Here is a 57,535-nt window from a genome sequence, read left to right as displayed (position 1 = left end):
GCGGACGTGCATTTCATCTGCACGCTCGACGACATCGCCTGGCTGTTCAACCTGCGCGGCGCGGACGTGGACTACAACCCCGTCTTCGTCGGCCATGCGCTGATCGGCCTGGATCACGCCACGCTGTTCGTGGCCGATGGCAAGATCGACGACGACCTGCGCGCCACTCTGGCCGCGGACGGTGTCGAAGTGGCGGACTATGCCCAGGCGGCGGATGCGCTGGCTTCGCTGGAACAGGATCAGAAGCTGCTGATCGATCCGGTCCGCGTCACCTGCGGCGTTTTCCATGCCATGGACCCGGCCGTGCCGCGCGTGGAAGCCATCAACCCGTCCACGCTGCTCAAGTCGCGCAAGACCGACGCAGAGCTGGCCAACGTGCGCCAGGCGATGGCGCAGGACGGCGCCGCGCTGTGCGAATTCTTCGCCTGGTTCGAAGGCGCGCTGGGCAAGGAAACCATTACCGAACTGACCATCGACGAGCAGATCACGGCCGCCCGCGCGCGCCGTCCCGCCTACGTCTGCCCCAGCTTCGCCACCATCGCGGGCTTCAATGCCAACGGCGCGATGCCGCATTACCGCGCCACGCCCGAATCGCACGCCACGATCGAGGGCGACGGCCTGTTGCTCATCGACTCGGGCGGCCAGTACCGTGGCGGCACCACCGACATCACGCGCGTGGTGGCGGTTGGCACGCCCAGCGCGGACCAGAAGGTCGACTTCACGCTGGTGCTCAAGGGCATGATCGCGCTGTCGCGCACATCGTTCCCGCGCGGCACGCCGTCGCCCATGCTGGACGCCATCGCGCGTGCGCCCATCTGGGAAGGCGGCGCGGAGTACGGACACGGCACGGGTCACGGCGTGGGCTATTTCCTGAACGTGCACGAAGGCCCGCAGGTCATCTCGTATCGCGCGATGCCGGGCCCGCACACGGCCATGGAACCCGGCATGATCACGTCCAACGAGCCGGGCATCTACCGTCCGGGCCGCTGGGGCGTGCGCATCGAGAACCTGGTTGCCAACCGCAGCTGGCTGACCTCGGAGCTGGGCGAATTCCTGTGCTTCGAAACGCTGACGATGTGCCCGATCGACACGCGCTGCATCGAGCCTTCGCTGATGCGCGAGGACGAGATCGACTGGCTGAACGACTATCACAAGACGGTGTTCGAACGCCTGTCGCCGCTGGTCGAGGGTGAGGCGCTGGCGTGGTTGACGCTGCGTTGCGCAGCGATCTGACGTTGCATTGATGCCGGCGGCGCCCGGCGCAAAGCAGAAAGGCCACGACGCATGACGCCGTGGCCTTTTTTTCATGGCGCGCGGTTGAGGCTATCGCACGGACCCGCCTTGATTGCGGTAGAGCAGGCGCGTGGCCACCAGGCAACCCAGCGACAGCAATGCGCCGTAGGCCAGCAGCACCAGCGCGGCGGACGCCGGTGATTGGGCGGCCCATGCCAACTGCTCCCAGGTCATGGACTTGAGGATGATGAGACCGGCGCCCAGGCCCAGCACCTGCGCGAACCAGAACGCAAGGCTGCCCAGCGCCACGGCCCGGCCGGTGCCGGCGTATTCAAAGGCGCGGGGTAGCAGCTTCAGGCACACGATCGTGACCAGCGCCAGCAGCGCGACTGGCAATACCCAATAGCCCAGCGCGTACTCGGCCCATCCCGCTTCCAGCGTCTGCATCTGCAGAAAGCCGCCGAGCATGATGGAGAAGCTGGTCTGCCAGATCAGGACGGTCAGGCCGCAAATCCATGCCACATGCCGCCGCGTCAGCGTAAGGCCGGCGCCGGGGCCGGTGGGCCCTGCCGTCCACGCGGCAATGCGCAACGCCACCCAGATGCCGACGACCTCCAGCACGATCGTGACGGCGCGGATCATCAGGTTGATCGCGATGGACCGGCCCACGATGCCCAGACCAAACACTTCCTCGAGCCAGGAGCCGCTCTTGAACGTGCCGATCATGAGCACGTTCTGTGCAATGCCGACGCCGCTGGACAGGCACAGCGTGTAGAGCGCCTGCAGGGCCAGGAACGTAGCCAGCATCCTGCCGGGCTGATTCACGGTCGCGGCATCGTGCCGGGCGAGCCACTGGCGCGTCGTGCACCAGGCGGTCAGGCCCACGACCAGCAGGGTCGACACCAGGGTGGCCAGCAGCGGGGCCAGCACCGGCGGCTGCATGTAGCTCGCGCGGATCTGGTCGCCGTAGGGCAACGGCGTCATCAACGTGTAGGCCTGCACCAGCACGGAATAAGCCAGCCGCAGCAGAACGGCGGCGACAGCGATGCGCCAGGCAAGGGAATAGGCAGGACGGGTGGAGTCGGTCATCAGCGCGAGGGTGAAGAACGGAGGGCGCTGCCGGGAAGGCGGCGGTCGAAAAATAGGGAGCGACCATAGCACGTGCGCGCGGCGCGGCTCGCAGCGTTGCCTTGCCGAGTGCAGCCAATTGTTACCCGCACGGCGCTAGGGGAAAACCCAAACAAGTCGCGTCGCCCGGCTATAATCCAAATTTCCCGCACGCGCCCGCTCGTCCCGGGTGCTCATTACGATGACCAAATACGTATTTGTCACCGGCGGTGTGGTGTCTTCCCTGGGCAAGGGCATCGCCGCTGCGTCGCTTGCTGCCATTCTCGAGTCGCGTGGTTTGCAGGTCACCATGCTGAAGCTCGACCCCTACATCAACGTCGATCCGGGCACGATGAGCCCCTTCCAGCACGGTGAAGTGTTCGTCACTGAAGACGGCGCCGAAACCGACCTGGACCTGGGCCACTACGAGCGCTTCATTTCCGCTCGCATGCACAAGGTGAACAACTTCACCACCGGCCAGATCTACGAATCCGTGCTGCGCAAGGAGCGCCGTGGCGACTACCTGGGCAAGACCGTCCAGGTGATTCCCCACATCACGAACGAAATCCAGGACTTCATCGCCCGTGGCGCCGAAGCCGGCTGGAATGGCAACACCGATGTTGCCATCGTCGAAATCGGCGGCACGGTCGGCGACATCGAGTCGCTGCCGTTCCTCGAGGCCGCCCGCCAGATGAGCCTGCGCATGGGCCGCAACAACGCGGCCTTCGTGCACCTGACGCTGGTGCCCTTCATCGCCTCCGCCGGCGAACTGAAGACCAAGCCCACGCAGCACTCGGTGCAGAAACTGCGCGAAATCGGCATCTACCCGAACGCGCTGCTGTGCCGCGCCGACCGCCGTATTCCGGACGACGAGCGCGCCAAGATCTCGATGTTCTCGAACGTGCCCCTGGACGCGGTCATTTCCGTCTGGGACGCCGACTCCATCTACAAGATCCCCGCCATGCTGCACAAGCAAGGCGTGGACAACATCGTCTGCGAAGCCCTGGGCCTGACCCCGCCGCCGGCCGACCTGTCCATGTGGGACAACCTGGTCGAAGCGCTGGAACACCCCGAGCACCAGCTCACCATCGGCATGGTCGGCAAGTACGTCGACCTGACCGAGTCGTACAAGTCGCTGACGGAAGCCCTGGTTCACGCCGGGATCCACACGCGCTCGAAGATCAACATCGAGTACATCGACTCGGAAGACATCGAAACCCGCGGCACCGACCAGTTGAAGCACCTGGACGCCATTCTGGTTCCGGGCGGCTTCGGCAAGCGCGGCACCGAAGGCAAGATCGCCGCCATCCGCTACGCCCGTGAAAACGGCGTGCCGTACCTGGGCATCTGCCTGGGCATGCAGCTGGCGGTCATCGAATTCGCCCGTCACGTCGCCGGCCTGGGCGGCGCCAACAGCACCGAATTCGATCCCTCCGCACCGCACCCGGTGGTTGCACTCATCACCGAGTGGATGGACCGCGAAGGCAAGGTCGAAAAGCGCGACAACTCGTCCGACCTGGGCGGCACCATGCGCAAGGGCGCGCAACGCGTGCCGATCAAGGCCGGCACCCGCGCGCAGACCATCTATGGCGACGAAGTGAACGAACGTCACCGTCACCGCTACGAGGTCAACAACGTCTACGTGCCGCGCCTGGAAGAAGCCGGCATGGTGATCAGCGCCCGCACGCCGACCGAGAACCTGCCCGAAATGATGGAACTGCCCAACCACCCGTGGTTCGTCGGCGTCCAGTTCCACCCGGAGTTCACGTCCACCCCGCGCGACGGCCATCCGCTGTTCTCCAGCTACATCCGCGCCGCCATCGAGCAGAAGGCTCGCCGCGGCCAGGAGGCCTGATGCGCGTCCGCGGTCCTGAGTTCCGTAAGCGGATCCTCGGGGCCGCGGGCCGTTTCCCCAGCGCCGCCCTATACGGCGGCGCTTCTTTCGGATACAACCGATTAGCATCGGATATGCGTCGCCCGTGCGCCTTGCGCGACACTGGCGGCGGCGTTGTATCCGGCGTCAGCCCCCAACCAACGCAACTGCTCTGAAGGAACCCCATGAGTGCTTATCTCATCGCCGACGTCAAAGTGACCAAGCCTGCGCAGTACGAGGACTACAAGCGTCTGTCCACGCTCGCGATGCGCGCGTACGATGCCAAGATCCTGGTGCGCGGCGGCGAATCCAAGCACCTTGAGGGGCGTGAACCCGGCCGTACCGTCGTCATGGAATTTCCGTCCATGGCCGCGGCGCAGGCGTTCTACGATTCCTGGCAGTACCGCCGTGCCCGCAATGCCCGCGAAGGCGCGGCCGTCATGAATATGTTTATCGTTCAGGGAATGTAAAGTCATGAGTGCAATCGTCGACATCATCGGCCGCGAGATTCTGGATTCGCGCGGCAACCCCACCGTGGAATGCGATGTGCTGCTGGAATCCGGCGCCATGGGCCGTGCGGCCGTGCCGTCGGGCGCGTCCACCGGCGCCCGCGAAGCCATCGAACTTCGTGACGGCGACAAGGGCCGTTATCTGGGCAAGGGCGTGCTGCGCGCCGTTGAAAACCTCAATACCGAAATCTCCGAAGCCCTGATGGGCCTGGACGCGCAGGAACAGACGTTCGTCGATCGCACCCTGATCGAACTGGATGGCACCGAGTCCAAGGAGCGCCTGGGCGCCAACGCCATCCTGGCAGCCAGCATGGCCGTGGCCCGCGCCGCCGCCGACGAATCGGGCCTGTCCCTGTACCGCTATTTCGGCGGCAGCGGCCCCATGAGCATGCCCGTCCCGATGATGAACGTCATCAACGGCGGCGCGCACGCCAACAACACGCTGGACCTGCAGGAACTGATGATCCTGCCGGTGGGCGCCGGCAGCTTCCGCGAAGCCCTGCGCTGGGGCGCTGAAGTCTTCCACATGCTCAAGAAGCTGATCCACGGCCAGGGCATGTCCACCGCCGTGGGCGACGAGGGCGGTTTCGCGCCCAACGTTCCCAGCCACGAAGCCGCCATCCAGCTCATCCTGAAGGCCATCACCGAAGCCGGCTACGAGCCGGGCACGCAGATCGCCCTGGGTCTGGACTGCGCCAGCTCCGAGTTCTACCGCGACGGCAAGTACACGCTGGCCGGCGAAGGCGGCATCTCGCTGTCCTCGCAAGAGTTCACGAACCTGCTGGCCACGTGGTGCGACAAGTACCCGATCATCTCAATCGAAGACGGCATGGCCGAAAACGACTGGGAAGGCTGGAAGCTCCTGACCGACCAGCTCGGCAAGAAGGTTCAGCTGGTGGGCGACGACCTGTTCGTCACCAACACCAAGATCCTGCGTGAAGGCATCCAGAAGGGCGTCGCCAACTCGATCCTCATCAAGATCAACCAGATCGGCACGCTGACCGAAACGTTTGCCGCCATCGAAATGGCCAAGCGCGCCGGTTACACCGCCGTCGTCTCGCACCGTTCGGGCGAAACCGAAGACTCGACCATCGCCGACATCGCCGTGGCGACCAACGCGATGCAGATCAAGACCGGCTCGCTGTCGCGCTCGGATCGCATGGCCAAGTACAACCAGCTCCTGCGCATCGAAGAAGAGCTGGCTGAAGTGGCGTCGTACCCCGGCCTGGAAGCTTTCTACAACCTGCGTTGATAAGAAGCGCGGCCCCGGCGTCTTGCCAGGGCCGCATCCACGCCACGACAGTTGAGGTTCCCGCGTATGCGCCTGTTGTTCCTGGTGCTGTTCGTGCTGCTAGGCTTGATCCAATACCCGCTGTGGCTGGGTAAGGGCGGCTGGTTCAAGGTCTGGGATCTGCAACGCCAGGTGGCGGAGCAGCGCGAGACCAACGAAGGCCTGCGCGCGCGCAATGCCGCGCTTGAGGCCGAAGTGCGCGATCTGGAAGGCGGATCGGGAGCCATCGAGGAGCGGGCGCGCGGAGAGCTGGGCATGATGCGGGACGGCGAAGTGTTCGTGCACATCCTGCCCCAGAATACCCAGCCGCCCGCCGGCGCCTCGCTTTCCGCCGAAGCGCCGCCCAAGCCAGCCGTAACCGGCACCCCGGCGCGCGCAAATGCGCCGGCTGCCCGGCCTGCGTCGGCCGCGCCCACGACCCGGCCTGCTTCGACGACGGCCACGCCCCGGCCCGCGTCGGCAACGCCTGCCAGACCCGCCGCCACGACCGGCGCCAACAATTCAAATTCCACCGCCAGGCAGTGATGCCCGGCGGTTTTTTTGACCGGGCGGCGTGCCCGCCTAACCTGAGCCGCAGCGCAACTGCCGGCACTCCCCGTACACCACGCCTTCCGGATGGGGCCGCTTGCGCGCCCAGTCGACCGGATGCGTGTGCATTTCGTGTTCCAGTTCGACCACGATGGGCAGCAGGCCCTGGGTCAGCGCGTGGCCGATATACGTGCCATCCTGCCGGCCCAGCAAGGCAAGCAGTGCCCGCAACGGCGGCAGCAGCGGCTTGTGCAGATACGTCAGGCGCAGCTTGAGCGTGTTGGCCAGGAAGATGTCCTGGCCGCCCGGGCGTGGTGGTCGGCGGGCATGCTGCAGGTCCTGGTAGCCGTTGTCGATGGTCCGTAGGCCCGGCGCGCCAGCCACCTGCAAGTCCGGCCGCCCGTGCTCGCGGAACGACTGGTCGTCGGGCCGCAGCACTTCAATGCGCCAGGACGGGGCCCCCATCAATGCCTTCAGTGCTGCCATCGCGCCATCCCGCCGTTCAATGGCGCCGGCCGGGCCGCTGGCGCTCGCATGCAGCGGCAGCAACGCCTGCAGAAAGGCCGCTCGCAGCCGGGCCGGGTCGCCATGGCCCGTGGCGCCGGCGCGCGCCGCTTCCATCAGCGCCAGGTGCGCCATCTGGCGCGCGCCGTGCCACCGCGCGGCCTCGACGCACAGCAGGCCCAGCAGCAGCACGATGGCGCCTGCCACGGCGAACTCGAGGGCGGCGGCCCCGTGTTGCCGGCGTACGGTGCGTAAGTCGCAAGAAAAAATTAAGGCGGTCATGGCTGCGCAGTGTGGCGCGCCCATGACCGCCTGTCGATAAGGACAATCCGGCGTGACAAAAACGTTCCGGCGGGCTTGCCGCCGGGACGCATCAATCATCAATGCACGGTGGGAGGCTCATCTCCGGAGGACGTCTGGCTCGCCGAGAACAGCGCCGCGCAGTCGACCGAATCGAACTTGTAGGGCTTGCCGCAGAAATCGCAGGCCACGTCGACCTGGCCGCGCTCTTCCAGGATGCTGTTGACCTCTGCTTCGCCCAGCGAACGCAGCATGTTCGCCACGCGCTCGCGAGTGCAGGGACAGTGCCAGCTCACCGGCTGGGGGTCGAAGGCGATGAGCGTTTCTTCCCAGAACAGGCGGTGGATGAGCGTGTCGATGTCGGTGGCCAGGATTTCGTCGCGCTTAAGCGTGCCGGCCAGGGCGTTGATGCGTTCCCAGGTCTCGGCGGCCACCTGTTCGGTCAGGGCGCGGTCGGTCTCGCCGCCGCCGTGGTGCGGCAGGCGCTGCAGCAGCATGCCGGCCGCGTGGTCGGCGTCGGCCGACAGCCACAGGCGCGTATCCAGTTGCTCCGAGGCCTTCATGTAGTGTTGCAGGGCTTCGGCGACGGTCTCGCCCTCGAGCGGCACGATGCCTTGGTAGGCCTGCTGGCCGGGCAGCTTGCGCTGCGGGTCCAGCACCACGATGAAGCGTCCATTGCCGCCGGGGTTCAACAGGCTTTGCATGTCGCCGGTGCTGGGTACCTCGTGGCCTTCGCGCATCTTGACGGTGGCGCGCAGGCTTAGGTCCGAGCGGCATTCCACCACCAGCAGGGCGATGGGGCCGTCGCCCTGGATCTGCAGCACCAGCGAGCCATCGAACTTGATGTTGGCGGCGAGCAGGGTGGATGCCGCCACCAATTCACCCAGCAGGTCGGTGATGGCGGGCGGGTAATCGTGGTTGGCCTGGACGGCCTTCCACGTGTCAGACAGGCGCACCGCTTGGACGCGGACGCTGCGGTCTTCGGTAAGGTATTTTTTGAGCTGATCGGTCATAGCGGAATGTTAGCCGATCGTGGGGGGGTATTCCCCCTGCTGGCAGCAGGGGTTGGGGCACTTGCGGGGGCCCTCGGGGGAGCCGTCAGCCGATGCGTTTCAGGGCCGTCTTGTACTGTTGGCCGCGCGCCACGTAATGGGCGGTGTTCTTGTGCATGTTGGCGATTTCCTCGGCGGAAAGCTCCCGCACGATCTTGCCAATGCCGATGACCAGCGAATTGTCCGGAATGACCCGGCCTTCGGGGATGATCGCCCCGGCGCCGATCAGGCAGTTGCGGCCGATGACGGCATTGTTCAGGACGATCGCCTGCATGCCGACCAGCGCCCCTTCGTGGATGGTGCAGCCGTGCAGCATGGCCTGGTGGCCGACGGTGACGTTCGGGCCGATGGTCATGGGACAGCCCGCGTCGACGTGCAGGACGCTGGATTCCTGGATGTTGGTGCCTTCGCGGATCAGGATGGCGTCGTTGTCGGCGCGGATCGATACATGCGACCAGATGCTGACGCCGGCTTCCAGCGTGACGTTGCCGATGAGGTCGGCGCTGTCGGCCACGTAGGCCTGCGGGTCGATGCGAGGGATCAGGTCGTTGAGCTGGTAAATGGCCATGCCTAGGTCTCCGTTTGCCGCGCCGGGGCGGCAACGGGCGCGCCAACGTCGGTCTGGGGCGCGCTGGCCTGCGCGCGTTCTGCTTCACGCTCGCGCAGGATGCGCCGCTGGATCTTGCCCGTGGTGGTCATGGGCAGTTCGTCCACGTATTCGATTTCCTTCGGGTATTCGTACGGCGCCAGGCGCTCGCGCACGTGCTCCTGAAGGTTTTCGGTGATTTCGCCTCGGTCCCGGAGGGCAAATTCCGGCGTCAGCACCACAAAGGCCTTGACCACCGCACCGCGCTCGGCGTCCGGCTTGGGCACCACGGCGGCATTGGCCACGGCCGGGTGGCCAACCAGGCAGCTTTCGATTTCACCCGGGCCGATCCGGTAGCCGGCCGACTTGAAAACGTCGTCGGCGCGGCCCGCATACCAGAGGTAGCCGTCCTCATCGACGGTGGCGAGGTCGCCCGTCAGGCACCAGTCGCCTTTGAACTTGGCCAGCGTGGCGGCCTCGTTGCGCCAGTAACCCAGGAACATGACCGGGTCCGGAAAGCCGTGGATGTCCAGCCGGTTGACCGCGATCTCGCCCGTGGCGCCCGGCGCGACCGGCGTGCCGTCGTCGTCCAGCACCGCCACGTGGTGGCCGGGATACGGGCGGCCCATCGAGCCGGGTTTGGCGGGCCAGCGTTTGTTGCTGTTGCCCACCACGTAGTTCATTTCGGTCTGGCCGAACATTTCGTTGGGCGTCACGCCCAGCGCCGTCCGGCACCAATCGAACACCGTCTCGCCCACGCTTTCGCCGGCGCTCATGATGGCGCGCAAGGCAAGCTGGTAGCGCTGGCGGGGCTCTGGCACCGCCTTCATCATCATCTTCAGCGCGGTGGGGAAGAGGAACGTATTGGTGACCTGATAACGTTCCAGCAGTTCGAAGGCGCGTTCCACGGAAAAGCGTCCGCGCGTGCCCACGATGGGGTGGCCGAAATACAGCGTGGGCAGCAGGGCGTCCATCATGCCGCCGGTCCAGGCCCAATCGGCCGGCGACCAGAACACGTCGGCAGGCTTGGGAAACCAGTCCTGCGAGGCGACGAAGCCCGGCAGGTTGCCGATCAACACGCTGTGGGGCAGCAGCGCGCCCTTGGGGGCGCCGGTGGTGCCGGAGGTGTAAAGCAGGATGGCCGGATCCGACGAACGGGTCTGCACGGCCTTGAATTCGTTGGGCTGGCGGGCCAGCAGGCTGCGCCATGGCAGCACACGTTCGTCGGCGAAGCCGATGCCAATGACCTGCTGCAGGGCGGGACAGTGTTCGGTGACGGCCAGCAAATTGGCGCTGGAGGCGTGGTCGACGATGGCGACGCGGGCTTCGGCATCGCACAGACGGCTTTGCAGCGCTTCGGGGCCGAAGAGCGCCGACAGGGGCAGGACCACCGCGCCGACGCTGTAGATGGCCATATGAGCGACCACGGTTTCCGGGCGTTGCCCCAAAACCACACCGACCCGGTCGCCCTTGCCCACGCCCATTTTCACCAGGCCGTTGGCGAGCTGATTGGCGGCTTCCGCCAGGCGGGCGAAGGTCCAGACCTCGCGGTTGCCGGACTCATCTTCGTAGTAGATGGCAATGCGCCGCGCATCCGGACTGCTGGATGCCCAGCGGTGGCAGCACGCTTCCGCGATGTTGAACTGGGTGGGCACCAGCCAGCGGAATGATTGGTAGAGCGCCTGATATTGGTCGTTCATGGCCCTATGTTGTAAGCATGTTGCGGCGTGAACGGGTCATATCGCCCGTTACTCAGGTGCAAGCATGACCTAGAGGGGCGTGAACTGCAATATCCCCGTTGCGTAACGGGGACGCATACGGGTTATCACGGATGCTTGCCTTGCCGGCGCAGCGCGGAGGGCAGGGCGGGCAGCGTCAGGGACCGCGGCGGGCGGTTGGCCGGGTCGCGCTGGCGTTCGGCCTGCAGCACCGCCCAGTCCAGAAGCTGGAGCTGGCCGTCGTGCGTCTCTGCCAGCGCCGACAGGCTTTCGACCCAGTCGCCGTCGTTGCAGTACAGGATGCCGCTCACGTCGCGCAGTTCGGGCTTGTGGATGTGGCCGCAGACCACGCCGTCCAGTCCACGCCGCCGGGCTTCGCCGGCCAGCGCCTCCTCGAAGTCGGTGATGAACGACACCGCGTTCTTGACCTTGTGCTTCAGGTACTGGGACAGGGACCAGTAATGCATGCCCAGCCGGTGGCGAAGGCGGTTGAAATGGTGGTTGACCCACAACGCAAACTGGTAGAGCCCATCGCCCAGGTGCGCCAGCCAGCGGCTGTGCTGGATGACGCCGTCGAACTGGTCCCCGTGCAGCACCAGCAGCCGCAGCCCCTTGGCCGTGACGTGCACGTCCTCGTCCAGGACCTCGATGTCGCCAAAGGCGAATCCGGCGAACTCGCGGGCGAATTCGTCATGGTTGCCCGGGATGAACACCACGCGAGTGCCATTGCGGGCTTTGCGCAGGATGCGCTGGATCACGTCGTTGTGCGCGCGGGGCCAGTGCCAGTGCTTGCGCAACTGCCAGCCATCGACGATGTCCCCGACCAGGTACAGCGTGTCCGAGTCGTTGTGATCCAGAAAATCGAGCAGGAATTCCGCCTTGCACCCGGCAGTGCCCAGGTGAATATCGGAAATCCACAGGGCGCGCCAGTGCGTCGGTTGGATCTCGTTCACGGTCGCTTCCCTGTGGGCTGTGGTCATGCTTGAGAATGAGACCACCTACCGATGACGCGCGCGTGACGAATCCATGACGCGGTTGTGACGGCGCGCGCGGCCAGGCAGGCGCACGCGCACCACCCGTCCAGCGGATCAGGACTGCCCGGTGGCCTTCTTGCCCTTCAGGCGCTTCCACAGCCCGCCGCCCAGCGCTGCCGCGGCCAGGATGCCGACCTTGGCGAACTTGGCCAGGAAAGCCGCGATCACCGCAAACAGACCGAGCTTCTTGGCGGCGACGCCCGCCACCAGAGCCGCCAGGCCATACTCGGCGACCTTGTCGCTCGAGGCATCGAAATCGGCGTAGCGCTTGCCTTCCACGTAGTGCAGGTTGTCCAGCAGCGCCAGCACGGCGGCCTTGTCCGTGGGCACCTTGTTCTTTTCGGTGATCAGGTCCAGGGTGATGTAGCCGTCGCGGCCCAGCGCGTAGGTGTTGTAGTTGACCGTGGCGTCTTCCTCCGCGGCGGCGTCCTTGTGCTTGGCGGCCACCGACCAGACCAGGCGCTGCGTGTTGCTGTCGTACTTGGGCGCCTCCACCCAGCCGCCCACCGTCAGCTCCGGAAAGCCGCGCTTCTTGCGTTCCTCGTTGGACGCCTCGGTGCCTTCACGCAGGCTGTCCAGCAGTTCGTTGACGTTCCAGTTGCGGGCGTCGTCGTCCTTGATGTAGCCGGCCTTGTCGAAATTGACAGTGACGACCCAATCCTCGTCGTCGCTCTTGGGCATCACGACGCCCAGCAGAGAAGGATCCTTGCCGTTGCCATAGGCCTGCATCAACCGGTCGGCCTGCGGGCGCGGCACGAAGAACATGGTCTGGGGCAGCTTCAGCGTGGCCTGGTCGCCCAGTGTCACGTCGGTCGGCCCTTGCCGGGCGGCGGCGAAGGCGGCCTTTGAAGCCGCTTCGATTTCCTGCTGGGCCGATGCGTTTTGGGCGGACGCGCCTGCGTGCAGGAACAACAGCGCGCTGGCGAAGGCCAGCGACAGGCGGGAAAGGAATGCGCGCATGGTGAGAATGAAGCCGTAAATTAAATGGGGCCTCATTGTCCGGGCGTGCGGCTGTCATCTTTCTGAACAGGCGCGCGAAATAGCGGGCGGCTTGGCAAGCATCAAACGGCGATGCCGGCCGCGCGCCGCCGAGCGTGCCGGTCAGCGCGCTTTCTTGGCCTGCGGCGCGTTACGCAGGCGCGTGCCCAGAATCCGGTCGTGCAGAAACTGACCGTCCGGGTCAAACCATGACCAGATGAAGATGGCAAAGGGGGCCGCCACGATGAACATGTCCACGGACGGCCAGCCGGTGGCCAGCGCCGCGCCCCAGACCACGGCGGCGCCTGCCAGCACCAGCGGCCAAGCCAGGATGTAGCGCAGGATCAGCAGGCCGGTCGACGGCGTGTTGCCATGTCGGTCCACCAGCCGGATGTTCCAGGTCTTCATGGGCAGCGTCTGGCCGCGGCGGCGCCAGCACAGCACGAAGTAGGCGCCGATCGCCACGAACAGCCACGCCTGCCGGGCGGCCCGCAATTCCAGCGCATTGCGGCTTTGGGTGAGGGTATCCAGCAGGTAACCCGCGAGGAACACGACGCCGAACAGCAGGACGGCTTCGTACATCATGCAGGCAAACCGGCGCAGCCGATTGGGCGTCTCGTCGAGGTGGGCGTCATTCATGGACGCGTATTATCCATAAATTGTTGCCCCCACGTTTCGCGCGAAAAAAAACCCGCCGGTGAGGGCGGGTCTATAAAAGGGGCTATGCAGCCCCCAAGGGGAAAATCGTTAGGCCCGAAAGCCTGGGCCCAGCTTAGGCAGCGGAATGCGCGTTCTTGGCGCTCGTCTTGCCGGCCAGAGCCTTGATGCCGTGGGCCAGCTTGCGCAGGCCTGCAGCCAACGCCCGCATCGGATGCGGGCGGAATTGTTCTTCGATAGCCTGGAGCATCAGTTGACGCTCGAGTTCGTCGGTCAGGCGAATGGTGTTGTTCGGGTTGATCACAATAGCCTCCACGGGCTTGCACAGTTGTTTGCTACTAGGGATAACCCGGATTATAGGGGTTTACCCTGAAACTATGCAAGAGGCCGATTCAAGCTGGTGCAACCTGGCAACACCTTGGTGCTGATGATGCCCCAAAACCGCGCGGCCGGGCACCATAAGCAAAGATAGGCGCCGCATGTTGCGGCGCTTTTACAACGTGGGATGCTGGCGGAATCAAGGAAGGGGCGCCCCCGCGGCGTGTGCCGCAGGGGGCAGAACGCGCTCAGGCGTCGCGGTAGCCGGCGGCCACCAGCTCGAAGCCGAACAGGCGGCAATCGAGCGCGCCGTTGTGCAAGGGGACGCGCCGCTTGGGCTTCAAGCGCATCTGGTTGGGCAGCGTCAGGTCGCTGGTAATGACGTGCAGCTCCCATCCCGCGAAATTGCGCTTCAGGCAGGTGGCCCAGTCGCGCCACAGGTCGGCGTCCTGCTCCGCGCCCATGCGCTCGCCGTAAGGCGGGTTGGTGACGATCCAGCCGTGGTCGGCGGGCGCCACCACGTCGCGGGCATCGCCCACTTCAAAACGGATCGAGTCGGCCGTCAGCCAGGCGCGCTCGGCGTTGTTGCGGGCGTATTCGATGGCCAGGGGATTGAGGTCGTAACCTACCAGAGGCGCGTCCAGCTGCGGCAGGATGCGGGCGCGGGCGTCTTCCTTAAGGTCGCGCCAGCGGTACGCATCGTGGTCACGCAGGCGTTCGAAACCGAACGGGCGCGAGATGCCCGGGGGCACGCCCAGCGCGATCCAGGCCGCTTCGATCAGGATGGTGCCGGAGCCGCAGAAGGGATCCAGCAGCGGCGCCGCCGGATCCCAGCCCGCCAGCGCCAGCATGCCGGCGGCCAGGTTTTCGCGCAGTGGCGCCTCGCCCTTGTCTAGGCGCCAGCCGCGCTTGAACAGGGATTCGCCCGAGGTGTCCAGGTACAACGTGGCTGTGTGACCCGTCAGGAAAAGGTGTACGCGTGCATCGGGGCGTACCGTGTCGATGCTGGGGCGCTCGCCTTCGAGTTCGCGCAGGCGGTCGCAGATACCGTCCTTGGCGCGCAGGTTGCAGTACTGCAGGCTCTGCACCGGGCTCTTGATGGCCGAGGTGTCCACACGCAGCGTCTGTTCGGCGCCGAACCAGCGTTCCCAGGGCGTATCGCGGGCCAGATCCAGGATGTCGTCTTCGTGCGAGATCTCGGCGTGCGCCACCTGCACCAGGATGCGGGTGGCCAGACGCGAGTACAGGTTGGCGCGCTGGATGCCGGACCAGTCCGACGTGAATGAGCAGCCCGCCCGGCCTGCCTTGGCGTCTTCGTAGCCGAGGGCCTGCATTTCGGCGGTCAGCGCTTCTTCCAGGCCTTGGGGGCAGGGGGCGAAGACGGTGAAGGTTTCAGCTTGACGCGGCTCGCGGGGACGGCGGCTGCGGACATCGACGCGGGGGGCGGCGCGCTCGCGCGGGGCATCCCAGTCGTGATCTGCATCGGCTTCGTGCGCGAAATCGGATTGCTGCGCGTCGTCGGATGCTGCGGTGTGGTCGGGCTCTTGGGCGAATTCGGGGGCGGGGCCGTCGTCTTCGAACGGATCGTAGAAACGGCCGGCCGGCGTCGCCGGGGCAATGTACTGGTCATCACGCAAGCGCGGCGCGCGCTGCGGCGTGCGGCCGGCGCGCGAGCCGGGTGCGTCATCGCGGCGGCCGTCATCGCGGCGGCCGTCGCCACGGCGGCTGTCGTCCGCGCGGGTGCGGTCCGAAGCGCCACGGCGCGCCGAGGGACGGTCGGATTGGCCGCGATCGGAAGGACCTCGGTCGTACGGGCTACGGTCGGACGGACCGCGGTCGTACTGGCCGCGCTCGGCCTGCCCGGGGCGTGACTGACCAGACCGCGACTGCCCCGAACGCGGCGACGTGCCACGGGCGGGCGCATCGCGGCCCGCGCCGGACGGCCTGCGGGCGCTGCGGGCCTCTTCTTCCTGGCGCCGCTGGTAGCCTTCAGGGTCTTTCTGGCGTTCGGTATTGTCGCGGGCGCGCTCGATCTGCGCGACCAGGCGCGCGCGGGCGCCGGTGCGGGTGCGTTTGGCAGCGCCTTCGGCTTGGGCGTCGCGGGCCGTTTTCTTGATCGTCAGCGTCTTGCGCGGGCGGTCCTGTTCATCAGAGGACATACGAATCCTGGCGAATGTGCAAAGGTAGGGGTATCAGAAGGGTTTGACGACGACCAGCGCCACCACCACCAAGAGCAGCAAGACGGGAACTTCGTTGAACCAGCGATAGAACTTGTGCGAACGGGTGTTCTTGCCCTGTTCGAACTTGCGCAGCATGAGGCCACAGGCGTGATGGTAGCCGATGACGAGCAGCACGAAAAAGAGCTTGGCGTGCATCCAGCCATTGCCGGGGCCCACGCCGATGCGATAACCCACGTATAGCCACATCCCGAAAATGATGGCCACGACCGCCAGGATGGTGGTGAAGCGGTATAGGCGGCGCGCCATGCCGAGCAGCGTTTCCTGGACAGCAGTGTCCGAGGTCTGCGCCAGATTCACGAAGATGCGCGGCAGATAAAACAATCCGGCAAACCAGGAAGCGATGAAGACGATGTGAAAGGTCTTGACCCAGAGCATGGCCATGGCGCGATCCGATGGAGGAAAGCCGCATTGTATGCGCGCCGGTGTGAGCAGAGCAGACGCCTGCCGCTTACACCTCCCGTCAGCCGGACGCCCTCAGATCACGTACAAATCCATATATTCATGGACCGGCATCGCTTCCAGCGTCTCCTGATCCAGCGACGCCGCCAAAATTCGCTGCTGCTGACGGGGCGGAAACACACGGGCCAGGTTGGTGCGGAATTTGGCCTCCAGCAGCGGAATGCCGTCGGCGCGGCGGCGCTTGTGGCCGATGGGATATTCGCAGACGATTTCATCCAGCGCCGAGCCGTCGTTGAACTGCACGGTCAGTGCGTTGGCGATCGAGCGCTTAGCGGGGTTGTGATAATCGCTCGTGAACGCGGGGTCTTCCACGCAGACGATCTTGGCGCGCAGCGCGTCGATGCGCGGATCCTGCGCGATCTCGTCTTCGTAGTCGCCCGCGGTCAGGCGCCCGAACAGCACCGGAACGGCCACCATGTACTGAATGCAGTGGTCACGGTCGGCAGGATTGTTCAGTGGTCCCTTCTTGTCGATGATGCGGATGCACGCCTCGTGCGTGCGGATCCGGATCTGCTTGATGTCGTCGGCGCTTTTGCCCAGGGACTTGAGCAGATCGTGGAGCTGCATGGCGCATTCCACGGCGGTCTGCGCATGAAACTCAGCGGGAAAGGAAATCTTGAACAGCACGTTTTCCATCACGTAGCTGCCATAAGGCCGCTGGAACTTGAACGGCTGCCCCTTGAAAAGCACGTCGTAAAAGCCCCAGGTCTTGGCGGTCAGCACCGACGGATAACCCATTTCGCCGGTACGCGCGATCAGCGCCAGACGCACCGCGCGGCTGGTGGCATCGCCGGCCGCCCAGCTCTTGCGGCTGCCGGTGTTGGGGGCGTGTCGATAGGTGCGCAGGCTCTGGCCGTCGACCCAGGCAAGCGACACCGCGTTGATCACTTCGTCACGGGTCAGGCCCAGCATTTGCGCCACGACGGCGGTGGACGCCACCTTGACCAGAACGACGTGGTCCAGGCCGACCTTGTTGAAGGAGTTTTCCAGCGCGATGCAGCCCTGGATTTCGTGTGCCTTGATCATGCCGGTCAGCACGTCGCGCATGGACAGGGGCGGCTTGCCCGCCGCGACCGCCGTGCGCGACAGCCAGTCGGCTGTGGCAAGGATGCCGCCCAGGTTGTCGGACGGGTGGCCCCATTCGGCGGCGAGCCAGGTGTCGTTGAAGTCCAGCCAGCGGATCATCGTGCCGATGTTGAACGCCGCCTGGACCGGGTCAAGCTGGAACTGCGTGCCGGGCACCTTGGCGCCTTGCGGCACTACGGTGCCCGGCACGACCGGACCCAGCAGCTTCCTGCACGCCGGATATTCCAGCGCTTCCAGGCCGCAGCCCAGCGTGTCGATCAGGCAGTTGCGCGCGGTCTCGTACGCCAGATCGCTGCGGACTTCGTAGTTGAGCACGTAGTCCGCGATATCTGCCAGGACCTGGTCGGGTTCGGGACGGACGTTCGAGATCGGGGCAGACATAGCAGTACCTCTTCGGAAAAGTGAATACAGGTGGCCATGCCGCGCCCTCGATCGGTTTTACTTCCGCTTGGTTTTACTTGCGCTTGTCGATGGGCACGAACTTCTGGTCTTCCGGGCCCACGTAATTGGCGGTGGGACGGATGATCTTGTTGTCGATGCGCTGCTCGATGATGTGGGCCGACCAACCCGCGGTGCGCGCGATGACGAACAGCGGGGTGAACATGGCGGTGGGCACGCCCATCATGTGATAGCTGACAGCCGAGAACCAGTCCAGGTTGGGGAACATCTTCTTGACGTCCCACATGACCGTTTCCAGGCGTTCGGCGATGTCGAACATCTTGGTCGTGCCGGCCTTCTTGGACAGTTTCTTGGCGACGTCCTTGATGACCTTGTTGCGCGGGTCGGAAACCGTGTAGACCGGGTGACCGAAGCCGATGATGACTTCCTTGGCTTCCACGCGGCGGCGGATGTCGGCCTCGGCTTCGTCCGGCGTTTCGTAGCGCTTCTGGACTTCGAATGCGACTTCGTTGGCGCCGCCGTGCTTGGGGCCGCGCAGTGCGCCGATGGCGCCCGAGATGGCCGAGAACATGTCCGAACCCGTGCCGGCAATGACGCGGGCCGTGAACGTCGAGGCGTTGAATTCGTGCTCGGCGTACAGGTTCAGCGAAATATGCATCGCCTTGACCCATTCGTCGCTGGGCTTTTCGCCATGCAAGAGGTGCAGGAAGTGGCCGCCGATGCTGTCGTCGTCCGTCTGCACGTCGATGACGCGGCCGTTGTGGCTGTAGTGGTACCAGTAGAGCAGGGCCGAGCCCAGGTTGGCCATCAGGCGGTCGGCGATGTCGCGCGCGCCCGGGGTGTTGTGGTCGTCTTTTTCAGGCAGCACGCAGCCCAGCACCGACACGGCCGTGCGCATCACGTCCATCGGATGGCTGGCGGCGGGCAGGGCTTCCAGGGCAACCTGCAGTTGCGCGGGCAGGCCGCGCAGGCTGCGCAGCTTTTCCTTGTAGGCTTTCAGTTCGGCCTTGTTGGGCAGCTTGCCATGGACGAGCAAGTGGGCGATTTCCTCGAACTCGCTGGTATCGGCGATGTCCAGGATGTCGTAGCCGCGATAGTGCAGGTCGTTGCCGCTGCGGCCGACGGTGCACAGTGCGGTGTTGCCCGCGACCACGCCGGACAGCGCAACCGACTTCTTGGGCTTGAAACCGGCTTTTTCTTCCGGCTTGGCGTCCGATTTGGCTTCTTGCTTCTTGGGAGCCGTGCTCATGTCTCTACTCCTTTCCTTACGCGATGGAAGATGCAATGGGGGCGGGCGCCGCCGCGGGTCTGCCGCGGCGCGCGCCTGACGTTGCGCAACTAGGCCTTGCCCTTCTGGAAGAGCGCGTCCAGCCTGGATTCGAATTCGTGATAGCCGATGCGGTCGTACAGTTCTTCGCGCGTCTGCATCAGGTCGACGACGTTCTTCTGGTGGCCGTCGCGGCGGATCGCGGTGTAGACGGCCTCGGCGGCCTTGTTCATGGCGCGGAAGGCGGACAGCGGATAGAGCACCATGCCCACGCCGACGCTCTTCAGTTCCTCGACGGAGAAAAGCGGCGTCTTGCCGAACTCCGTGATGTTGGCCAGCACGGGCACCTTGACGGCCTTGACGAAGCGGTCGTAGGTGGGCAGGTCGTAAGCGGCTTCGGCGAAGATCGCATCGGCCCCGGCTTCCACACACGCTAGCGCGCGTTCGATGGCCGCGTCCACGCCGTGCGAGGCGATCGCGTCGGTGCGGGCGATCAGGTAGAAATCGCTGTCGGTACGCGCGTCGGCGGCGGCCTTCACGCGGTCGGCCATTTCCTCGGTGGTGACGATTTCCTTGCCGGGCCGATGGCCGCAGCGCTTGGCGCCGACCTGGTCCTCGATGTGGCAGGCGGCCGCGCCGAACTTGATCAGGCTTTTGACGGTGCGGGCGATGTTGAACGCCGACGGGCCGAAGCCGGTGTCGATGTCGACCAGCAGCGGCACATCGCACACGTCGGTGATGCGGCGCACGTCGGTCAGGACGTCGTCCATCGTGTTGATGCCCAGGTCCGGCAGTCCCAGCGAGCCGGCCGCGACGCCGCCGCCGGACAGGTAGATGGCGCGATAGCCGGCGCGCTTGGCCAAGAGGGCGTGGTTCGCGTTGATGGCGCCGATGATCTGCAGCGGATTCTCTTCGGCGAGCGCGCGGCGAAAGAGGGCGCCGGGCGATTCGGGTCTGGCCATGGTTGTCTCCTGTTCTTGGTAGCCCACGACCTTATCGCGGGTCCGAAAAATAAATCTGTCCCCTGCGCGACAATCCCCGCGGCAAGATCTTTCGCGAAGAGAGCGAAGAGACAGGTGTATTTCACGGTACTGCGGTATTCGATGCGTACGAATTGCGGCATGCATCGGGCATGTATTGCGGCACTTCAGCTGCCGCGCGCAATGCGGTCCCGCTTAAGGATTGGGCCCGCATGAACGGGCCCAATCCTTTTACTGCGCGCTGCTTACTTCAGCAGGTCCTTGACGCCGTCGCGCTCTTCGAGGAGCTCTTTCAGCGTGAAGTCCAGGCGCTCACGCGAGAAGGCGTCGATTTCCAGGCCTTCGACGCGCTTGTACTCGCCGTTTTCGGTGGTGACCGGCACGCCGTAGATGATGCCTTCGGGGATGCCGTAGGAGCCGTCCGACGGGATGCCCATCGTGACCCACTTGCCGTTGCTGCCCAGGACCCAGTCACGGACGTGGTCGATGGCGGCGTTGGCGGCCGAAGCGGCCGAGGACAGGCCACGGGCTTCGATGATGGCGGCGCCGCGCTTGCCCACCGTGGGGATGAACGTGTCGCGGTTCCAAGCGTCGTCGTTGATCAGCTTGGACAGCGATTCGCCGCCGACGGTGGCGAAGCGGAAGTCGGGGTACATCGTGGGCGAGTGGTTGCCCCACACGACCAGCTTTTCGATGTCGGCGACGGCCTTGCCAGACTTGGCGGCCAGTTGCGACAAGGCGCGGTTGTGGTCCAGGCGCAGCATGGCGGTGAAGTTCTTAGCGGGCAGGTCCGGCGCCGACTTCATGGCGATGTAGGCATTGGTGTTGGCAGGGTTGCCGACGACCAGGACCTTGACGTTGCGGCTGGCGACGTCGTTCAGGGCCTTGCCCTGAGCCGTGAAGATCTGTGCGTTGACGGACAGCAGGTCCTTGCGTTCCATGCCCGGGCCGCGCGGACGGGCGCCAACCAGCAGGGCCACGTCGGCGTCCTTGAAGGCGGTGCGCGGGTCGCTGTGCGCGGTGACTTCCTGCAGCAGCGGGAAGGCGCAGTCATCCAGTTCCATGATGACGCCCTTCAGGGCCTTTTGCGCTTTCTCGTCGGGGATTTCCAGCAGTTGCAGGATGACGGGTTGATCTTTACCCAGCATTTCGCCCGAGGCGATGCGGAATAGCAGTGCGTAACCGATTTGGCCGGCGGCGCCGGTGACGGCGACACGCAAGGCAGGCTTGGACATGGACGTTCTCCGTAATGGTTTGGCGAGAAAAAAATCTCACCAATCAGTGTAATCGTTGGGCGCGGTAACAAGCGGCCGCCAGGGGCGCTGCGCGTCGCGCGGACAGCTTTGAATCCTAGATCGAATTAACGTAAGCGTCAATTGATCTTCTATCTTATATAAGACATAAGACGTTGGACAGCTCGCCTCCCGATATGCCACAATAGAGCGTTTATTCGAATGCGCCGCGGCCCGCTGGGCCGCGCGCCTGTATCAAGCCATAAGGCCGGCGGCAGCAGCGCATACGGATGAGTCTGCATCCCTTGGTGCTGCCTTCTCATTCATCCGGATAAACATGACACTTTCAAGAAGATCCATGGCAGAGCCTAGGCCCGAAACCTCCTTACGCAATCGCGCCGCCCGTCCAACGGGCGAGGGAGCCGCTTTCAGTCCGCTCTACCGCCAGATCAAGGATCTGCTTGTCCAAAGCCTCGAACGCGGCGAATGGAAGCCCGGCGAGCTCATCCCCAGCGAAATCGATCTGGCCGCCCGTTTTCAGGTGAGCCAGGGCACGGTGCGCAAGGCGGTCGATGAGCTGGCCGCCGAGCACATGCTGCTGCGCCGCCAGGGCAAGGGCACTTTTGTCGCCACCCACCACGAAGCCCGCGTGCGCTACCGTTTCCTGCGCCTGGCCCCCGACGAAGAGGGAGAGGCCGGCCGCGCCGAAAGCCGCATCCTGGAATGCCGCCGCACCCGCGCGCCCGCCGAAATCGCCCGCGCGCTGGACTTGCGCGCCGGCGAGACCGTCGTCATGATCCGCCGCCTGCTTTCCATGGGGCAGACACCGACCGTGCTGGACGACATCTGGCTCCCCGGTTCCATATTCCGTGGTCTCACCCTTGAGCTGCTGACCGCCAACAAGGCGCCGCTCTATGGCCTTTTTGAATCCGAGTTCGGCGTCAGCATGGTGCGCGCGGACGAGAAGCTGCGAGCGGTCGCCGCGCCGGCTGAAGTCTGTACGCTGCTTAATGTTGCCGCCGGCACGCCGTTGTTGCAGGTAGACCGGGTGTCTTACACATACGGTGACCGCCCCATGGAAATCCGCCGGGGGTTGTACTTGACCGATCGATACCACTACCGCAATAGTCTGAATTGATGAGTTTTTTACCTACGATTTGATACCAACCCATCTCTGGGCGAAAATACCGCGTTTGCCCGCAAGGGCCGCGGCGATTTAGCCGTAACGATTCCCTAGTTCCGAAACACCGAGGCCGTCATGTCCGACACCGCTGCCAAGCCACGTCCGCAGTTTCGCAATATTGGTATTGCGCAAATTGCCAGTTACCGCCTGCCCCTGGCCGGCAAGCTGTCCATTCTGCACCGCGTCAGCGGCGCGTTGTTGTTCCTCTGTCTTCCCTTGGTCATCCTGCCGCTCTTCGCGGCCAGCGTGGCCGCACCGCAGACGTTCGCCGCCGTGGCCGCGTACGCCGGCAACCCGATCGTCAAGCTCGTTTTCCTCGTCCTCGTCTGGGGCTACCTGCATCACTTCTGTGCGGGCATCCGGTACCTGCTCCTGGATCTGCACATCGGCATCGACAAGCAGTCCTCCAAGAAGAGCGCCGGCGTGGTGTTCGGCGTCAGCCTCGCGCTGACCCTGGTGTTCGCTCTCAAACTGTTCGGAGTGCTGTAAATGGCCGCCGCTAAAAACTACGGACCCAAGCGCCTGGTCGTCGGCGCGCACTATGGCGTCATGGATTTCATCATCCAGCGCATCACCGCCGTCATCATGGCCGTGTACACGCTGGTGCTGCTCATCGGCATCCTGATGATGCCGGCCTTCACGTACGAACACTGGACTGCGCTGTTCAATTTCTACGTGGGCGTTCTTCCGGTTGGCCAGATCCTGGCCACCCTTGCATTCATTGCGCTGGCCTGGCATGCCTGGATTGGCGTGCGCGACATTTGGATGGACTACGTCAAGTCGGTGGGCGTGCGCCTGCTGATGCAAGTGCTGACGATCCTCTGGCTGGTCGGTTCGGTCGTTTACTTCGCGCAAATCCTCTGGAGCATTTAAGCCGTGGTCTCTGTCCTGAAATCCCTGCCGCGCCGCCAGTTTGATGTGGTGGTCGTGGGCGCCGGCGGAGCCGGCATGCGTTGTTCGCTGCAACTGTCCCAAGCGGGCCTGTCCGTTGCGGTGCTCTCCAAAGTGTTCCCCACGCGTTCGCACACCGTTGCTGCGCAAGGCGGCGTGAGCGCCTCGCTGGGCAACATGAGCGAAGACAACTGGTACTGGCACATGTACGACACCGTCAAGGGTTCGGACTGGCTGGGCGACCAGGACGCCATCGAATTCATGTGCCGTGAAGCGCCGAACGCCGTGTACGAGCTCGAGCACTTCGGCATGCCGTTCGACCGCAACCCCGACGGCACGATCTACCAGCGTCCGTTCGGCGGCCACACCGCCAACTTCGGCGAAAAGCCGGTCCAGCGCGCCTGTGCCGCTGCCGACCGTACCGGCCACGCCCTGCTGCACACCCTGTACCAGCGCAACGTTGCCGCGCGCACCCAGTTCTTCGTCGAATGGATGGCGCTGGACCTGCTGCGCAACGAAGCCGGCGACGTCGTGGGCGTGACCGCCCTCGAAATGGAAACGGGCGAAATCTACATCCTGGAAGCCAAGACCACGGTGCTGGCCACCGGCGGCGCAGGCCGTATCTGGGCCGCTTCCACCAACGCGTTCATCAACACCGGCGACGGCCTGGGCATGGCTGCCCGTGCCGGCATCCCGCTGCAGGACATGGAATTCTGGCAGTTCCACCCGACCGGCGTGGCCGGCGCGGGCGTGCTGATCACGGAAGGCGTGCGCGGCGAAGGCGGCATCCTGCTGAACAAGGATGGCGAGCGCTTCATGGAGCGCTATGCGCCCACGCTGAAGGATCTGGCGCCGCGTGACTTCGTGTCGCGCTCGATGGACCAGGAAATCAAGGAAGGCCGCGGCTGCGGTCCGGACGGCAGCTACGTGGTGCTCAAGCTCGATCACCTGGGCGCCGACGTCATCAACAAGCGCCTGCCCTCGATCCGCGAAATCGCCATCAAATTCGGCAACGTGGACCCGATCAAGGAACCGATCCCCGTCGTTCCGACCATCCACTACCAGATGGGCGGCATTCCGGCCAACTACCACGGCCAGGTGCTGACGCGCGAAAACGGCGAGAACAAGATCGTCAACGGCCTGTACGCCATCGGCGAGTGCGCCGCGGTCTCGGTCCACGGCGCGAACCGCCTGGGCACGAACTCGCTGCTCGATCTGATCGTGTTCGGCCGCGCCACCGGCAACCACATCGTGAACTCGCATCCGGAGCGCCAGCGCGCGCACCAGGACCTGCCGCAACAGGCCGTCGAGTTCTCGCTGGACCGCATCAACAAGCTGGAATCGCGTACGTCCGGCGAAAAGACGCAAGACATCGGCAACGCCATCCGCTTCTCGATGCAGCGCCACTGCGGCGTGTTCCGCACGCTGGACCTGCTGAACGAAGGCGTGACCCAGATCGAAGACCTGGCCAAGCAAGCCGACAGCATCTACTTCAAGGACAAGTCCAAGGTGTTCAACACCGCCCGCGTCGAGGCGCTGGAACTGGCGAACATGACCGAAGTGGCACGCGCCACGATCAAGTCGGCCGCCGCCCGCACCGAAAGCCGCGGCGCGCACGCGCTGGACGATCACCCGACGCGCGACGACGAGAACTGGCTGAAGCACACGCTGTGGTACTCCGAAGGCAGCCGCCTGGATTACAAGCCTGTTCAGATGAAGCCGCTGACGGTCGAATCCTTCCCGCCCAAGGCGCGTACCTTCTAAGTCCGGATTGAGCCTACTATGAGCACCAAGAGAATCGTCAAGTTCGAAATCTACCGCTACGATCCGGACAAGGACGAGCGTCCCTACATGCAGAAGCTGGACGTCGAGCTCCAGCCCACCGACAAGATGCTGCTCGATGCGCTGGTGCGCATCAAGAACGACGTCGATGACAGCCTGGCCCTGCGCCGCTCGTGCCGTGAAGGCGTGTGCGGTTCCGACGCCATGAACATCAACGGCAAGAACGGTCTGGCCTGCACGACGAACCTGCGCGAATTGAAGGAACCGATCGTCCTGCGTCCGCTGCCCGGCCTGCCGGTCATCCGCGACCTGATCGTGGACATGACGCACTTCTTCAACCAGTACCACTCGATCCGCCCGTACCTCATCAACGACACGCCGCCGCCCGAAAAAGAGCGTCTGCAGTCGCCCGAGGCGCGCGAAGAGCTGGACGGTCTGTACGAGTGCATCCTGTGCGCGTGCTGTTCCACTTCCTGCCCGTCGTTCTGGTGGAATCCGGACAAGTTCGTCGGCCCGGCCGGCCTGCTGCAAGCCTACCGCTTCATCGCCGACAGCCGCGACGAAGCCACCGGCGAGCGTCTGGACAACCTGGAAGATCCGTACCGCCTGTTCCGTTGCCACACGATCATGAACTGCGTCGACGTCTGTCCCAAGGGACTGAACCCGACCAAGGCGATCGGCAAGATCAAGGAACTGATGGTCCGCCGCACGGTCTAGTTTTTGTGTATTTGAGGTGTACGAATGAGCAGGCTGACTGAACTGGAGCGGGCGCGACTGCGTTGGCGGGCGCGCCGCGGCCTGCTCGAAAACGACTTGATCATCACCCGGTATCTGGATGCCCACGAGGCTGAACTTACCGATGATGACGTGGCCGCATTGACCCAGCTGTTCGAGATGGGAGACAACGATCTTCTCGAACTGCTGCTGGCCCGTAAGGACCTCGAAGGCGAGCTGGATACGCCCAGGCTTCGAGGCATTATTGGCCAGATGCGCGCGCTCTGATTAATTGAGAGGAATAAACATGAACCTGTCTGACAAAAAAGCCACTCTGTCCTTCTCGGATGGCAGCGCACCCATTGAGTTCCCTGTCTACAAGGGCACGGTCGGTCCGGATGTGATCGACATCCGCAAGCTTTACGGCCAGACGGGCATGTTCACGTTTGACCCCGGCTTCATGTCGACGGCTGCCTGCGAGTCGGGCATCACGTACATCGACGGCGACAAGGGCGAACTGCTGTACCGCGGCTACCCGATCGAACAGCTGGCCGTGAACTGCGACTTCATGGACATCTGCTACCTGATCCTGAACGGCGAACTGCCGAACCAGGAGCAAAAGGCCGATTTCGACTCGCAAGTGACCCATCACACGATGGTCAACGAGCAGCTGCATTTCTTCCTGCGTGGTTTCCGCCGCGACGCCCACCCGATGGCCGTCCTGACGGGTCTGGTCGGCGCGCTGTCCGCGTTCTACCACGACTCCACCGACATCACGAACCCGCAGCACCGTCACATCTCGGCCATCCGCCTGATCGCCAAGATGCCGACGCTGGTTGCGATGGCGTACAAGTATTCGCAAGGCCAACCGTTCATCTACCCGCAGAACGACCTGTCCTACACGGGCAACTTCCTGCGCATGATGTTCGCCACGCCGTGCGAAGACTACAAGGTCAATGAAGTCGTCGAGCGCGCGCTCGACCGCATCTTCATCCTGCACGCCGATCACGAGCAAAACGCCTCCACCTCGACCGTGCGCCTGTGCGGTTCGTCGGGCACCAACCCGTTCGCCGCGATCTCGGCTGGCGTGGCTTGCCTGTGGGGCCCGGCTCACGGCGGCGCCAACGAAGCTTGCCTGCAGATGCTCGAAGAACTGCAAGCCAACGGCGGCATCGACAAGGTCGGCGAGTTCATGGAGAAGGTCAAGGACAAGAACTCGGGCGTGCGCCTGATGGGCTTTGGCCACCGCGTCTACAAGAACTACGACCCGCGCGCCAAGCTGATGCAGGAAACCTGCAAGGAAGTGCTCTCGGCCCTGGGCCTGGAAAACGACCCGCTGTTCAAGCTGGCCATGGAACTGGAACGCATCGCCCTGTCGGATCCGTACTTCGTCCAGCGCAAGCTGTACCCGAACGTGGACTTCTACTCGGGTATCGTCCAACGCGCCATCGGCATCCCGACCTCGCTGTTCACGGCCATCTTCGCGCTGGCCCGCACGGTGGGCTGGATCGCCCAGTGGAACGAAATGCTGTCGGATCCCGACTACAAGATCGGCCGTCCCCGTCAGTTGTTCACCGGTTCGGTCACGCGCGACGTGCCCCCGATGGACAAGCGTTAATTCGCTACGCCCCTCCGGAAGGCGGCGCCTTCCGGCAAAACGCCAGTCAGCTCAGCGCCGACTGGCGTTTTTCTTTGGCGCCTTGCGTTGGCAGCTACAGATAGTTCATCGTGAAAGTCACTGCCGAGTTAGCCGAACCGGGTGTGACCTTGTCACCGGTTTGACGGTATTTCGCGCGCAAGGGGATCTTGAAGCTGCCGCCCGACGCGCTGTTGTAGCCGGTAAACGGCAGCTTGGCGCCCAGCACTGCCGGATTTCCGTCTCCGTCCAGCAACTGGATGCCAACGCCCGTCGCGGATGAGGCCGCGTCCAGCCCGATGACCGCGTTTGCGGCGTCCAGGACGGGCGTGACGGCGTCGATCTGGTAGTGGATGGCGCTCATTCCCGCCGGGCAGCCATTCAACGAAATATCGAATGGAACCGGCTCACTGGATGTCCCTTTGCCCTTGAAGACGGATGCCTTGGGGGATCCGAGAAGCACGGAAACGTCGGGCGTGGTGCATGCCTGCGAGAACAGCAACACCGCCATGGTGACGAAATTGATCTCGAGGCCGGGATCCTGGGTGAGAATGCTGCCGACTTCATTCGAGAACGATGCGGTGGATGCAATGGTTATCGGCGAAACAATGCCGGTGGCAACCGGCCCGGTCTTAACGAACATCGCGCGTAGCTGTCCGCCGTTGGTGACGGCGCCTTGCATGTTGCATGCCCTTGTTCTCCAGTTCCGGCTGAGGGCTTGGAATGCCGACCAACTGCAGCCGTTGATGAAGCTCCGGGCGCCGATGATGATGCCGAGGCCGTCGACGCCCGTCGCATGGACCTCGTAGGTAACTCCGTCAACCACCTTCGTCTGTCCTGCGCTGGGAATCAGGGCGCGCATACCGGTGCCCGTGGTGGCCCCTCCGGAAACGTTGCACTTGAACCAGTCGGCAGTGGAATCGGTCGTCAGCCAGTCGGTGAGGGCCGTGCCAACGGCGGCATCCCGAGGTACTGTGATGTGCGGCGGCGTATTCACGGAAACCGCGCTTATCGTCTGGGTGCAGGTTGAGGCGGCCCACGAGGTGGTGGAACCCAGCAGGGCAATCAGCGTGGCCCCGGCAAGCAGGATGGTCTTTTTCATCAATGTTCTCGTCGTCAGTTTTTGGCGATCAGGCGGGGCGCCGTCTCTTCGCAGAGCAGGCCGGTTGCCTGAGGCAGCGATTCGGCCTTGGATCGCTGCTCGGGAAGGGCGTAACCGAACGTGCAGGTTTCGCCATCGTTCGCGCCCCATTTCACGGTCAGGACACCTTGTTTGTTCTTCAGTCCGCGCGCGAGAATGCGGCCGCCCTGTGCCACGACACCCACGCTGTTGCCCTCTGCGTCCCGCACGTCGGCGCCGAAGGGAAGGGGTTCGCCGCTGCGCGTGGCAACCGTCAGCAGCGCCGCGCTTCCAGCGCTTTCGGTTTCGAAGCTCAGCCGAACCACCGCGCCGGCGGTGGGGGCCACATGTTGTTCGGTCGCCTTGAGTTCGACGTTCAGCGGCAGGCCCTTAGGGTCGAGCTCGATGCTGTTTCTGGCGTAGGGCGTCAAGGTCGATACGACGCCGCGGCCCTTGGAATCCAGGCGCACCCCGCTGCTGGTCAGCACCCGGGCGCCGGCAGCGTCTTTGGCCTCGACGATTGCGATCGTTTCGCCGGAGTTCGGGGTCATGACGACGCCGCCGCCATACGCCACAACGCCGCCGGAAAGGCCCGCACCGTATTGCGTGTAGTTCGAGCTGGTGCTGGCGTTGGCCGACACGGCCGCCACCGGCGTGCGGTACGAGGCGTTTGCCGCGATGTTGGTGTTGGCTGGACCATTTGACGACATGGCGCGCCCGGCGCTCACGCCATAGTTGAACGCGTTGCCGGCGCCGAGGGCTCCCGCCACCGACTGCTGGATGCTGCCCGAACCATCCGATCCCTTCTGCATGCTGGTCGACGCGTAGACCGGGTTCTGGTTGCGGCCCAGCGGAATGCCCACGTTGAGCATGACCTGGTTGTCCCACTTCTGCGTACCCACGTTGAGCTGACGCGTCGCCGACACGCTGTAGTTCACGTTCTTGTAGCTGTTGCTGTAACCGGCCTGGAGCTGGGTATCGCGGCCGGGTTTGTCCCAGTAATCCTGCGTCGATCCGGTGAAATGGACGGACCCATAACCCTGCGGCAGTTTCTGGTTGATGGTCGCCTGCAGGCGGCCGCGCTGCGTTCCATATTGACCTGCGCCTTGCCCGTGCTCCTGCCGGGATCGCAGTTCCATGGCGTCGGCCATGCTGAGGTAGCCGCGGCTGGAATAGCGATAGGCGCCCAGGGTGAGGCTGGTGCTGGTGGGCTCCAGAAACTTGGAGTAGCTCAGTTTGACGCTTTGTCCATTGCGGTTCTTTTCTTTGGGCAGGCGCGTGGCCGCCTGCGTGATGTCCAGCCCAAACGCGCCGAAGTCCGTGTTCAACGCGGCGCCGCCCAATACGGCGCCGTAGCCTTGGGCCGCGGTCAGGCCGCCGTAGGCGGTCACGAGATTGTTGATGCCATGCTGCACGGTCGCTTGCGCCATCAACGGCCGATCGGCCGTCTGCGGCGTGCGGTATTGGCCCGCGGTCACGCTGTATCGGGTCACGCCCGGGCGCAAGGAATTCACGGCGCCAGAGAAAGGAACCCGGGAGACCAGGACACGGCCGTCGGCTTCGTTGACCACCATTTCCAGGTCGCCGCCGTATCCGGTGGCATACAGGTCGTCGATGATGAACGGGCCGGGGGCCACGGTGGTTTCGTAAATGATGTTGCCGTTCTGGCGGACCTGGACGCGCGCGTTGGTGTTGGCGATGCCGCGCAGGGTAGGCGCAAAGCCGCGCTGCGATTCGGGATACATGCGATCGTCGCTGGACATCTGTACGCCGCGAAACCCGACGCTGTCGAAAGTGGACCCGTCCGTGAACGCGTCGCCGATGACCAGCTGGCTTTTCATGCCGGTGATGTTGCGCTGCAGATTCGTCTGCACGCTTTGATACTGCAGGCCGCGCTTGCTGTCCTTGGTCGCGTTGCCGGTGTGACGCAGGCGCCAGGGGCCCAAGTTCGCGCCGGCATTCAGGCCCGCAAAACTCTGCGTCGAAGCCTTGCCATCGGCGCGAGAGGTGTAGAAGTTGGCGTTGTAATTCAGAAGCGCGGCGGGCACTCCTTCGTCCCAATGTTTGGGGTCCACGAAACCGCGGCCCTGCCGGACCAGCGACGCTTGCGGCACCGTCACGATCAGCCGCTGCTCGCCCGCATCGAACTCCGCGCGCGCTTCCTTCACCAGGTCGGTCAGCGCAACACATTGGTCGCCCGACAACCGTCCGGCGCCCGCGGCGTCAACCTTGGCAAGATCGATGCCCACCAGCTCCACGAGCGCCTGATCGAAGCACGCCTGAAGCGGCGCGTTTGCGGAAGACGATTTATCGATGCGCACGTCAGAGCGACCCAGCCAGCGGTCGTTCACCAGCACGTCGAGACGGTAGGCGCCCGGGATTGCGCTGTTTGAGCGCGAGAACTGGCTGACGTCCACGTTCGCGCCGCCCAGAAAGGCATCGTTGAACTCCACGTCCGCTTCCATGGCGGCGAGCTCGGTGCTGCCTGAGGCCCAGGCAGTTGCGCTGAGCAGGCTTAGCGTGATCGCGACGAGCGCAAAATGCGGCGTGGTGGCAAGACGTTCCATGATGGGCAGGGGCGTGATCAGGCGCGGCGCTGCCGGCAGGCTGATGCCGGCCGATCGTGCCGCGTTGCTGGCGTCGGGAGTGGGATGGGTGAGCAGACAGCCGGCCGGTCGATCCGGGCCGGTAATGCTTGTGTCGTGCTAGGTGGCGCTGACGGACCGGGCGCCTTTGACCGCGCCGCCATGGTCATTCAGGAAGCGGTACGTGACTTCGGCATTTGCGCCCTGGACCACGTCGCCCACAAGGGGAAGGATCTTTTTTTCGCCCGGGGCAAGCATGTCCCCGTCGGTGAACTTTGCGCGCTTGCCGTTGCTTGCCACGTTTACCTCGATGAAGGTGACGTGATACGGCGTGGGATTGGTGGCTTCGATGGCGTTGCGGTTGCCGGACTTGACCAGGCGCCAGCTGACTTGCGAGGGCGCGTCCTCGGCCATGCCTTTGAGCCCTGCGGGCCGGTAGAACAGCTTGATCCGCGAGCGGAATGCCATCTGCAGCAGGTTCTGGTTGGCTTTGTCCTTGGGCGGAATTTCCAGCACGTTGAGCCAGAATACGGACTCTTTGTCCTGGACCATCGGTTCGCCCGTGTGCATCAGGCGCAGGGTCTGGCCCTTGCCCTGGTCGATCCGGGTGACGGGCGGGGTCACGATAAACGGCACCTGGATGGATCCCGGCGCCGCCTTGGCGTCGCCCTTGTCGATCCAGGCCTGGGTGAGGGCGGGCTGGCTGCCCTCGTTCTTGAGCTTGACGTTGACTTCCGCCTGCCCGGCCTCGTAGATGATGCGAGTGCCGCCAATGACGACGGATGCGGTGGCCGGCGCTGCGGCGGAAATACAGCCTGCCAACGCGGTGGCGGCAATGACTACGTTGAATGGGTTCATCGGATTCCTCGGACTATAACGGTGGGTCTTGACTACTGATCCGGGCGGCTTCAAGGCATTGCAGAGGCCAAGCCTGGCGGCTTATTGGTAAATGATGGTGTATTTGGCGGTGGCGGTTACGTGGCCGGCGCTGGCCTGACCGAGTGCGAAATACTGGGCCAGGTAATTGAGCGAGGCCTCGCCGCTGCTCAGGGAAACGGCTTTGGAGTTCTGGGCTTCGTCGGCCACCGTGACGTTGATGGGCGTTGCGTCGCCATTCAGAAGGCGGATTTCAACGTTGTTTGCGCCACCCGCGCCGATTGTCAGGTTGCCGGTTGCGGCATTGCCATTGGAGCCGGGTTCGAAAAGGGTGTGGACCGTGCCCGTGTCCGGGGTGCATGCGGTCAGTCGGATGGTGAAAGGCGTGGTACCGGCCGTTTGGCCTGCCGTGGTCAGGGCGTCGACGCCGACCGAGGGCATGAGCACGTTGAAATTCTTGTTGCCGCTGCCGTTGCCGTCGATGGTGCACGTGTTGGCGGAGATTGCGCCCGTGAAATTGATTGTGCCGTCGGCGGCGAACGCCAGTTGCGAAGTGGAAGCGAAGGCGCTGATGGCCAGCGCAATGAACACCTTGGATTTCATGATTTGATGTCTGTCAAAAAGGGCTGAAAAACGATTTGCCGACGGTGTTTTTCAGCGGTTCAGGGTGTGTTTCCGTCGACAGGGGTCATTACATTCGGTCTGAGAAGTGGTGTCTTTAATAAAATTCTGATAATTCGCCACAGAGTAATTTTGCGGATAGCATCACCGCCATGATTCCGATAGCACTTCCCAGCGCCAGTTTTTTCATCTTGCTTACCGCCGGCTTCTTCGCAGGACTCTTGCTGCTGGGATGGGGGCTGGTTCTGGCGATCAGCCGCGGCGCGCGGCGCACGGTTCGCAAATACTGGAAGACGTCGGCGTTGCTGTGCGTGGCACTGTTGGTGCCATTCGGCTTTTATGCGTGGTTCCAGGCCATGATGTGGCAGATCGAGCGGGAGATCGAACGCGGCGAAGCGGCACGCAATGTGACGTTGCAGCAGGCCACGACAGTGAGCGGTGTCACGATGCCTGCCGGTACGCGGTTGAAACTGCAGGACGAAGGAAAACTCGACACCTACGTCGAGGCCAGCTTTCCGCAGGCGGTGTCCATGCTGGGTGTGAACGCGACGATCGTGCGGCGTTATCTCGATGCCGAATACGAGAAGGACACGTATGCGCTACTGGGCAGGCATCCGCGATCGGTCATTCTGCGCGGCGCCGGTGTGCAGGACGTGCAGGGCTGGCGTTGTGACGCCACGCAGGACATCGAGTTCGACGTGATGCCCGATGGCGCCTTGAAGGCGTTTGAACAATGTGTGCTGGCGGACGGCAACCGGGCCGCAGACCTGGAGATCGCGCCGGGGGCTGTGCTGCGGGGGTCTGACGGCACCGTCTATACCGATGGTTCGCGCGACCCGGACCGTTGGCGGGTGAGCGTGAATGGCACGACTGCCGTGCAGGTGTTCGGGCTTTACCTGAGCCGGCCGAGCCTTTATCTGGATGCGTCGCGCGAAGTGCTGCGGGTCACGGATGCGGAGCTCGCCTGCAGCACCCCGTTCGGCGGGCTGACCTACCCCGCCGGCACGCAATTCAAGACTGCGCGGCGCAAGGCCGCGGGCGAGCGCGAACCGTATCCCGGTGTGCTGGTTTTTTCGCCGTGGAACGGGCAGGCTGCCAAGCGCGCCGGCCATGAGGATGTGCCGGAGGGCAAGTCCGTCTTGCAGACGCTGCAAGGCGAGGTCGTGGACATCGTGGACAACGAAGCGGCGGGCGTGATCCGCTTCGACACCTTCATCATCGACGGCAAGGAGCCGGCGCGCCCGGCCCGGGCGCGCTGCCCCTGAGCGGGCGCGTCAGCCGCCGGATGCGTCAATAGCCGATGCCGCGCGCCATCAGCACCGCGAAGAGCGGCAGGAAGATGAACAGGTGCGAGGCGATCATCACCCAGCGCCGGGCGCGCTTGATCTCGGGCAGGGCGGGGACGAACGCCGGCTGCTGGCGACGTTGCTTTGCCCAGCGCAGGAAGATGAGCGTGGCCGGGATGGAACAGAGCGCGATGACGACGAAGAGCGAGATCTTGGCGTGGAACCAGGGATTGCCCATGTAGAACGCCGCGCCTTTGGCGCCCAGCGTCAGCCGCAGCACACCGGTGATGAGCACCAGGATCGCGGACAGGCCATAGAGGCGGTCGTAGATGATAAGACGCTTCACGCCGGCGGCCGTCAGGTCGGGGCGCAGCAATACGGCTTCGGCGGTCATGACCACCACCATTACGAAGATCGCCAGATAGTGGAACCAGGCATACATTGCATCGGCCAGCATGTCGTCTCCAGGGTAAAGGACAAGCTAGGTTTTACCATCCCGAAATAAAACGGGCGCCCCGTTCAGGGGCGCCCGCGTGTCTGCAGCGAGACGGTGCGATCAGCGGCGGCGCTTCTTGGCTTCTTCAGCGGCTTCCTGCTGCGCGTCGACCACGGCCAGCGCCGTCATGTTGACGATGCGGCGCACGGTGGCGCTGGTGGTCAGGATGTGCACGGGACGCGCGGCGCCCAGCAGGATCGGACCCATCGCGACGCCATTGCTGCCGGTCATCTTCAGCATGTTGTACGTGATGTTGCCCGTGTCCAGATTGGGCATGACCAGCAGGTTGGCGCGGCCCTTCAGCGTGCTGTCCGGGTAGGCCAGGACGCGGATCTTTTCGGACAGGGCGGCATCAGCGTGCATTTCGCCGTCGACTTCGAGATCGGGCGCGCGGTCTTGCACGATCTGGCGCGCAGCGGCCATCTTGCGCGACGACTCCGTGACGCGGCTGCCGAAGTTCGAGTGCGACAGCAGGGCAATCTTGGGCACGACGCCGAAACGCAGCATCTCATCGGCGGCCTGGATGGTGATGCTGGCGACTTCGTCGGCCGACGGGTTCTCGTTGACGTGCGTGTCGGTGACGAACAGCGTCTGGTCGGGCAGCATCAGCACGTTCAGGGCGGCGTACGTCTGGCCTTCCTTTTTGCCGATGATTTCGTCGATGTACTTGAGCTGGTTGTCGTACTTGCTGGCCACGCCGCACAGCAGCGCATCGGCGTCGCCACGGCGCAGCAGCATCGCGCCGATCAGCGTGTTGTGCTTGCGGATCATCGCCTTGGCGATGGCCGGCGTCACGCCTTCACGGCCCTTCAGCTGGTAGTACGCGTTCCACGTCTCGTTGAAGCGGCTGTCGTCTTCAGGGTCGACGATCTCGAAGTGCTCGCCGGCGACCAGGCGCAGGCCGGCCTTCTGGATGCGCATCTCGATGACGGCGGGACGGCCGATCAGGATCGGGAACGCCAGCTTTTCGTCCGCCACCGTCTGCACGGCGCGCAGGACGCGTTCGTCTTCGCCGTCGGCGTAGATGACGCGCTTGGGCGCCTTCTTGGCCTGGGCGAACAGCGGGCGCATCAGTTGGCCCGAGTGGTACACGAAGCCCATCAGCTTCTGGCGGTAGGCTTCGATGTCTTCGATGGGACGAGCGGCGACGCCGGAGTCGGCGGCAGCTTGTGCCACGGCCGGGGCGATCTGCACGATGAGGCGCGGATCGAACGGCTTCGGAATGATGTACTCGGGGCCGAACGACAGTTCCTGGCCGGCGTAGGCGCGGGCGACTTCATCGTTCTGCTCGGCCTGCGCCAGATCGGCGATGGCCTTGACGCACGCCAGCTTCATTTCTTCGGTGATGCGCGAGGCGCCGGCATCCATGGCGCCGCGGAAGATGAAGGGGAAGCACAGGACGTTGTTGACCTGGTTCGGGTAGTCCGAACGGCCGGTCGCGATGATGCAGTCGGGGCGCGCGGCCTTGGCGACTTCGGGGCGGATTTCGGGTTCCGGGTTGGCCAGGGCCAGGATCAGCGGACGGTCGGCCATGGTCTTGACCATGTCGGCGGTGAGCACGCCGGCGGTGGAGCAACCCAGGAACACGTCGGCGCCATTGACCACGTCAGCGAGCGTGCGCGCGTCGGTCTTTTGCGCGTAGCGCTTCTTGTTGGCTTCCATGTTTTCGTCGCGGCCATCCCAGATGACGCCGCGCGAGTCCACCACGAAGATGTTTTCGCGCTTGATGCCCAGGTGAACCAGCAGGTCCAGGCAGGCGATGGCGGCGGCGCCGGCGCCCGAGCACGCCAGCTTGACCGAGCCGATGTCCTTGTTCACGACCTTCAGGCCGTTCAGGATGGCGGCCGACGAGATGATGGCGGTGCCGTGCTGGTCGTCATGGAAGACGGGGATCTTCATGCGCTCGCGCAGCTTCTTCTCGATGTAGAAGCATTCGGGCGCCTTGATGTCTTCAAGGTTGACGCCGCCCAGCGTGGGTTCCAGCGCCGCGATGATGTCGACCAGCTTGTCCGGATCGTTCTCGGCCAGTTCGATGTCGAACACGTCGATCCCGGCGAATTTCTTGAACAGGCAACCCTTGCCTTCCATCACGGGCTTGGCGGCCAGCGGGCCGATGTTGCCCAGGCCCAGCACGGCGGTGCCGTTGGTGATCACGCCCACGAGATTGCCGCGCGACGTGTACTTGGAGGCGGCGTCGTCGCCCTGGTCGAAAATGGCCATGCAAGCCGCAGCCACGCCGGGGGAGTAGGCCAGGGACAGGTCGTCCTGGTTGGCCAGGGTCTTGGTCGGGGTGACCGAGATTTTGCCGGGAGTGGGATAGGCGTGGTAGTCCAACGCCAGTTTGGTGAGAGTTTCGTCCATGGGATCGGGGCCTGAAAGGGCTAACGGAAAAAAACGGGATGAAAAATCGGGATGACAAACGGCGGGCTCGCGGCCCGCCGTATTCTTTGCGAAATGCTTGGGGAACACCCGTATTTCACCAGAAAGCGCGGGTGCTTGGTTGCTGCACTGCAGCGAGTGTTCGCTTTGGTTAGCTTTTAATCAAGCAAACACCAGCGGTGCATCGGTCCGATGGTCGAGGTTCGATGGACGAGAGTCAGACCTCCCAGGGCGGCGCCTGGCGGCTGCCGGCATTCAGGGATTCGCGCAGTGCGCGCGTGTCGTTCTGCCTGCCCAGGCTGTCCAGGGCGTACAGCACGATCCAGTCCGCGCTGACCTCGAAGAAATCGCGCAACCGGGCCCGGGTGTCGCTGCGGCCGAACCCGTCGGTGCCGAGCGTGCGGTAGGGCGCGGGCACGTACGCGCGGATCTGTTCGGGTACGGCGCGCACGTAATCGCTGGCGCCGATTACGGGCGCGTCGCTGCCGCCCAGGCAGGTGCGCACCCAGTCCTGATCGTCGGGCGCGTCCAGGCCCAGCACGCGCGCGCGCTCAGCCTGGCGGCCGCTGCGGGCCAGCTCGGAATAGCTGGTGACGCTCCAGACCTCGGCGCCCACGCCGAATTCGTCCTGCAGGCGCGTGGCGGCCATCTCGGCCTCGCGCAACATGGGGCCGGCGGCCAGAAGGCGGACCTGCGCCTTGCCGCGCGCGGCCCGCAGCCGGTACAGGCCGCGCAGGATGCCTTCGCGCGTGGCCGGGTCCTGGGGCATGCCGGGCTGCGCCAGGTTTTCGTTGGTGACGGTCAGGTAGAAGAATTCGTCGCGCTGTTCGTCCAGCATGCGGCGCATGCCGTGTTCGACGATGACGGCGACCTCGTAGGCGTAGGCCGGGTCGTAGGCGCGGCAGTTGGGCACCGTGGCGGCCATGATGTGGCTGGAGCCGTCCTGGTGTTGCAGTCCCTCGCCGCCCAGCGTCGTGCGACCCGACGTGGCGCCGATCAGAAAGCCCCGGGCGCGCTGGTCGGCGGCGGCCCAGATCAGGTCCCCGATGCGCTGGAATCCGAACATCGAGTAATAGATATAGAAGGGCAGCATCGGCAGGCCGTTGACCGAATAGCTGGTGCCGGCCGCGGTCCATGACGAGATCGCGCCGGCCTCGGTGATGCCTTCTTCGAGGATCTGGCCGTCGCGGGCCTCGCGGTAGTACAGCACCGAGCCGATGTCCTCGGGTTCATACAGCTGGCCCTGCGCGGAATAGATGCCGATCTGCCGGAACAGGTTGGCCATGCCGAAGGTGCGGGCCTCGTCCGCGACGATGGGCACGATGCGCGGACCCACGGTCGGGTCCTTGAGCAGCGCGGTGAGCATGCGCACGATGGCCATCGTGGAGGACATTTCCTTGCCGTCGGCGGCCAGGGCGAAGCGCGCCCATTGGTCCGCGTCGGGGGGCGCGAGCCGCGGGGCTTCGGCATTGCGGCGCGGGATGTAGCCGCCCAGCGCGGCGCGGCGCGCCTGCAGGTGGCGCAGCTCGGCGCTGTCGTCGGCGGGCCGGTAGAACTTGAGCGCCAGGCAGTCGGCGTCGGAAATCGGCAGCGCGAAGCGGTCGCGGAAGGCGAGCAGCGCCTCGTCGTCCAGCTTCTTCTGCTGGTGGGTGGTCATCTTGCCCTGGCCGGCCGTCCCCATGCCGAACCCCTTCTTGGTCTGCGCGAGGATGACGGTGGGCTGGCCGCGGTGGCGCGCGGCGCGGTGGTAAGCCGCGTGGATCTTCACCATGTCGTGGCCGCCCCGGCTCAGGCGGTCGATGGCTTCGTCCGACCAGTCGGCCACCAGTGCAGCCAGTTCGGGATTCTGGTTGAAGAAATGGGCGCGGTTGAAGGCGCCGTCGTTGGCCGCGAAGGTCTGGAACTGGCCGTCCACGGTGTTGGCGAAGGCGCGGGCCAGCGCGCCGCCCGTGTCCCGGCGCAGCAGGGCGTCCCAGTCGCTGCCCCAGACCAGCTTGATGACGTTCCAGCCGGCACCCGCATACAGGGTTTCCAGCTCGTCGATGATGCGGCCGTTGCCGCGCACGGGACCGTCCAGGCGTTGCAGGTTGCAGTTGACGACGAAGATCAGGTTGTCGAGCTTTTCGCGCGCGGCCAGCGTGAGCGCGGCGATGGATTCGGGCTCGTCCATTTCGCCGTCGCCAAAAATGCCCCACACCTTGCGGTCGGCGCCGGGCACGAGCGAGCGGTGCTCCAGGTAGCGCATGAAGCGCGCCTGGTAGATCGCGTTGATGGGGCCGATACCCATCGAACCCGTGGGGAACTGCCAGAAGTCGGGCATCAGCCACGGGTGGGGGTAGGACGACAGGCCTCGCAGGCCGCGCGTGGTGGCCGTGATTTCCTGGCGGAAGTGCGCCAGGTCGTCCTCGCCCAGAAAGCCCTCCAGGAAGGCGCGCGCGTACACGCCGGGCGCAGAGTGCGGCTGCATGTAGACGATGTCGCCGGGACTGCCGTCTGCACGCGCCCGAAAGAAGTGGTTGAAGCCGACCTCGAACAGGTCGGCGGCAGATGCATAGCTGGCAATGTGGCCGCCGAGTTCGCCATGCGCCTGGTTGGCGCGCACCACCATCGCCAGCGCGTTCCAGCGGTTGATGCGGGCAATGCGTTCTTCGACGGCCAGATTGCCGGGAAACGGCGGTTCCTGGTCGGCGGGAATGGTGTTCAGGTACGCGGTGCGGGTCTGGCTGTTGGCGCGCAGGCCGAGCGAGGCGGCATGGCCCAGCACGCTGTCCAGCACATAGCCGGCACGATCGGCCCCGTCCGCCTCCAGCAGGGACTGCAGCGCTTCGCGCCATTCGGCGGTTTCTGCGGGGTCGGCGTCGTCTTGGCGGGCCGATGCGGAAAGAGGCTGGCGAGGGTCGAGCATGGTAAGTCGTCTCCTGTTTTTATCCTCATCCTAGACCCATGCGCCAGGCATGAGGCATCGAAATTCCCGGGCAAATCCGGCGCTTTCAGCATAATCTTTCGCCAGGGTCCCGCGCCACGGCAGGTTCTACCGCCGCATCGTGCTTACGGCTGGTGACCACGGGGTGGACGGCCAGGCGCTAGAATTCGCGGCTATCAATAGGGAGAAACCCATGACTGAGCCCATCCGCGTTCCGCCGGAGGTCACGCTGCCGGAGCTGACGTTCCGCGGCGTCCTGCTCGGCGCGCTGATCACCGTCATCTTCACCGCCTCGAATGTGTTCCTGGGGCTGAAGGTGGGCCTGACGTTTTCGTCCGCCATCCCGGCGGCGGTCATCTCGATGTCCGTCCTTCGCATGTTCAAGGACGCCAACATCCTTGAAAACAACATGGTGCAGACGCAGGCTTCGGCGGCCGGCACGCTGTCGGCCATCATCTTCATCCTGCCGGCGCTGGTCATGATGGGCCACTGGCAGGGTTTTCCGTTCTGGCAGACGCTGGGCATCTGCGCGGCCGGCGGCATGCTGGGCGTGATGTTCACGATTCCGTTGCGTCACGTGATGGTGGTGCAGAGCAACCTGCCGTATCCCGAGGGCGTGGCGGCGGCCGAGATTCTGCGCGTCGGCAGCGCCGAGCGCGCGCAGGACGAGCCGCAGGACGCCGCGGGCGCCTCGGCCAAACCCGCCGCCACCGGCATGGGCGACATCGTCGCCGGCGGCATCGCGGCGGCCGTGGTCAGCTTTGCGGCCAACGGCCTGCGGGTCCTGGGCGACAGCGTGAGCGGCTGGTTTGCATTGGGCGGCGCGGTGTTCCGCCTGCCGATGGGCTTTTCGCTGGCGCTGCTGGGCGCGGGCTATCTGATCGGCATCGTTGCCGGGCTGGCGATGCTGACGGGCCTGGTGATTGCGTGGGGCATCGCGGTGCCCATTCTGACCGCCATGGGCGACATGCCCGCCGGCGCGACGCTGGCTTCGTACGCCACAGGCTTGTGGTCCTCGCAGGTGCGCTTCATTGGCGCGGGCGTGATCGCCGTGGGCGCGATCTGGACGCTGGCGACGCTGTTCGTGCCGATGGCGCGCGGCGTGAAGGCGTCGTTTTCGGCGCTGACCAAGGAGGGCGCCGCACGCGCCGGGGCCGCGCCGCGCACCGAGCGTGACCTGTCGGCCGGCTGGATCTCGGCGGTGACGCTGGTGCTGGTGGCGATCCTGGTCTTCACGTTCCAGGTCTTCCTGTCCGGCACACCGTTGTCCTCGGGCGCCATCTGGAAGCTGGTGGCCTACGCGGTGCTGTTTGCCTTCGTGTTCGGTTTTCTGGTGGCGGCCGCCTGCGGCTACATGGCGGGCCTGGTGGGTTCGTCGACCAGCCCGATCTCCGGCGTGGGCATCGTCGCCATCGTGCTGGTGTCGGTGCTGATGCTGGGCGTGGGCGGCGATCTGATGGCGCTGGAAAATGGCGTGCAGATGGCGATCGCGCTGGCGATCTTCAGCACGTCGGCCGTGGTGGCGGTGGCGTCCATTTCCAACGACAACCTGCAGGACCTGAAGACCGGCTGGCTGGTGGGCGCAACGCCGTGGCGCCAGCAGGTTGCGCTGCTGATCGGCTGCGTGGTGGGCGCGGCGGTGATCTCGCCGGTGCTGGAGCTGCTGTACAACGCGTACGGTTTCGCGGACGCGATGCCGCGCGAGGGCATGGACCCGTCGCAGGCGCTGTCGGCGCCGCAGGCCACGCTGATGCTCGCGATCACGCGCGGCATCTTCACCCACCAGCTCAACTGGACCATGATCCTGATCGGCATGGCTGTCGGCGTGGGGCTGATCGTAGTGGATGAAATTCTGAAGCGCACGTGCAAGGTTGCGCGCATCCCCGTGCTGGCGGTGGGCATCGGCATCTACCTGCCGCCGACCGTGGCCGCGCCCATCGTGGCGGGCGCGCTGCTGGCGTGGCTGCTGGAAGGCGCGTTGCGCCGCCGCGCTGCCGCCGCCGGCCAGCCCTATGAGAGCTACGCCGAAGCGGCCAACCGCCGCGGCGTGCTGCTCGCTTCCGGGCTGATCGTGGGTGAGAGCCTGGTGGGCGTGCTGATGGCCGCGATCATCGGGGCCGCAGGGTCTGAGGCGCCGCTGGCGATCGTTGGCGAAGACTTCGCCGGCATGGCGTCCTATCTGGGGCTGGCCGTGTTCGTGCTGGTGGCGGTGCTGTTCTGGCGCCGGGTGATGCGGCTGGCGTAGAACAGGGTGTCAGACACCCGTGCCCGGTTGCAGCAGATCCGCCAGCGTACGCGCGATGACCTTCGTCGCGCGGCGCAGGTCTTCCAGAACGACACGTTCGTCGCTCCGCTTGGCGTGCGATTCCAGCACCGTGCGCGGACCTGCGCCGTAGATCACGCCGGGGATGCCGGCCTCGGCGTATAAGCGCACGTCCGTGTACAGCGGCGTGCCCATCGCCGGGATGGGTTCGCCGAACACGGCCTCGCCGTGTTGCTGGATGGCCTGCACCAGCGGCTGCGCGCCTGGCAGCGGGCGCATCGAATTGGCCAGCAACAGCCGCTTGATGTCCACGCGGATGCCGGGACATGACGCTGCGGTTTCCTCGATGATGCGCCGGATGCCGGCCTCGACCTCGGCGGCGTTTTCTTCGGGAATCATGCGGCGGTCCAGCTTGAAGCTGACCTTGCCCGGCACCACGTTCGTGTTGGTGCCGCCTTCGATCCGCCCCACGTTCAGGTACGGATGCGAGATGCCCGGCACCTGCGACGTGATCTTGCGGTACTGCGCGTTCTGCGCATACAAGGCATTGAGCAGCGCGACGGCGCCTTGCAGGGCGTCGACGCCGCTGCTGGGAATGGCGGCGTGGGCCATCTTGCCGTGCACCGTTACCTCCATCTGCAGGCAGCCGTTGTGCGCGGTGACGACTTCATAGCTGAAGCCCGCCGCGATCAAGAGGTCGGGGCGCGTAAGCCCCTGCGCGAGCAGCCAGCCGGGACCGAGCAGGCCGCCGAATTCCTCGTCATACGTGAAGTGCAATTCCACCGCGCCGCGGGTCGGCTTGGCGACGGCTTCCAGCGCCCGCACGGCGAACGTGAAGCTGGCGAAGTCGCTCTTGCTGACCGCGGCGGCGCGGCCGTACAGGCTGCCGTTGTCGATCTCGGCGCCATAAGGATCGTGCGTCCAGCCGTCTCCGGGCGGCACCACGTCGCCGTGGGCGTTGAGCGCGATGCGCGGGCCCTCATCGCCGTATTCGCGCCGCACGATGAGGTTGGTGATGGACTGCATGCCGTAGTCCTGCACGGCCTGCGCAGGCACGGGATGCGCTTCGGCCTCAAGGCCAAAGCCCTGCAGCAGTTCCGCGGTGCGCACCGCGTGCGGCGCGTTGTTGCCGGGCGGCGTGTCGGTGGGCACGCGCACCAGTTCCTGCAGGAAGCGGACTTCTTCGTCGAAATGGGCGTCAACCCAGGCGTCGAGTCGGGCGTAATCGGTCATGGCGTTATGTCGAGGTTTCGTTGGCCAGCGCATCGAGCAGGCCCAGCATGGCCTGCGCGGCAAGTTCGATATCGTCGCTGGTGGTGGATTCGTTGGGGTTGTGGCTGATGCCGTTGTTCTGGCCGCGCACGAACAGCATCGCTTGCGGCATGACCTCGTGCAGTTTCATGGCGTCGTGGCCCGCGCCGCTGGGCATGCGGTGCACGGGTACGCCCAGCGCGCCGACTGCGCGTTCCCAGCGCTGCTGCCAGCGCGGATCGCTGGGCGCGGCGGCGGCGCGCATGGTTTCCTCCAGCGCATAACGCAGGCCGCGCCGCTGGCAGATGGCGGTCAGTTCGGCCAGCACGTCCTCCGCCAGCGCGTCGCGCTGCGTATCGCTGGGCGCACGCAGGTCCAGGCTGAATCGGCATTCGCCCGGCACGACGTTGATCGACCCGCTGGGCACCTCGAACATGCCCACGGTGCCGACCGAGTCGCCATCGCGGGCGGCGCGCCGTTCGACAAACAGCGCCAGTTCGGCGGCGGCCACGGCGGCGTCGCGCCGGCGGTCCATGGGCGTCGTGCCCGCGTGGCTGGCCAGGCCCAGGATCTGCACTTGATAGCGCACGCAGCCGTTGATCGACGTGACGACGCCCAGCGGCAGCCCCAGTTCGTACAGCACGGGCCCTTGTTCGATGTGGACCTCGACAAAGCCCAGGTAGCGGGCCGGATCGCGCCGCAGGCCGGCAATGCCGTCGATGTCCAGGCCCGCGTGCAGCATGGCGTCGCGCATGGTGATGCCGTCGGCGTCCTTCTGGTCCAGCCATTCAGGCTTGAAATCGCCGATCAGGGCGCCCGATCCCAGGAACGTCGCGCGATAGCGCTGGCCTTCTTCTTCGGCGAAGGCGATCACCTCGACGTCGAAGGGCAGCCGGCGGTTCTGGCGGTGAAGCGCGCGCACGCAGGCCATCGGCACGAAGATGCCGAGCCGGCCGTCGTACTTGCCGGCGTTGCGTACCGTGTCGAAATGGCTGCCCGACATGAGGACCCGTGCGCCGGGCTGCGCGGCACGGTAACGCCCGACCACGTTGCCGACGGCATCGATGCCGACCTCGTCAAAGCCGCAGTCCTTCATCCATTGCGAGATGCGCGCGGCGCAGGCGCGGTGCGCGTCGGTCAGATAGGTGACTGTGAGTTGGCCTTTCTCGGCGTAGCCCGGATCGCTGTAGACGCTGAGCGCCTCGTGCCAGTCCCAGATGTCCTTGCCCATTCCGGGTTCGCCGAGGCGCTCGCGCGGGCTCGGCTCGGCCTTCGGATCGTTCAGATTGTTGGTCATGGTCGTCCTGTTCAACGGTCGGGGGTGTAGGGGTGCGTGGCTTTCCAGTGACGCGCAATGTCCAGCCGGCGGCAGATCCAGACGCGGTCGTGGCGCGCGATGTGATCCAGAAAGCGCTGTAGGGCGACTATGCGTCCGGGGCGGCCCAGCAGGCGGCAATGCATGCCGATGCTGAGCATCTTGGGTGCCTCGGTGCCTTCGGCATAGAGCGCGTCGAAGCTGTCTTTCAGGTACTGGAAGAAGGGATCGGCGTGCGAATAGCCCTGCGGCAGCGCGAAGCGCATGTCGTTGCAGTCCAGCGTGTAGGGCACGATGAGCTGCGGCGCGGTCGAGCCATCGGTCTTGCGGACCTGCATCCAGAAGGGCAGGTCGTCGCCGTAGTAGTCGCTGTCGTATTCGAATCCGCCGTCGTCGGCGACCAGCCTGCGCGTGCGCGGGCTGTCGCGTCCGGTGTACCAGCCCAGCGGGCGCGTGCCGGTCAGCGTGGTGATGGCGTCGATGGCCAGCCGCATGTGCTCGCGTTCGGTGGCCTCGTCCACGTCCTGGTAGTGGATCCAGCGCCAGCCATGGCAGGCGATTTCATGGCCCAGTTCGACGAAGGCTGCCGTCAGGTCGGGATGGCGTTGCAGGGCCATGCCGACGCCGAACACCGTCAGCGGCAGTTGCCGCTTTTCGAATTCACGCAGGATGCGCCACACGCCTGCCCGCGATCCGTATTCGTAGATGCTTTCCATGCTGAGATGCCGGTCCGGATAGCTGGCCGGGTTGAACATCTCGGACAGGAACTGCTCGGAGCCGGGGTCGCCATGCAGCACGCTGTTTTCGCCGCCTTCTTCGTAGTTCAGCACGAACTGCACGGCGATCCGCGCGTTGCCCGGCCACTGCGCGTGCGGCGGATTGCGTCCGTAGCCGACGAGGTCGCGGGGGTAGGGCAGCGTGGTGTCGTAGAGGGGCATCGGCGGGACGGCGGTGGTTGCATGGAGGAGCTGATCGGTCCTCCAGGGCGAGGGTTCGATCATGTATACAAAATATGTACATCAAATACCAGCCGCCGGCCATCGGCGAATGCCCTACGCCGCGGTTTTCATACTGTCGCGGCGTCGCGCTCCTTGAACAATTCCTCGCCCATGAAGTCGATGAACACCCGTAGCTTGGGCGCCAGATGCTTGCTGGACGCCCACAGCAGCCGGAATGTGCCTTGGTGTTCGACATGGGCGTCCAGCACCGAAACCAGTTCCCCACGCAGCAGGGCAGGCCGCACCAGAAAATCGGGCAGGCACGCGATGCCCAGGCCTGCCACTGCCACATCCAGCAGGGCCGCGGACGTGTTGCACACCATCGACGCGGGCACGGTCCATTCGGCCATGCCTGCGTCGCGCTTCAGCGGCCACGGCTCAAGCTTGCCGGTGCTGGGAAATCGATGCTGCAGGCAGGCGTGATGCAGCAGGTCAGCCGGACTGCGCGGCGTGCCGCGGTTGGCCAGATAACCCGGCGCGGCGACAAGCAGCAGACGATAGTTGCCGACCGGGCGCGACACCAGCCGCGAGTCCGTCGGCTCGCCCGTGCGCATCACGATGTCGAAGCCTTCATTGATGACGTCCACCAGACGATCTGAAAAATCCACGTCCAGTTCGATCGCGGGATAGCGGTGCATGAACGCGGTCAACGCCGGCATGACCAGCATGCCGACGAGCGGAAGGCTGATGCGCAATCGGCCTTGCGGCGCCTGGCGCGTTTCGGAGAGTTCGAGTTCGGCGGACTCGAGCTCGCAGAGGATGCGCCGGCAACGTTCCAGGAAAACGGCGCCTTCGGCGGTCAAGGTGATGCTGCGCGTGCTGCGATGGAGCAGGCGCACGCCCAGGCGTGTTTCAAGCCGGCAGACGCTCTTGCCCACCGCCGACGCCGACACGCCCAGATGGCGAGCGGCTTCGGAATAACTGCGCATTTCGGCGGCTTGCACGAAGGCGGCAATGGCGCTGAGCGATTCAACCATGATGCGATTCAGGACAATTTGTCAGATATGTTTTGAACACCGGCATTATTGTCCCGGACTGCACTTGCCGCCAACATGGCTGCCTTCCCACAACACGTGCTGGCGTCGGGGATTTCCACCCGCCGCCGGCCAATCAAAAGGCAGAACATGGCAGGTAATCAGGCGGCGGCCTCCGGCCCCGGCGCGCGCGAGGCGCGTCTTCCCATTGCAGCACTGCTGGCCCTGGCGCTGGCCGGTTTCGTCACGATCCTGACGGAAGCCCTGCCGGCCGGCCTGTTGCCGCAGATCAGCGCGGGGCTGGCTATTTCCGAAGCGATGGCCGGACAGCTGGTGACGATCTACGCGATCGGTTCGCTGGTGGCGGCGATACCGTTGACCGCCGCGACGCGAGGCGTGCGCCGCCGCCCGTTGCTGCTGGCCGCGATCGCCGGCTTCGTCATCGCCAACACCATCACGACGGTGTCCGCCAGCTATGTGCTGACGATGGCGGCGCGTTTCGTCGCCGGCGTGTCCGCCGGGCTGCTGTGGGCGCTGGCCGCGGGCTACGCTGCGCGCATGGTGCCGGAGCATCAGAAAGGGCGGGCCATCGCCATCGCGATGGTGGGCACGCCGTTGGCGTTGTCGCTGGGTGTGCCGGCGGGCACCTTTCTGGGCAACCTGGTGGGATGGCGCTGGTGTTTCGGCATCATGAGCGCGCTGGCGCTGATCCTGATGGCATGGGTGCGCATTCAGGTGCCGGACTTTGCGGGCCAGGCTGCGGGCAAGCGCGCGCCGCTGCGCCGCGTCTTCACCCTGCCGGGCGTGCGCGCGGTGCTGTTCGTGGTGTTCGCATTCGTCCTGGCGCACAACATTCTCTATACCTACATCGCGCCGTTCCTGGCGGCGCGCGGCATGGAGGACCGCACGGACGTGATGTTGCTGGTGTTCGGTCTGTCGTCGTTGATCGGGCTCTGGGTCATCGGCGTTCTCATCGACAGCCACCTGCGCGTGATGACGCTGGCCAGCACGGTGCTGTTCGCGTTGTCGGCATTGGTCCTGGGCATCAGCGGCAATGATCCGGCCGCGGTGACCACGGCGGTGGCGGCATGGGGCCTGGCGTTTGGCGGGGCGCCGACGCTGTTCCAGACTGCACTGGCCAAGACCGCGGGCGAGTCGGCCGATGTGGCGCAGTCGATGCTGGTCACGGCCTGGAATCTGGCGATCGCGGGCGGCGGCGTGATCGGCGGCCTCCTGCTCGAAGGCGTGGGCGTCGCCGCCTTTGCGCCCGCACTGGTGCTGTTGCTGGGGGCGACGCTGATCGTGGCGGCAGCGGCGCGCCGCCATGGGTTTCCCATGGCGGGCGGGCAGGGCTGCAACGTCAACGCAAGTCCCCGCAAGGCCACCCCGTGACGCCGAATCCGCCGCTATCCGTTGCGGTAGAGAAAGCTGTAGGCGTTGATCGCCGGCACCCCTCCCAGGTGCGCATACAGGACCTTCGAGCCGGGGGGAATTTCGCCTTTGCGGATGATGTCCATCATTCCCTGCATGGATTTTCCTTCGTACACGGGATCGGTCATCATGCCTTCCAGCCGAGCGCACGTGCGGATGGCGTCGTTGGTTTCGGCTGAGGGCAGGCCATACGCGGGATAGGCGTAGCGCGTGTCCAGCACCACGTCCTTGTCTTCGATGGGCTTGTCCAAGCCGACGAGGTCGGCGGTGCGCCGCGCGATGCGCAGGACCTGCGCGCGGGTCTGGTCCGGCGTGGCGGACGCATCGATGCCGATGACGCGATCGGCGCGGCCGTCGGCCGCAAAACCCACCACCATGCCGGCCTGCGTGCTGCCCGTGACCGCGCACACGACGATGTAGTCGAATTTGAATCCCAGCTCGGCTTCCTGGCGGCGCACTTCCTCGGCAAAGCCCACGTAGCCCAGCCCGCCCAATTCGTGATCGGACGCGCCCGCCGGAATCGCATAGGGCTTGCCGCCGCGGCGTTTCACTTCTTCCAGCGCCTCTTCCCAACTGCGGCGAAAGCCGATGTCAAAGCCCTGATCGACCAGCCGCACGTCCGCACCCATGAGGCGGCTCATCATGATGTTGCCGACGCGGTCGTAGACCGCATCGGAATAGTCCACCCAGTTCTCCTGGACCAGCACGCAGGCCAACCCCAGTTTGGCGGCCACCGCCGCGACCATCCGCGTGTGATTGGACTGGATGCCGCCAATCGTGACGAGCGTGTCGCAACCTTGTTCCAGCGCCTGCGGAATCAGGTATTCGAGCTTGCGCAGCTTGTTGCCGCCGAAGGCGAGGCCGCTGTTGCAGTCCTCACGCTTGGCGTAGATCTCGACCTTGCCGCCCAGATGCTGCGACAAGCGCTCCAGCTTTTCGATCGGGGTATCGCCAAAGGTCAGGCGATGACGGGGAAAACGTTGCAGATCCATGGTGGCTCCTGGTGATTCGGGCGGGCCCGGCGTTGCGGCGGGGTTCGCAAAAATCATAGAAATCATGGGGTTGAGGGGTCAATTGCGTATTTTTTAAATCCGCCGAATCGAAAGGTCGTTATCTGCGTTTAATGGATCTAATATTTCCAAAATAAAAATCCAGGCGAAATTTAATTTTCAGGGACGCAGCCAATGACCGCCGTTTTCACGCTGGACCGCATCGACCGCCAGATCCTGCGCATTCTTCAGGACGATGCGCAGATCACCAATCTGGATTTGAGCGCCCGCGTGCATCTGAGCCCGGCAGCGTGCCTGCGGCGCGTGGAAAGGTTGAAGAGCGAAGGCGTCATCCGAAAGACGGTCGCGTTGCTGGAGCCCGCTGACGTCGATATGGCTACGCTGGTCATCGTTGGCGTGGTGCTGGATCGCTCGACGCCCGATTCATTCACAGACTTCGAGGAAGCGGCCAAGGGCATCAGCGGTTGCCTGGAATGCCATCTGGTGGCGGGCGAATTCGACTATTTCCTGATGTTGCGTATCCGGGACCTGGAACGCTTCAACAAGCTGCATGCGGGCGAGATCATCAAGCTGCCCGGCGTACGCCAGATTCGTACTTTTTTCGTGCTCAAAGAGATCATGTCGACCACCGCGCTGCCGGTTTGACGACGCGTAAACGCAACACTCATCTTTTCTGTTATTTGAAATGACGCGCTGCCGCATTTTGCATTGACGGATTTTGGTAGCGCGTAGACGGCGCAATGGAAGGGGTTGGACGGACATTCCGTTGCCGCATGACAGCATTCCGAAAGGCCTTTTGCGTCACAGAAATGCAGGAAGACGCCCATAAACTCAAAGGGTTATACTTCTCGACCATAGGCTTTCAAGGCTTGTACGCGCCTTCTGCCCCTGCTATCCGCCTAACGGGAAGCCCGTGTCGCGGAAGGTTTTCCTGCATCGTCTCGAGTGAAGCACTCGTAAAGGTGAAGCGATATGTCTTCGGAAATAGAATCTCTATCCACGTCTTATCTCTTTGGGGGTAATGCCCCATATGTCGAGGAGCTTTACGAAGCCTACCTCGATAATCCCGGTTCGGTACCTGACAACTGGCGCGAATACTTCGACCAATTGCAGCACGCTCCCGCAACCGACGGCCAGGAATCCACTCGCGACCAGGCCCACGCTCCCATCGTCGAATCCTTCGCCCAGCGCGCCAAGGCCAATGCCTTCGTGCAACGCGCGGCCGAACCCGATCTGAGCGTCGCCAGCAAGCAGGTCTCGGTGCAATCGCTGATTGCCGCCTACCGCTCGCTGGGCTCGCGCTGGGCCGATCTGGATCCGCTCAAGCGCCAGGAACGTCCGCCGATCCCCGAGCTCGATCCCGCCTTCTACGGCCTGACCGAAGCCGATCTGGACCAGACGTACTCGGCCACCAACACCTACTTCACGACCGCCAGCACGATGACGCTGCGCGACATCCTGAAGGCGCTGCGCGACACGTACTGCCGCAGCATCGGTGCAGAATTCACCCACATCTCCGACCCCGCCGCCAAGCGCTGGATCCAGGAACGCCTGGAAACCACGCTGGGCGCGCCCACGTACACGCCGGAAGAAAAGCGCCACATCCTTCAGCAGCTGACTGAGTCCGAAGGCCTGGAACGCTTCCTGCACACCAAGTACGTCGGCCAGAAGCGCTTCTCGCTGGAAGGCGGCGAAAGCTTCATCGCCTCGATGGACGAAGTGGTCAACCACGCCGGTGAAAACGGCGTCCAGGAAATCGTGGTCGGCATGGCCCACCGCGGTCGCCTGAACCTGCTCGTGAACATCATGGGCAAGATGCCCGGCGACCTGTTCGCCGAGTTCGAAGGCAAGCACGCCGAAGGCCTGACCGACGGCGACGTGAAGTACCACAACGGCTTCTCGAGCGACCTGTCCACGCGCGGCGGCCCCGTCCACCTGTCGCTGGCTTTCAACCCGTCTCACCTTGAAATCGTCAACCCCGTCGTCGAAGGCAGCGCACGCGCCCGCCAGGAACGCCGCGGCGATGCCGAAGGCAAGCAAGTGCTGCCGGTGCTGGTGCACGGCGACGCGGCCTTTGCCGGCCAGGGCGTCGTGATGGAAACCCTGAACCTGGCGCAGACGCGCGGCTACGGTACGGGCGGCACGCTGCACATCGTCATCAACAACCAGATCGGCTTCACCACGTCCGACCCGCGTGACTCGCGTTCGACGCTGTATTGCACCGACGTGGTCAAGATGATCGAAGCCCCGGTGTTCCACGTCAACGGCGACGATCCCGAAGCCGTGGTGTTCGTCACCAAGCTGGCGCTGGACTACCGTCTGCAATTCCGCCACGACGTCGTCGTGGACATCGTCTGCTTCCGCAAGCTGGGCCACAACGAGCAAGACACGCCGTCGCTGACGCAGCCCCTGATGTACAAGCGCATCGGCCACCATCCCGGCACGCGCAAGCTGTACGCCGACAAGCTGACCACGCAGGGCGTGCTGGCCGACGGCGAAGCCGATCAGCTGGTCAAGGACTACCGCCAGCTCATGGAAGACGGCCAGCGCACCATCGAACCGGTGCTGACCGACTACAAGAGCAAGTACGCGATCGACTGGTCGCCGTTCCTGGGCGCCAAGTGGACCGACCAGGCCGACACCGCCGTGCCGCTGGCTGAACTCAAGCGCATCGGCGAACGCATCACCACCGTGCCGGAAGGCTTCACGGTGCACCCGCTGGTCGCCAAGCTGCTGAACGACCGCCGCACGATGGCCAAGGGCGAAATGAACCTGGACTGGGGCATGGGCGAACACCTCGCTTTCGCGACCCTGGTGTCCTCGGGCTACGCCATCCGCATCACCGGCCAGGATTCGGGCCGCGGCACGTTCACGCACCGCCATGCCGTGCTGCACGACCAGAACCGCGAACGCTGGAACGACGGCACCTACATTCCGCTGCAGAACGTGTCGGAAGGCCAGGCCCCGTTCACCGTCATCGACTCCGTGCTGTCCGAAGAGGCTGTGCTGGGCTTTGAGTACGGCTTCTCCAGCGCCGAGCCCAACACGCTCGTCATCTGGGAAGGCCAGTTCGGCGACTTCGTCAACGGCGCCCAGGTCGTGATCGACCAGTTCATCAGCTCCGGCGAAGCCAAGTGGGGCCGCCAGTCGGGCCTGACGCTGATGCTGCCGCACGGCTACGAAGGCCAGGGTCCCGAGCACTCGTCGGGCCGCATCGAGCGCTTCTTGCAGCTGTGCGCCGACAACAACATGCAAGTGATTCAGCCGACCTCGGCTTCGCAGATCTTCCACGTTCTGCGCCGCCAGATGATCCGCCCGTTCCGCAAGCCGCTGGTGTTGTTCACGCCGAAGTCGCTGCTGCGCAACAAGGACGCCGGTTCGCCCCTGACCGATCTGGCCGGCGGCAGCTTCCGCCCGGTCATCGGCGAGGTCGACGAGGCCATCGACGCCGGCAAGGTCAAGCGCGTGCTGGCTTGCTCGGGCAAGGTGTACTACGACCTGGTCAACGCCCGCCGCGAGCGTGGCGCCGACAACGTCGCCATCATCCGCGTCGAGCAGCTGTATCCGTTTGCGCACAAGTCGTTCGAAGCCGAACTGCGCAAGTACCCCAAGGCGACCGAAGTGATCTGGGTGCAAGACGAACCCCAGAACCAAGGCCCCTGGTTCTACGTTCAGCATCACGTGTACGAGAACATGGTCGAAGGCCAGAAGCTTGGCTACGCAGGCCGTGCCGCGTCGGCATCGCCGGCCGTGGGCTACCTGGCCAAGCACCAGGAGCAGCAGAAGGCCCTGATCGAGACGGCCTTCGCGCCCAAGTTCAAGGTCATGTTGACGAAGTAACCTTTACTTGATGCACGCGCCGCGGGCGGCAAGCGTTCTGGAACCCCGTTTCGAACCTTGCCGCGCCGCGTGACAAGAACATACTCTCTACGGAATAAACAAAATGGCTATTACCGACGTCGTCGTTCCCCAACTTTCCGAATCCGTTTCCGAAGCGACCCTGCTGACCTGGAAGAAGCAGCCGGGCGCTGCCGTTGAAGCCGACGAAATCCTGATCGAAGTCGAAACCGACAAGGTCGTGCTGGAAGTGCCGGCCCCCGCCTCGGGCGTGCTGGCCGAAATCGTCAAGGGCGATGGCAGCACCGTGACCTCGGGCGAAGTGCTGGCCCGCATCGACACCGCCGCCAAGGCTGGCGCCGCCGCCACCGCGCCGGCTGAAGCCCCGAAGGCCGCCGAGCAAGCCGCTGCTGCTCCCGCGCCCGCCGCTGCTGCACCGGCCTCGACGGCCGCCGCCGGCGTCGCTTCGCCCGCCGCCTCGAAGATCCTGGCCGAGAAGGGCGTTGACGCCGCTTCCGTGGCGGGTTCGGGCCGTGACGGCCGCGTGACCAAGGGCGACGCCCTGGCCGCCAGCGCCGCTCCCGCCAAGGCCGCACCGGCCAAGGCCGCCGCCGCGCCCGCCCCGACCACGCTGTCGCTGGATGGCCGTCCGGAACAGCGCGTGCCGATGAGCCGCCTGCGTGCCCGCATCGCCGAGCGCCTGCTGCAATCGCAGCAAGAAAACGCCATCCTCACGACGTTCAACGAAGTCAACATGCAGGCCGTGATCGACCTGCGCGCCAAGTACAAGGACAAGTTCGAAAAGGAACACGGCATCAAGCTGGGCTTCATGTCGTTCTTCGTCAAGGCCGCCGTTGCCGCGCTGAAGAAGTACCCGCTGATCAACGCCTCGATCGACGGCAAGGACATCATCTACCACGGCTACTTCGACATCGGTATCGCTGTCGGCAGCCCGCGTGGCCTGGTGGTGCCGATCCTGCGCAACGCCGACCAGCTGTCCATCGCCGACATCGAAAAGACCATCGCCGACTTCGGCCGCCGCGCTGCCGACGGCAAGCTGGGCATTGAAGAAATGACCGGCGGCACGTTCTCGATCTCCAACGGCGGCGTGTTCGGCTCGATGCTGTCGACCCCGATCATCAACCCGCCGCAATCGGCCATCCTGGGCGTGCACGCCACCAAGGATCGCGCCGTCGTCGAAAACGGCCAGATCGTCATCCGCCCGATGAACTACCTGGCCCTGTCCTACGACCACCGCATCATCGACGGCCGCGAAGCCGTGCTGGGCCTGGTCGCCATGAAGGACGCCCTGGAAGATCCGCAGCGCCTGTTGCTGGACCTGTAATCTCGACGCCCCTGACCGGCGCCGCGCCTGACCTGCTGGTCGCGCGGCGCCCGGGCCGGCTCCCCGCCGGCCCGCAGCCCGACTGCGCTGGGCAGGAAGTGCGCTTCTTCATCCCTCATTCGCGAGAACACTATGTCCAAACAATTTGACGTCGTCGTGATCGGCGCAGGCCCCGGCGGCTACATCGCCGCCATCCGCGCCGCGCAGCTCGGCATGTCGGTCGCTTGCATCGACGCCTGGCAAAACGGCCAAGGCGGCCCGGCTCCCGGCGGCACCTGCACCAACGTCGGCTGCATCCCGTCCAAGGCGCTGCTGCAATCGTCCGAACACTTCGAACAAGCCAACCACCACTTCGCCGAGCACGGCATCGAAGTCAAGGGCGTCAGCCTGAAGCTCGACACGCTGATCGGCCGCAAGAACACGGTGGTCAAGCAGAACAACGACGGCATCCTGTACCTGTTCAAGAAGAACAAGGTCACGTTCTTCCACGGCAAGGGCGCGTTCAGCGGCCAGGTGGAAGGCGGCTGGGCCATCAAGGTCACCGGCACCGCCGAGGAAGACCTGGTTGCCAAGCACGTCGTGGTCGCCACCGGCTCGTCGGCGCGTGAACTGCCCGGCCTGCCGTTCGACGAAAAGGTCGTGCTGTCCAACGACGGCGCACTGAACATCGGCGCCGTGCCCAAGACGCTGGGCGTCATCGGCGCCGGCGTGATCGGCCTGGAAATGGGCAGCGTGTGGCGCCGCCTGGGTTCCGAAGTCACGATCCTGGAAGCGATGCCGGAATTCCTGGCCGCCGCCGACGGGCAAGTGGCCAAGGAAGCCCTCAAGGCTTTCACCAAGCAAGGCCTGAACATCCAGATGGGCGTCAAGATCGGTGAGATCAAGGCGACCGCCAAGTCGGTGACCGTGCCCTACGTCGACGCCAAGGGCGCCGAGCAGAAGCTGGTCGTGGACAAGCTGATCGTCTCGATCGGCCGCGTGCCCTACACCGGCGGCCTGAACGCCGACGCCGTGGGCCTGAAGCTGGACGAGCGCGGTTTCGTGGCCGTCGACGGCGACTGCAAGACCAACCTGCCGAACGTCTGGGCAGTGGGCGACGTGGTGCGCGGCCCGATGCTGGCGCACAAGGCCGAAGAAGAAGGCGTGGCGGTTGCCGAGCGTATCGCCGGCCAGCACGGTCACGTCAACTTCGACACCGTGCCGTGGGTCATCTACACCTCGCCGGAAATCGCCTGGGTCGGCAAGACCGAGCAGCAGCTCAAGGCCGAAGGCCGCGAGTACAAGGCCGGCAGCTTCCCGTTCCTGGCCAACGGCCGCGCCCGCGCGCTGGGTGACACCACCGGCTTTGCCAAGGTGATCGCCGATGCCAAGACCGACGAAGTCCTGGGCGTGCACATCGTGGGCCCGATGGCCTCGGAACTGATCTCGGAAGCCGTGACCATCATGGAATTCCGCGGCGCCGCCGAAGACATCGCCCGCATCTGCCACGCGCACCCGACCCTGTCGGAAGCCGTGAAGGAAGCCGCTCTGGCCGTGGACAAGCGCGCGCTGAACTTCTAAGCCGCGTCTGACTTCTGCAAGACCGGGGGCGGGTTCCAGGACCCGCCCTTTTCTTTATTCCCTTCAGCTTGATCCGGTTCCCCTATGAACGTCAGCGACTACTACGAACACGCATTGGCCGAACGCGGCTACAAGCCCGACGACGCGCAGAAGAAGGCGATCGACCGCTTGCAGCGCTATTACGACGAATGGGTCAAGTTCAAGTCGATGCGCTCGAATGCGCTGAAAAAGCTGCTGAACCGTCCCGACGTGCCGCGCGGCGTTTACCTGTGGGGCGGCGTGGGCCGCGGCAAGAGCTTCCTGATGGACGCCTTCTATGCCACCGTGCCCGTCGTGCGCAAGACGCGTCTGCACTTTCACGAGTTCATGCGCGGCGTGCACCGCGAACTCGAGGAAGTGAAGGGCATGCAGGATCCGCTGGACGAGGTCGCCAAGCGCGTGGCCAAGCGTTACCGGCTGATCTGCTTTGACGAATTCCACGTGTCCGATGTAGCGGACGCGATGATCCTGCACCGCCTGCTGCTCAAGCTGTTCGAATACGGCACGTCCTTCGTGATGACGTCCAACTACGAACCGTCCACGCTGTACACCGATGGTCTGCACCGCGACCGCGTGCTGCCCGCCATTGCGCTGATCCAGTCGCGCATGGATGTCATGAACGTGGATGCGGGTATTGATTACCGCCGCCGCTCGCTGGAGCAGGTGCAGAGCTATCACACGCCGCTGGACGAAAACGCCCAGAAAGCGCTGCAATCGGCCTTCGATGCGCTGGCGGATACGCCGCCGCAGGATCCGGTGCTGCGCATTGAGCACCGCGAGATCCGCGCGCTGGCGCTGGGCGGCTCGGTAGTGTGGTTCGACTTTGCCACGCTGTGCGGCGGACCGCGTTCGCAGAACGACTACCTGGAACTGGCCAACCGCTTCCATGCCGTGATCCTGTCGGGCGTGCCGCGCATGGGTCCGCGCCAGGCGTCCGAGGCGCGCCGCTTCACCTGGCTGATCGACGTGTTCTACGACCACCGTGTCAAGCTCATCATGTCGGCCGAGTGCGAACCTGAAGAGATCTACACGGAAGGCGCGCTGGCCAACGAGTTCCACCGGACGGTGTCCCGCATTCTGGAAATGCAGTCGCGCGAATACCTGGAATCCGAACGCCGTCTGGCCGTGACGTTGTAGTAAAGCCTCATACCGCCCTCATTTCGAGGGCCGGGTGGTCGCAATCATTGTTAATGCAAGTCATTATCAATTAAGATTTTGGGACTTTTGGTTCAGCGCCGCAGTCTCAATCCGTGTCTTCCACCTTGCTTTCCTCATCGGCCCCGTGCGTCGACGCCCAGGTCGCGCCTGTCGATGGCCTGTATCGCGATCACCGCCCGTGGCTGTTTGGGTGGCTGCGCCGCAAGCTGGGCTGCGAACACCGCGCGGAAGACCTGGCCCAGGACGTCTTTGTCCGGGTGATCCAGGGCCGCAAGCAGGTGCGCGCCAGCGAGGCGCGCGCGCTGCTCACCACCATTGCAAAAGGCCTGGTGGTCGATCACCAGCGCCATGCCGCGCTGGAGCATGCGTATCTGGCCTATCTGGACACCGTTCCCGAATCCTATGCGCCATCGCCCGAGGCGCAGGCCGAGCAACTGCAGGCGCTGGTTCAGCTGGATCGCCTGCTGGACGGGCTGCCGCCCAAAGCCCGCGCGGCCTTCCTCTTGTCGCA

General features: G+C 64.8%; 47 protein-coding genes and 1 pseudogene (2 of these 48 running past the window's edge). 21 read left to right on the top strand and 27 right to left on the bottom strand.

From position 1 onward, the window contains the following. Positions 1-1,233, top strand: partial view of an aminopeptidase P family protein gene (locus B2W22_RS18990; RefSeq protein ID WP_175184266.1) — the 3' portion only. Its footprint begins 558 nt before the window's first position; the window shows 1,233 of its 1,791 coding nt (coding positions 559-1,791); the start codon falls outside the window, past its left edge; its stop codon occupies positions 1,231-1,233. Positions 1,234-1,323: 90 nt separating this feature from the next. Here B2W22_RS18990 and B2W22_RS18985 read toward each other — a convergent pair whose 3' ends face one another. Continuing rightward, on the bottom strand, positions 1,324-2,322 hold the full coding sequence (locus B2W22_RS18985; protein ID WP_175184267.1) for a hypothetical protein: 999 nt from the start codon (positions 2,320-2,322) through the stop codon (positions 1,324-1,326). Positions 2,323-2,542: 220 nt separating this feature from the next. Between B2W22_RS18985 and B2W22_RS18980 the strand changes: the two genes are divergently transcribed. From B2W22_RS18980 to ftsB, 4 genes are all read left to right on the top strand, one after another. Next, the gene (locus B2W22_RS18980) at positions 2,543-4,195 is read left to right on the top strand and encodes a CTP synthase (protein ID WP_175122909.1); all 1,653 of its coding nucleotides are present in this window, start codon (positions 2,543-2,545) and stop codon (positions 4,193-4,195) included. A 203-nt stretch (positions 4,196-4,398) separates the two neighbouring features. After that, complete coding sequence (locus B2W22_RS18975; RefSeq protein WP_056322046.1) at positions 4,399-4,683, top strand: DUF1330 domain-containing protein; 285 nt, start codon at positions 4,399-4,401, stop codon at positions 4,681-4,683. 4 nt (positions 4,684-4,687) lie between these two features. Beyond that, positions 4,688-5,974 (top strand): phosphopyruvate hydratase, encoded by a 1,287-nt coding sequence (eno, locus tag B2W22_RS18970; protein ID WP_054429546.1) that lies wholly within the window; start codon positions 4,688-4,690, stop codon positions 5,972-5,974. A 66-nt stretch (positions 5,975-6,040) separates the two neighbouring features. After that, the gene (ftsB, locus tag B2W22_RS18965; protein WP_175122908.1) at positions 6,041-6,538 is read left to right on the top strand and encodes a cell division protein FtsB; all 498 of its coding nucleotides are present in this window, start codon (positions 6,041-6,043) and stop codon (positions 6,536-6,538) included. A 36-nt stretch (positions 6,539-6,574) separates the two neighbouring features. On the opposite strand, the gene B2W22_RS18960 is transcribed toward ftsB, so the two are convergent. The 14 genes from B2W22_RS18960 to B2W22_RS18895 form a co-directional block, all read right to left on the bottom strand. After that, a complete protein-coding gene (locus B2W22_RS18960; protein ID WP_349679462.1) occupies positions 6,575-7,327 on the bottom strand; it encodes a TadE/TadG family type IV pilus assembly protein in 753 nt (250 codons plus the stop codon). A 98-nt stretch (positions 7,328-7,425) separates the two neighbouring features. Next, positions 7,426-8,358, bottom strand: coding sequence for an Hsp33 family molecular chaperone HslO (hslO, locus tag B2W22_RS18955; RefSeq protein WP_286939168.1), 933 nt, complete (start codon positions 8,356-8,358; stop codon positions 7,426-7,428). Between the two features lie 85 nt (positions 8,359-8,443). Next, complete coding sequence (locus tag B2W22_RS18950; protein WP_286939166.1) at positions 8,444-8,965, bottom strand: gamma carbonic anhydrase family protein; 522 nt, start codon at positions 8,963-8,965, stop codon at positions 8,444-8,446. A gap of 2 nt (positions 8,966-8,967) precedes the next feature. Further along, positions 8,968-10,683 carry an acyl-CoA synthetase gene (locus tag B2W22_RS18945; protein ID WP_286939163.1) on the bottom strand — a complete coding sequence of 572 codons (1,716 nt, stop codon included), beginning with the start codon at positions 10,681-10,683 and terminating at the stop codon, positions 8,968-8,970. 125 nt (positions 10,684-10,808) lie between these two features. Then, positions 10,809-11,681, bottom strand: a complete 873-nt coding sequence (locus tag B2W22_RS18940) for a UDP-2,3-diacylglucosamine diphosphatase (protein WP_175122903.1) — start codon at positions 11,679-11,681, stop codon at positions 10,809-10,811. 108 nt (positions 11,682-11,789) lie between these two features. After that, positions 11,790-12,695 carry a DUF2167 domain-containing protein gene (locus B2W22_RS18935; RefSeq protein ID WP_175137364.1) on the bottom strand — a complete coding sequence of 302 codons (906 nt, stop codon included), beginning with the start codon at positions 12,693-12,695 and terminating at the stop codon, positions 11,790-11,792. A 141-nt stretch (positions 12,696-12,836) separates the two neighbouring features. Next, positions 12,837-13,352, bottom strand: a complete 516-nt coding sequence (locus B2W22_RS18930; protein ID WP_175122901.1) for an RDD family protein — start codon at positions 13,350-13,352, stop codon at positions 12,837-12,839. A 133-nt stretch (positions 13,353-13,485) separates the two neighbouring features. Next, positions 13,486-13,674, bottom strand: a complete 189-nt coding sequence (locus B2W22_RS18925; RefSeq protein WP_008161862.1) for a hypothetical protein — start codon at positions 13,672-13,674, stop codon at positions 13,486-13,488. A 262-nt stretch (positions 13,675-13,936) separates the two neighbouring features. Further along, positions 13,937-15,325 carry a THUMP domain-containing class I SAM-dependent RNA methyltransferase gene (locus B2W22_RS18920; RefSeq protein WP_239216256.1) on the bottom strand — a complete coding sequence of 463 codons (1,389 nt, stop codon included), beginning with the start codon at positions 15,323-15,325 and terminating at the stop codon, positions 13,937-13,939. Positions 15,326-15,880: 555 nt separating this feature from the next. Further along, on the bottom strand, positions 15,881-16,309 hold the full coding sequence (locus tag B2W22_RS18915) for a CopD family protein (RefSeq protein ID WP_175122899.1): 429 nt from the start codon (positions 16,307-16,309) through the stop codon (positions 15,881-15,883). 93 nt (positions 16,310-16,402) lie between these two features. After that, complete coding sequence (locus tag B2W22_RS18910; RefSeq protein WP_175184274.1) at positions 16,403-17,854, bottom strand: bifunctional 2-methylcitrate dehydratase/aconitate hydratase; 1,452 nt, start codon at positions 17,852-17,854, stop codon at positions 16,403-16,405. Positions 17,855-17,927: 73 nt separating this feature from the next. After that, complete coding sequence (gene prpC / locus B2W22_RS18905) at positions 17,928-19,121, bottom strand: bifunctional 2-methylcitrate synthase/citrate synthase (RefSeq protein ID WP_056322074.1); 1,194 nt, start codon at positions 19,119-19,121, stop codon at positions 17,928-17,930. 89 nt (positions 19,122-19,210) lie between these two features. Then, positions 19,211-20,101 (bottom strand): methylisocitrate lyase, encoded by an 891-nt coding sequence (gene prpB, locus B2W22_RS18900; RefSeq protein WP_175122897.1) that lies wholly within the window; start codon positions 20,099-20,101, stop codon positions 19,211-19,213. Between the two features lie 263 nt (positions 20,102-20,364). After that, positions 20,365-21,354: a malate dehydrogenase gene (locus B2W22_RS18895; protein ID WP_054429535.1), complete on the bottom strand. Its 990-nt coding sequence runs from the start codon at positions 21,352-21,354 to the stop codon at positions 20,365-20,367. A 355-nt stretch (positions 21,355-21,709) separates the two neighbouring features. Between B2W22_RS18895 and B2W22_RS18890 the strand changes: the two genes are divergently transcribed. The 7 genes from B2W22_RS18890 to B2W22_RS18860 all read left to right on the top strand — a co-directional run bounded on the left by B2W22_RS18890 (position 21,710) and on the right by B2W22_RS18860 (position 27,539). Next, positions 21,710-22,489 carry a GntR family transcriptional regulator gene (locus B2W22_RS18890; RefSeq protein WP_056322083.1) on the top strand — a complete coding sequence of 260 codons (780 nt, stop codon included), beginning with the start codon at positions 21,710-21,712 and terminating at the stop codon, positions 22,487-22,489. 120 nt (positions 22,490-22,609) lie between these two features. Next, the gene (sdhC, locus tag B2W22_RS18885; protein WP_063952703.1) at positions 22,610-23,023 is read left to right on the top strand and encodes a succinate dehydrogenase, cytochrome b556 subunit; all 414 of its coding nucleotides are present in this window, start codon (positions 22,610-22,612) and stop codon (positions 23,021-23,023) included. After that, positions 23,024-23,407 carry a succinate dehydrogenase, hydrophobic membrane anchor protein gene (gene sdhD, locus B2W22_RS18880; protein WP_008161843.1) on the top strand — a complete coding sequence of 128 codons (384 nt, stop codon included), beginning with the start codon at positions 23,024-23,026 and terminating at the stop codon, positions 23,405-23,407. 3 nt (positions 23,408-23,410) lie between these two features. Continuing rightward, positions 23,411-25,189, top strand: a complete 1,779-nt coding sequence (sdhA, locus tag B2W22_RS18875) for a succinate dehydrogenase flavoprotein subunit (protein ID WP_175122896.1) — start codon at positions 23,411-23,413, stop codon at positions 25,187-25,189. An 18-nt stretch (positions 25,190-25,207) separates the two neighbouring features. Next, positions 25,208-25,924: a succinate dehydrogenase iron-sulfur subunit gene (locus B2W22_RS18870; protein WP_056322095.1), complete on the top strand. Its 717-nt coding sequence runs from the start codon at positions 25,208-25,210 to the stop codon at positions 25,922-25,924. Between the two features lie 24 nt (positions 25,925-25,948). After that, the gene (locus B2W22_RS18865) at positions 25,949-26,209 is read left to right on the top strand and encodes a succinate dehydrogenase assembly factor 2 (RefSeq protein WP_175122895.1); all 261 of its coding nucleotides are present in this window, start codon (positions 25,949-25,951) and stop codon (positions 26,207-26,209) included. A gap of 19 nt (positions 26,210-26,228) precedes the next feature. Then, positions 26,229-27,539: a citrate synthase gene (locus B2W22_RS18860; protein WP_006218129.1), complete on the top strand. Its 1,311-nt coding sequence runs from the start codon at positions 26,229-26,231 to the stop codon at positions 27,537-27,539. 94 nt (positions 27,540-27,633) lie between these two features. On the opposite strand, the gene B2W22_RS18855 is transcribed toward B2W22_RS18860, so the two are convergent. The 4 genes from B2W22_RS18855 to B2W22_RS18840 all read right to left on the bottom strand — a co-directional run bounded on the left by B2W22_RS18855 (position 27,634) and on the right by B2W22_RS18840 (position 32,741). Further along, on the bottom strand, positions 27,634-28,659 hold the full coding sequence (locus B2W22_RS18855; protein ID WP_175122894.1) for a fimbrial protein: 1,026 nt from the start codon (positions 28,657-28,659) through the stop codon (positions 27,634-27,636). A gap of 14 nt (positions 28,660-28,673) precedes the next feature. Next, positions 28,674-31,244 (bottom strand): fimbria/pilus outer membrane usher protein, encoded by a 2,571-nt coding sequence (locus B2W22_RS18850; RefSeq protein WP_239216244.1) that lies wholly within the window; start codon positions 31,242-31,244, stop codon positions 28,674-28,676. 138 nt (positions 31,245-31,382) lie between these two features. Next, positions 31,383-32,120, bottom strand: a complete 738-nt coding sequence (locus B2W22_RS18845; RefSeq protein WP_175122892.1) for a fimbria/pilus periplasmic chaperone — start codon at positions 32,118-32,120, stop codon at positions 31,383-31,385. An 81-nt stretch (positions 32,121-32,201) separates the two neighbouring features. Continuing rightward, positions 32,202-32,741 carry a fimbrial protein gene (locus B2W22_RS18840; protein ID WP_175122891.1) on the bottom strand — a complete coding sequence of 180 codons (540 nt, stop codon included), beginning with the start codon at positions 32,739-32,741 and terminating at the stop codon, positions 32,202-32,204. 170 nt (positions 32,742-32,911) lie between these two features. On the opposite strand from B2W22_RS18840, the gene B2W22_RS18835 reads away from it, so the two are divergent. After that, positions 32,912-34,024, top strand: coding sequence for a hypothetical protein (locus B2W22_RS18835; protein ID WP_286939147.1), 1,113 nt, complete (start codon positions 32,912-32,914; stop codon positions 34,022-34,024). 25 nt (positions 34,025-34,049) lie between these two features. Here the strand turns inward: B2W22_RS18835 and B2W22_RS18830 are convergent, their stop codons facing one another. The 3 genes from B2W22_RS18830 to mdeB all read right to left on the bottom strand — a co-directional run bounded on the left by B2W22_RS18830 (position 34,050) and on the right by mdeB (position 39,825). Then, positions 34,050-34,502, bottom strand: a complete 453-nt coding sequence (locus tag B2W22_RS18830; RefSeq protein ID WP_175122889.1) for a DUF2214 family protein — start codon at positions 34,500-34,502, stop codon at positions 34,050-34,052. A 99-nt stretch (positions 34,503-34,601) separates the two neighbouring features. Then, positions 34,602-36,902: an NADP-dependent malic enzyme gene (locus B2W22_RS18825; protein WP_239216240.1), complete on the bottom strand. Its 2,301-nt coding sequence runs from the start codon at positions 36,900-36,902 to the stop codon at positions 34,602-34,604. A gap of 235 nt (positions 36,903-37,137) precedes the next feature. Continuing rightward, entirely contained in the window at positions 37,138-39,825 is a 2,688-nt protein-coding gene (gene mdeB / locus B2W22_RS18820) for an alpha-ketoglutarate dehydrogenase (protein WP_239216238.1), read from the bottom strand. 211 nt (positions 39,826-40,036) lie between these two features. Here mdeB and B2W22_RS18815 point away from each other — a divergent pair, with 211 nt between their 5' ends. Beyond that, a complete protein-coding gene (locus B2W22_RS18815; protein ID WP_175122886.1) occupies positions 40,037-42,088 on the top strand; it encodes an OPT family oligopeptide transporter in 2,052 nt (683 codons plus the stop codon). Positions 42,089-42,097: 9 nt separating this feature from the next. On the opposite strand, the gene B2W22_RS18810 is transcribed toward B2W22_RS18815, so the two are convergent. The 4 genes and pseudogenes from B2W22_RS18810 to B2W22_RS18795 all read right to left on the bottom strand — a co-directional run bounded on the left by B2W22_RS18810 (position 42,098) and on the right by B2W22_RS18795 (position 46,647). Further along, entirely contained in the window at positions 42,098-43,339 is a 1,242-nt protein-coding gene (locus tag B2W22_RS18810) for a M20 family metallopeptidase (protein WP_175137374.1), read from the bottom strand. A gap of 4 nt (positions 43,340-43,343) precedes the next feature. Continuing rightward, a pseudogene (locus B2W22_RS18805) lies at positions 43,344-44,594 on the bottom strand (hydantoinase/carbamoylase family amidase); the annotation flags it as partial. Positions 44,595-44,665: 71 nt separating this feature from the next. Then, a complete protein-coding gene (puuE, locus tag B2W22_RS18800; protein WP_286939143.1) occupies positions 44,666-45,610 on the bottom strand; it encodes an allantoinase PuuE in 945 nt (314 codons plus the stop codon). A gap of 128 nt (positions 45,611-45,738) precedes the next feature. Then, positions 45,739-46,647 (bottom strand): LysR family transcriptional regulator, encoded by a 909-nt coding sequence (locus B2W22_RS18795; protein WP_175122883.1) that lies wholly within the window; start codon positions 46,645-46,647, stop codon positions 45,739-45,741. Between the two features lie 147 nt (positions 46,648-46,794). Here B2W22_RS18795 and B2W22_RS18790 point away from each other — a divergent pair, with 147 nt between their 5' ends. Beyond that, the gene (locus B2W22_RS18790) at positions 46,795-48,036 is read left to right on the top strand and encodes an MFS transporter (RefSeq protein ID WP_286939141.1); all 1,242 of its coding nucleotides are present in this window, start codon (positions 46,795-46,797) and stop codon (positions 48,034-48,036) included. Positions 48,037-48,050: 14 nt separating this feature from the next. On the opposite strand, the gene B2W22_RS18785 is transcribed toward B2W22_RS18790, so the two are convergent. Beyond that, positions 48,051-49,067, bottom strand: a complete 1,017-nt coding sequence (locus B2W22_RS18785; protein ID WP_175122881.1) for a 1-aminocyclopropane-1-carboxylate deaminase — start codon at positions 49,065-49,067, stop codon at positions 48,051-48,053. 192 nt (positions 49,068-49,259) lie between these two features. Between B2W22_RS18785 and B2W22_RS18780 the strand changes: the two genes are divergently transcribed. From B2W22_RS18780 to B2W22_RS18755, 6 genes are all read left to right on the top strand, one after another. Then, a complete protein-coding gene (locus B2W22_RS18780; protein WP_056567804.1) occupies positions 49,260-49,730 on the top strand; it encodes an Lrp/AsnC family transcriptional regulator in 471 nt (156 codons plus the stop codon). Positions 49,731-50,057: 327 nt separating this feature from the next. Then, positions 50,058-52,925 (top strand): 2-oxoglutarate dehydrogenase E1 component, encoded by a 2,868-nt coding sequence (locus tag B2W22_RS18775; protein WP_175184283.1) that lies wholly within the window; start codon positions 50,058-50,060, stop codon positions 52,923-52,925. Positions 52,926-53,028: 103 nt separating this feature from the next. After that, entirely contained in the window at positions 53,029-54,267 is a 1,239-nt protein-coding gene (odhB, locus tag B2W22_RS18770; RefSeq protein WP_175122879.1) for a 2-oxoglutarate dehydrogenase complex dihydrolipoyllysine-residue succinyltransferase, read from the top strand. A 132-nt stretch (positions 54,268-54,399) separates the two neighbouring features. Further along, on the top strand, positions 54,400-55,827 hold the full coding sequence (gene lpdA, locus B2W22_RS18765; RefSeq protein WP_056567795.1) for a dihydrolipoyl dehydrogenase: 1,428 nt from the start codon (positions 54,400-54,402) through the stop codon (positions 55,825-55,827). An 84-nt stretch (positions 55,828-55,911) separates the two neighbouring features. Continuing rightward, on the top strand, positions 55,912-57,003 hold the full coding sequence (gene zapE, locus B2W22_RS18760) for a cell division protein ZapE (RefSeq protein ID WP_175184285.1): 1,092 nt from the start codon (positions 55,912-55,914) through the stop codon (positions 57,001-57,003). A gap of 113 nt (positions 57,004-57,116) precedes the next feature. Continuing rightward, on the top strand, positions 57,117-57,535 hold the 5' portion of the coding sequence (locus B2W22_RS18755; protein ID WP_286939137.1) for a sigma-70 family RNA polymerase sigma factor. Its footprint extends 115 nt past the window's final position; only the first 419 of its 534 coding nucleotides appear in the window; its start codon is at positions 57,117-57,119; its stop codon lies beyond the right edge, outside the window.

Origin of the sequence: Achromobacter sp. UBA4530 (genome assembly GCF_002388205.1) — a bacterium.
In the GTDB taxonomy this organism is placed as follows: Bacteria; Pseudomonadota; Gammaproteobacteria; order Burkholderiales; family Burkholderiaceae_B; genus Achromobacter; species Achromobacter animicus.
Note: the sequence above shows the minus strand (reverse complement) of the source record. Positions and strands in the feature narration are given on the sequence as shown.

Excerpts from the sequence above, each read along its gene's own strand:
- odhB (WP_175122879.1), top strand. The coding sequence starts at position 53,029 with ATGGCTATTACCGACGTCGTCGTTCCCCAACTTTCCGAATCCGTTTCC.
- ftsB (WP_175122908.1), top strand. The coding sequence starts at position 6,041 with ATGCGCCTGTTGTTCCTGGTGCTGTTCGTGCTGCTAGGCTTGATCCAA.
- B2W22_RS18795 (WP_175122883.1), bottom strand. The coding sequence starts at position 46,647 with ATGGTTGAATCGCTCAGCGCCATTGCCGCCTTCGTGCAAGCCGCCGAA.
- B2W22_RS18890 (WP_056322083.1), top strand. The coding sequence starts at position 21,710 with ATGGCAGAGCCTAGGCCCGAAACCTCCTTACGCAATCGCGCCGCCCGT.
- lpdA (WP_056567795.1), top strand. The coding sequence starts at position 54,400 with ATGTCCAAACAATTTGACGTCGTCGTGATCGGCGCAGGCCCCGGCGGC.
- B2W22_RS18930 (WP_175122901.1), bottom strand. The coding sequence starts at position 13,352 with ATGAATGACGCCCACCTCGACGAGACGCCCAATCGGCTGCGCCGGTTT.
- B2W22_RS18840 (WP_175122891.1), bottom strand. The coding sequence starts at position 32,741 with ATGAAATCCAAGGTGTTCATTGCGCTGGCCATCAGCGCCTTCGCTTCC.
- B2W22_RS18950 (WP_286939166.1), bottom strand. The coding sequence starts at position 8,965 with ATGGCCATTTACCAGCTCAACGACCTGATCCCTCGCATCGACCCGCAG.
- B2W22_RS18935 (WP_175137364.1), bottom strand. The coding sequence starts at position 12,695 with ATGCGCGCATTCCTTTCCCGCCTGTCGCTGGCCTTCGCCAGCGCGCTG.
- hslO (WP_286939168.1), bottom strand. The coding sequence starts at position 8,358 with ATGACCGATCAGCTCAAAAAATACCTTACCGAAGACCGCAGCGTCCGC.
- B2W22_RS18985 (WP_175184267.1), bottom strand. The coding sequence starts at position 2,322 with ATGACCGACTCCACCCGTCCTGCCTATTCCCTTGCCTGGCGCATCGCT.
- B2W22_RS18780 (WP_056567804.1), top strand. The coding sequence starts at position 49,260 with ATGACCGCCGTTTTCACGCTGGACCGCATCGACCGCCAGATCCTGCGC.
- B2W22_RS18775 (WP_175184283.1), top strand. The coding sequence starts at position 50,058 with ATGTCTTCGGAAATAGAATCTCTATCCACGTCTTATCTCTTTGGGGGT.
- prpC (WP_056322074.1), bottom strand. The coding sequence starts at position 19,121 with ATGAGCACGGCTCCCAAGAAGCAAGAAGCCAAATCGGACGCCAAGCCG.
- B2W22_RS18940 (WP_175122903.1), bottom strand. The coding sequence starts at position 11,681 with ATGACCACAGCCCACAGGGAAGCGACCGTGAACGAGATCCAACCGACG.
- B2W22_RS18815 (WP_175122886.1), top strand. The coding sequence starts at position 40,037 with ATGACTGAGCCCATCCGCGTTCCGCCGGAGGTCACGCTGCCGGAGCTG.
- B2W22_RS18960 (WP_349679462.1), bottom strand. The coding sequence starts at position 7,327 with ATGACCGCCTTAATTTTTTCTTGCGACTTACGCACCGTACGCCGGCAA.
- B2W22_RS18790 (WP_286939141.1), top strand. The coding sequence starts at position 46,795 with ATGGCAGGTAATCAGGCGGCGGCCTCCGGCCCCGGCGCGCGCGAGGCG.
- zapE (WP_175184285.1), top strand. The coding sequence starts at position 55,912 with ATGAACGTCAGCGACTACTACGAACACGCATTGGCCGAACGCGGCTAC.
- B2W22_RS18855 (WP_175122894.1), bottom strand. The coding sequence starts at position 28,659 with ATGAAAAAGACCATCCTGCTTGCCGGGGCCACGCTGATTGCCCTGCTG.
- mdeB (WP_239216238.1), bottom strand. The coding sequence starts at position 39,825 with ATGCTCGACCCTCGCCAGCCTCTTTCCGCATCGGCCCGCCAAGACGAC.
- B2W22_RS18825 (WP_239216240.1), bottom strand. The coding sequence starts at position 36,902 with ATGGACGAAACTCTCACCAAACTGGCGTTGGACTACCACGCCTATCCC.
- sdhD (WP_008161843.1), top strand. The coding sequence starts at position 23,024 with ATGGCCGCCGCTAAAAACTACGGACCCAAGCGCCTGGTCGTCGGCGCG.
- B2W22_RS18980 (WP_175122909.1), top strand. The coding sequence starts at position 2,543 with ATGACCAAATACGTATTTGTCACCGGCGGTGTGGTGTCTTCCCTGGGC.
- B2W22_RS18845 (WP_175122892.1), bottom strand. The coding sequence starts at position 32,120 with ATGAACCCATTCAACGTAGTCATTGCCGCCACCGCGTTGGCAGGCTGT.
- B2W22_RS18835 (WP_286939147.1), top strand. The coding sequence starts at position 32,912 with ATGATTCCGATAGCACTTCCCAGCGCCAGTTTTTTCATCTTGCTTACC.
- B2W22_RS18830 (WP_175122889.1), bottom strand. The coding sequence starts at position 34,502 with ATGCTGGCCGATGCAATGTATGCCTGGTTCCACTATCTGGCGATCTTC.
- prpB (WP_175122897.1), bottom strand. The coding sequence starts at position 20,101 with ATGGCCAGACCCGAATCGCCCGGCGCCCTCTTTCGCCGCGCGCTCGCC.
- B2W22_RS18915 (WP_175122899.1), bottom strand. The coding sequence starts at position 16,309 with ATGGCCATGCTCTGGGTCAAGACCTTTCACATCGTCTTCATCGCTTCC.
- B2W22_RS18910 (WP_175184274.1), bottom strand. The coding sequence starts at position 17,854 with ATGTCTGCCCCGATCTCGAACGTCCGTCCCGAACCCGACCAGGTCCTG.
- B2W22_RS18895 (WP_054429535.1), bottom strand. The coding sequence starts at position 21,354 with ATGTCCAAGCCTGCCTTGCGTGTCGCCGTCACCGGCGCCGCCGGCCAA.
- B2W22_RS18810 (WP_175137374.1), bottom strand. The coding sequence starts at position 43,339 with ATGACCGATTACGCCCGACTCGACGCCTGGGTTGACGCCCATTTCGAC.
- B2W22_RS18870 (WP_056322095.1), top strand. The coding sequence starts at position 25,208 with ATGAGCACCAAGAGAATCGTCAAGTTCGAAATCTACCGCTACGATCCG.
- B2W22_RS18785 (WP_175122881.1), bottom strand. The coding sequence starts at position 49,067 with ATGGATCTGCAACGTTTTCCCCGTCATCGCCTGACCTTTGGCGATACC.
- eno (WP_054429546.1), top strand. The coding sequence starts at position 4,688 with ATGAGTGCAATCGTCGACATCATCGGCCGCGAGATTCTGGATTCGCGC.
- B2W22_RS18850 (WP_239216244.1), bottom strand. The coding sequence starts at position 31,244 with ATGGAACGTCTTGCCACCACGCCGCATTTTGCGCTCGTCGCGATCACG.
- B2W22_RS18945 (WP_286939163.1), bottom strand. The coding sequence starts at position 10,683 with ATGAACGACCAATATCAGGCGCTCTACCAATCATTCCGCTGGCTGGTG.
- puuE (WP_286939143.1), bottom strand. The coding sequence starts at position 45,610 with ATGCCCCTCTACGACACCACGCTGCCCTACCCCCGCGACCTCGTCGGC.
- B2W22_RS18865 (WP_175122895.1), top strand. The coding sequence starts at position 25,949 with ATGAGCAGGCTGACTGAACTGGAGCGGGCGCGACTGCGTTGGCGGGCG.
- B2W22_RS18975 (WP_056322046.1), top strand. The coding sequence starts at position 4,399 with ATGAGTGCTTATCTCATCGCCGACGTCAAAGTGACCAAGCCTGCGCAG.
- sdhC (WP_063952703.1), top strand. The coding sequence starts at position 22,610 with ATGTCCGACACCGCTGCCAAGCCACGTCCGCAGTTTCGCAATATTGGT.
- B2W22_RS18860 (WP_006218129.1), top strand. The coding sequence starts at position 26,229 with ATGAACCTGTCTGACAAAAAAGCCACTCTGTCCTTCTCGGATGGCAGC.